Source organism: Rathayibacter sp. AY1B4 (genome assembly GCF_002932815.1).
GTDB lineage: Bacteria > Actinomycetota > Actinomycetes > Actinomycetales > Microbacteriaceae > Rathayibacter.
Genome location: NZ_PSWN01000024.1, coordinates 1 through 55,897, shown reverse-complemented (window position 1 = coordinate 55,897; position 55,897 = coordinate 1). Strand labels below are relative to the sequence as shown.

Below are 55,897 nucleotides of genomic sequence, written 5' to 3'. Positions count from 1 at the left end.
GGCTGAGCCCGAGCCCCTCCGCGGGCCGGCTCGCGAGGGGGCCGGCCCGCGGAGGGGCTCGGGCTCAGCCGCGGACGGGCTCGGGCTCCGCGGCGACCGGCGCGGCCGACTCCCGGCGCTCGACCCAGGCGGGAGCGTCCCGGCCGAGCAGGAGGTAGGCGATGCCGGCCGAGACTCCGCCCGCGAGCCACGAGACGTCGACGCCGCCGAGGGCGGTCGCGGCCGGACCCTGCAGGGCGGGCACCGAGCCGTTCATGAACAGCCAGGTCAGGGTCGCGCCGATCGCGAAGGAGAGCAGCGCCCGCCAGCGGACGTCCGGCAGCAGCGGCGAGCCGACCGGGGCGAACAGGTGCCCGAAGGAGCGGACGCGCGGCTCGAACACGGTGTAGTGCACCAGCACGATCGCACCCCACGGGGCGACCCAGCCGACGAGGCCGACCAGCCACGCGTCGAGCGTGGTGGCGAGGTCGTACTGGAAGACGAAGAACACCGCGGCCGCGAAGGCCAGCACGCCGACGATGAGGCTGAGCGCGCGGCGCCCGAGCCTGATGTCGAGGGCCTGGGTCGCCATGCCGAACGAGTAGATGTTCAGGACGTTGGTCGCGATCGGACCGTGCACCACCAGGAGCAGCACGGGGATCGCGAGGGCACCGAAGTTCTCGACGATCAGCTCCCCGGGATCCACGGAGCCGTTCTTCGTCGCGAGGGTCGCGCCGAGGACGCCGAGCCAGACCACCGGGATGAACTGGCCGAGGACGCTGGCGAGGTAGAGCCCCCGCTTCGAGGAGCGGGGTCCGACGAAGCGGGAGTAGTCGCCGGCGTAGGCGAGCCAGGTGAGGCCCCAGCCGATGCCGATGGCGGTCATCACGATGGACATGGCCGCGATGCGGTCGCCTCCGGTGAGCGCGCCCTCCGCGGGGCCGGCGTAGGACCAGTCGATGTCGAGGAAGAACCAGGCGACGACCGACATGATCGCCAGCACCAGGAGGGTCGGCGGCACGGTCCAGCGCTCGAAGGCGGCGATCGCGCGGTAGCCGAGGAAGGAGATCGCGACCTGCACCGCCATGATCACCGCCGCCACCGCGATCTTCCAGCCGACGTTCGCCTGCTCCGGGTCGACGACGCCGACGGAGCCGAGGAGCGCGATGACGAGGTCGAGGACGATCCAGGTGTTGATGGCGCACCAGCCGATCACGACCACGGCCTGGATCGCGGCCGGGACGTAGTTGCCGCGCCGGCCGAAGATCGCCCGTCCCACGAGCATCCCGGTCGCCCCCGTCCGCTGGCCGAGGAGGACGAAGAAGCCGAACACCGCCATCCCGACCACGTTGCCGAGCACGAGGACGGTGACGGTGTCCGCCAGGCCGAGGCCCATGTTCACGCCGAGGGCGCCGAGCACCCAGTTGATGGGGGCGATGTTGGCGCCGGCCCAGATCCAGAACTGCCCGTCGAGCCGGGCGGTGCGTCGGGAGTCGGGCAGGGGACTCAGCGCGTCCTCGGCGTCGGCGGTGCCGTGCAGGGTGTCGGTGCTCATGGCGGATCCTCTCGGGGAGGGGGATGAAGGGGAGGGCGGGGCGCCCGGTGAGGCTCCACTCTCGTGCGGACCCGTTTCGGGCGGCGCGTCCGCGTGTAAATTCGCCGTGACGCGAGAGGACGTTCTGTATGGCCTACCTGCTGTCGGACGCGATGCGGGATCCGCGCCTCGCCGCCATGCTCCCGGTGGTGGCCGCCGGGCACGCGGCCGCCGAGCGCGCCGTGATCCGCTGGGCCCACACGAGCGAGCAGCTCGACATCGCCCCCCTCCTCCTCGGGGGCGAGCTGCTCCTGATGGAGGGCGCGCTCCTCTCGACCGACCAGGACCCGGCGGAGTGCCGCGAGTACGTGCGGTCTCTGGTCGACGCGGGAGTCGGCGCCCTCGCTCTCGAGCTCTCGCCGCGCCTGCCCGCGGTGCCGCCGCCGATCGTCGCGGCGGCCGACGAGCTCGGCCTCCCCGTGCTCGCCCTGCCCCGGCGCGTCCCCTTCGTGCAGGTCTGCGAGAGCATCAACACCCACCTCACCGAGCAGAAGTTCCGGAGCATCCGACTGGCGGACAGAGTGTCCGGTCTTCTGGCCGACGCGGCCTCCGGGGACGCCGGCGTCGACGAGCTCCTGCAGGTCGTCGCCTCCGCGACGGGCGCCTCCGCCTCGCTCGTCTCGCTCACGGGCGACGAGATCGCCCGCGCCTCGCCCGGGCCGGGCGTCGACACGGAGCCGACGGCCGGGACGTTCTCGAACGTGCTGCACGCGGGCGACTCCCTCCTGGGCACCCTGCATCTGCGAGCCCACGCCGACGCCGACCTCCACGCCGTCGCCGTCGCGCTCGACCGGGCGCCGGACGTCCTCGCGATCGCCGTGCTCCGGCACCGCCCGCCGTCGGTCACCGAGCGGCTGACCGCCCAGCTCTTCGCGATCGCGTCTGTCGAGCGCGCGGACCCGGCGGCCGACCTCCAGATCGACGCCTTCCTCGGCCGCCTCGGCGCCGGATCCCGGGAGCGCTACCTCGGCGTCCGGGCCGACACCGGTCACGACGACCGGCGGCTCCGCGCTCTGCTCCGCCTCCTGACGGGCGCGGGAGCGGATCCCGGTCCGGTGCTCTGCGTGGTCGGCTCCGAGCTGCTGGCGCTGCTGCCGTTCGCCACCGCCGCCGCGATGGAGGAGGGCCGGACGGAGCTCCTGCGCCTCGGCGCCGCCCTCGACTCGGACGCTCTGCTCTGCGTCGGAAGCGGGCTCGGCGGGCAGGAGCGGGTGCCCCGGGAGCTGGCGGAGGTGCGCGGCGCGCGCGAGTGGGCGCCCGCAGGCGGAGTCGTCGACTCGCGCCAGTACCGCCTGGAGCGGTTCGCGAGCTCCCTGCAGGACGATCCGGAGGCGGACGACCTCGTCGAGGAGGTGCTCGGGCCCCTGCGCGCCCAGCGCGGCGAGCTGCTCGCCACCCTCGAGGCCTTCGCGTCGCTGTGGGGGAGCAAGACGGCGACGGCGGCCGCGCTCGGCATCGGCCGGCAGACCCTCTACGACCGGCTCGCGCGGATCGAGGAGCTGATCGGCCCGCTCGACTCGTCGCCGGCCCGCGCCCGGGCCGTCATGACCGCCGTCTTCCTGCACCGGGCGCGCGCGGCGCTCCCGGCGGGCTCGCCTCCGGTCGGGCGGACGTTCCCGCCTCCCGCCGAACGCTGACGCGGCCGGACGGGATCGAACGGCTCAGGCGGGCAGCAGCTCCGCGACGAGCGCCTGCACGCGGGCCCTGATGTCGTCGCGGATCGAGCGGACCTCCTCGAGCGGTCGGCCCTTCGGGTCGGCGAGGTCCCAGTCCTCGTAGCGCTTGCCGGGGAAGACGGGGCAGACGTCGCCGCAGCCCATCGTGATCACGACGTCGGAGGCCTGGACCTGCTCGGTGGTCATCAGCTGCGGGACGGCCTGCGAGATGTCGATGCCCTCCTCCGCCATCGCCTCGATCGCGATCGGGTTGATGCTGTCGCCGGGCTCGGAGCCGCCGGAGCGGACCTCGACGGCGCCGCCGGAGAGGGCGCGGAGGTAGCCGGCGGCCATCTGCGAGCGGCCGGCGTTGTGGATGCAGACGAAGAGGACGGTGGGGGCGGCCATCGGGGCTCCTGGTGTCGAGGGGCGGTGCTCGGAGGAGCACGGGGCGAGGATAGCGCGCCCGGGCGAACGGCTCGCGCGCCTGCGGAGCCGGAGGAGACTCCGACGGCCGGGTCGGGAATATACCCCCCGGGGGTATGTTGCACTCCCCTGGACCGAACCGGAGGAGACACCATGACCGACCACGCCCACCACCACCCGACCACCTGGCGCGCCGCCGCCCTCGCGACCCTGCACTGCCTGACCGGCTGCGCGATCGGCGAGGTCCTCGGCATGGTGATCGGCTCCGCCCTGGGGCTGCCCGCCCTGGCGACGGTCGCCCTCTCGATCGTCCTCGCGTTCGTGTTCGGCTACGCGCTCACGCTGCGGGGAGTGCTCCGCTCCGGAGTGACGTGGCGCGCCGCCGTCGGCATCGCGCTGGCGGCCGACACCGTCTCGATCGCCGTGATGGAGGTCGTCGACAACACGGTGGTGCTCGCGATCCCCGGAGCGATGGACGCGGGCCTCTCGTCCGGCCTCTTCTGGGGCTCGCTCGCCGGCGCCCTGGCCCTGGCCTTCGTCGTCACGACCCCGGTGAACCGCCTGCTCATCTCCCGCGGCCGCGGCCACGCGGTCGTCCACGGCCTGCACGGCTGAGCCGCGCGGGTCTCGACAGGGCGCCTGCGGCGGCTGCTCGACCAGCAGGAGGCGCCTGCTGATCGGGCAGCGGGCGCCGCGAGATCCCGCCGGGCGTCAGCCCTGCAGGCGGCGGTAGTGGCGGTTGCGGACCGAGAGGATCGCGCCTCCGATCACCGCCGCGAGGAACGAGCCGGCCAGGACGCCGACCTTCACGTGGTCGTCGGACTCGCTGCCCGCGCCGAACGAGAGCTCGCCGACCAGCAGCGACACCGTGAATCCGATGCCGGCCACGAACGCCATGCCGATCACGTCCACCCAGCGCAGCGACGGATCCAGGCCGATGCCGCGGAACCGGGTCAGGAGGAAAGTGCTCCCGGCGATGCCGAGCGGCTTGCCGAGCACGAGGCCTGCGATGATGCCCACGGCGATCGAGTCCTGGAACGAGTCGACCAGACCCGCGACTCCGCCGACCGTCACTCCGGCCGAGAAGAACGCGAAGACCGGCACCGCGACCGCGGTCGAGAGGACGCTCCAGCGATCGGCGAAGTGCGCGGCGAGGCCGTCGTAGACCGGGCGCCCCTCCGCGTCCGACCCCACCCGCACCCGGGCGCGCTTCGTCGCGACGACCGGCACGGTGAAGCCGAGCAGCACGCCCGCGACCGTCGCGTGGATGCCCGAGGCGTGCACGAGCGCCCACGTCGCCACTCCGAGCGGGATCAGCACCCACCAGGCGCGCACGCCGCGCTGCACGCAGACCGCGAAGACCGCCAGCGGCACCAGCGCGAGCAGGAGCATCAGCACGTCGATGCCGGCGGTGTAGAAGACGGCGATGATCGTGATCGCGATGAGGTCGTCCACCACGGCGAGCGTGAGGAGGAACGTCCGCAGCGCCGGCGGGAGGAAGCGGCCGACCACGGCGATCACCGCGACGGCGAAGGCGATGTCGGTGGCGGCGGGGATCGCCCAGCCGTCCAGCGCGGCTCCTCCGCGGGGCAGGTTCACCGCGGTGAAGATCAGGGCGGGGACGGCCACGCCGCCGACGGCCGCGACGATCGGCACGAGCGCCGTCTTGGGGTCGCGGAGCTTGCCGGCGACGAACTCCTCCTTGAGCTCGAGCCCGACGACGAAGAAGAAGATCGCGAGCAGGCCGTCGGCCGCCCACGACCCGACGCTCAGCTCGAGGTGCAGGGCCTCGGGGCCGAAGCGGAAGTCGCGGACCGCGGTGTAGAGCGCGGACGCGGGGCTGTTGGCGACGATCAGGGCGAGGAGGGTCGCGGTGAGCAGGAACGCTCCGCCGACCGTGTCCTTCTGGAGGGTCTGGCGGAGTCCCCGCCAGATCGAGTGGGGGGCCTGATCGGCGGGCAGGGGCTGGTGCGGCATGAGGGGTTCCGTCCGGAGGGGTGGGTGAGCGCGGGAACGCGGCCGCGGGCTCCGGAGGAGGGGCGGTCGCGGGTCAGCCGCGCGGCGGCGGGCAGCCGGCGATCTCGCCGTGCGCGTTCGTCCCCCACGAGCTGAGCCATCCGTTCGTGCCCGAGGCGCGCTTGGTCAGCAGCAGCCGGGTCGGGTACGCCGCGGCAGCGCGCGCGCGGGCGCGGCTCAGCGGAGGGAGGGTCAGGGGCACCGGACCAGGGTACCGGTGGCACCCGCGAGGGGGCCGGGTGTGCACGAGCGCTCGGAGGAGGAGCCGTCTCTCCCGCTGCCGAGCCTCACCGCCCCGTCCGCTCAGGGGACCTCGTGCCCCGGGCCCGGCTGCCCGCCGAGCAGCGGGCGCAGCGCGGTCGCGACGGCGTCGGCGCGCTCCTCGCCGCCGAACCACGCGTTGCCGGCCCGCACGAGCGGGTAGGCGGCCGCGAGGAGGTCGCGCCCCGCCGGGGTCAGGGCGATCCGGGAGTGACGGCCGCGGCCGCGCTCGGCGCCCCGGTCGAGCAGGCCCCGCTCCGCCAGCCCGGCGACCAGGGCGGTCATGCTCTGCGGGCGGACGCCGACGGCGCGGGCGAGGTCGGCCTGCGTCAGCCCGTCGGCCGCCGAGAGCTGCGCCAGCACGCCGAACTCGACCGGGCTGAGCCCGACCGGCGCGAGCGCGTCGCCGACCCGCCTCGCCAGGTCGCGGGCGGCGCGGATGACCGTCCAGGCGGCGATCGCGTCGACGTCGTCGCGGGTCAGGGAGAACTCCGAGGACATGGACCGAGCGTAGCGGCGTAGTCTTCGAGTATCAGTTAGTTGATACCTAGGAGGAATCATGAGCGACGTGATCGCGATCACCGGAGTCACCGGTGACGTCGGCGGCAAGACCTTCGAGCGGCTCGTGGCGGCCGGCGCGCCCGTCCGCGCGATCGTCCGCCGGCCCGAGCAGGCGGCGGCCCTCGCGGCCCGCGGCCTCGACGCGCGGATCGCCGACCTCGGCGACGGGGCCGCACTGACCGCCGCCCTCCGGGGCGCCGACCAGCTCTTCCTGGTCACCGCCGCCACCCCGCGCCAGGCCGAGCACGGCGCCACCGCCGTCCGCGCCGCCCAGGAGGCGGGCGTCCGCGCGCTCGTGCAGCTCTCCGGCGGCGATGCGGCCGAGCACTCGCCGCTCCCCTGGGGCCGCGCGATCTGGCGGACCGACGAGCGGGTGCGCGCCTCCGGGCTGCCCGCGACGATCCTCCACGCCTCGGGCTTCCTGACGAACCTCGAGCCCTCGGCGCCCGCGATCTCGCGCGGTCTGCTCCCGCAGACGATGGGGCGCGGCGTCATCCCGTGGATCGACACCGCCGACATCGCCCGGGTCGCCGCGCACGTCCTCGAGGCGGGAGGGCACACCGGCGCCGAGCCCGTCCTCACCGGACCGGCCCTGCTCGACGGGCCCGGCGCCGCCCGCGAGCTGACCGCGGGCCTGGGGCGGCGCGTCCGCTACCTGCACCTGCCCAGCCGCGTGTTCGCCGGAGTCCTGCGCCTCACCGGCATGTCCGCGTGGCAGGCGGAGGGGCTCCGCCGGCAGTTCGGAGTCGTCGCCCGCCGCGGCCTGGACGGCGTCGACGTGCTCACCGACGAGGTCGAGCGGATCACGGGGACGCCGGCCCGCTCGACGGCCGACTGGGCGCGGTCCCGCCGCTCCGTGCTCCTCGGACGGGAGCAGCCGCGACCCCTGCACGCTCCACCCGGCACCGGTACCCCTACCCGTGGATCCGCCGCAGGCGCATCGTAGGGCTGTGAAGCAGATCCAGTACGCCGGCGCGACCTTCCAGGTGGGGGACGCGGTCGCCGACGCACTCGTCTCCTACGCCTCCGGGCTCGCCGCCCACGGCCGCACCGACAGTGTCGAGCTCCCCGTGCTCGGCGGCGACGGCCACGCGACGGTCGTGACGCTGCTGCTCAACTCCGCGACGAGCCTCTTCGTCTCCGGCGCCGCAGGCCTCCTGCCCGGGCTCGACGAGAAGGCCGTCGCCGCCGACCTCCGCCAGCGGACGCAGTGGCTGGACGCGGTCCCGGCGGTCACCGCCGTGGAGCCGAGCGCTCCGGAGGACCTGATCTGGCTCGAGTTCCCGGAGGTCGCGGCCCTGATGGACCCCGAGACCGGCGCCCGCTCCCCCGCGACGCTCCACCTCGTCGAGCACTCGCCGCGGCGCGACTCCCTCGTCTTCACCGTCGTCTACGTCAGCACCCTCGACCGCGACCTGGGCTCGGGGGAGATCCGCCGGCTGCTCGAGACGAGCCGCCGCAACAACGTCGAGCACGGCGTCTCGGGGATGCTCGTCTTCCGCGGCCGCCGCGTGATGCAGCTGCTCGAGGGCGAGGAGTCCGACGTGCGCTCGCTCTACGCGCGGATCCTCGCCGACCCGCGGCACGAGGGCGTGGTCACCGTCTGGACCAGCGTGCACGAGCAGCGCCGCTTCCCGGACTGGTCGATGGGCTTCGACGAGCTCGACCTGCCCGTCGAGCGGCCCGCCTCCTGGCCCGAGCCGGACCTCCCCGAGCAGTCGATCGACGCCGTGGCGGACGACTACCTCCGCCGCCGGTCGGAGGCGCTGCGGAGCGCGCTGGTGAGCAGCGACCCCCTCGTCGCGAGCCTCGCCGTCATCCTGCACGGGCACCGCCCCGAGCGCGTCCTCGAGGGCGGCGCCGGAGTGCGGCTGCGCTGCGCCGAGTGCCGCGCCTTCGACGCCCACGACGGGTACGACTCCTACCCCTGCGCGACCGCGAGGACCGCGATCCAGGCGCTCGAGGCGGCCTGACGCGAGCCGGGCGGCCGTGCGGGATCACCGTCCCGGGGCACTCCGAGCGCACCCCCCTTCCGCGGGTCTGCGCAAGCCCGTCCGCTCGCCCCGGCGCGCCCCTAGGGTGAGGCCATGACCGATCCCGGCGCGGCCCGCCACGACGTCCTCATCATCGGCGGCGGCAACGCCGGACTCTCGACCGCGGGGCGGCTGCGGCGCTCCGGAGTGGACGACGTCGCGGTGATCGAGCCCCGGTCGACCCACGTCTACCAGCCGATGCTCTCCCACGTCGCGGGCGGCACAGCACCCGCCTCCGCGGCGACCCGGCCCCAGGGCTCGGTGACGCCGAAGGGGGTCGTCTGGATCCAGGACCGCGTCGAGACGATCGACCCGGTCGCGCACACGGTCACCCTCCTCTCCGGCCGCACCGTCGGCTACGGGCAGCTCGTCGTCTGCCCCGGGATCCAGAAGGACTGGGCCGCGGTCCCCGGGCTCCAGGAGGCGATGGACTCGCCGTTCGGAGTGTCCAACTACGAGTACGAGTACGCCCGCAAGGCGTCGCAGGTGCTCCGCGATGTCCGCTCCGGCACCGTCGTCTTCACGCAGCCCGGCGGCCCCGGCACCTGCTCCGGCGCCTCGCAGAAGCCGATGTACCTCGCCTGCGACTACTGGCGCGCGACCGGCGTCCTCGACCGCATCCGCGTCGTGCTCGTCGTGCCGACCCCCACCCTGTTCGGGATGCCGCTGATCGACTCCGAGCTCGAGCGGAAGGTGGCGGAGTACGGGATCGAGGTCCGCTACGGCCGCGAGCTGGTCGAGGTCGACGCGGCCGAGCGGCGGGTCGTCCTCGCCGTCGACGAGCGCGCGACCGCCCTCCCCGGCCCCGACCGCGTGCGGCGCTCGACCGACGGCCCGCGCGAGACGCTGTCGTACGACGTGCTGCACGCCGTGCCCCCGCAGTCGGCCCCCGACTGGCTGGCCGGCACCGGACTGGCCGCCGAGGGCGACGAGGGCGGCTTCGTCGAGGTCGACCCACTGACCCTGCGGCACCCGCGGTTCCCCGACGTGTGGGCGCTCGGCGACGCGGCGGCCACGGTCAACTCGAAGTCCGGAGGAGCACTGCGCCAGCAGACCACCACGCTCGCGAAGAACCTCGTCGCCGCGCAGAAGGGGCGCCCGCTCCCCCGCGTCTACAACGGCTACTCCGTCTGCCCCTTCGTGGTCTCGCGGTCGAGCGTCGTGTTCGCCGAGTTCGACGACCGCTACCGCCCGAAGCCGACCGTCCCCTTCTGGACGGGCCTGGCGAAGGAGCGGCGCCTCACCTACCTCGCCGACCGCCGCGTCCTGCCGTGGGTGTACTGGAACCTGATCCTGCAGGGACGGGCCTGAGCGTCCTCTTCCGGACATGTCCGGAAGAGGCGCTTGCCGCTGCCGGAGGCGCTCCCGAGACTGAGGGGTCGGCACCACCGTCCGACGTGCCCCCTCGTCTCCTGGAGGACCCGATGCGGCCCAGCCCGACTCCCGACCGCTCCGGCACCGCGCGATGACGACCGCGCAGGACTGGGGGCCCTCGACCGACGCGGACTCCGCCGGCGGTCCGCCCGCCTCACGGAGGCAGCGCGTGCGCGCCTGGATGCGCGGCGGCTCCTTCGGGCCGACCGGCCTCACCCGGCGCGGCTGCCTCCTGGTGCTGGCGTCGGTGCTCGTGGTGGCGGTGCCGGTCGTCGCGCTGACGCTCGCGCACGTCGACCCGCACGCGTCGCTCAAGGTCTGGATCCTGGCGATCACGCTGATCGCGCTGGTCGGAGCGCTGCTCCGGGTCGTCGCCGACGCCGGTCCGGACCCGCAGGCCGACCTCGACCGCGCGGGCAAGGCGGTCGGAGCGGTGGCCGCGGCCTACACGGCGCTGGCCGTGATCATCGACTGGGGGATGCTGCACCTCTGAGGCGCGATCAGCGGGCCTCGTCGCGCGGGTCGTCCGTGCCGTCGGGAGCGCTGCCGATCACGTCCGGTGTGCCGCCGGTGCCGCCCTGCGCGCTCCCGGTCCCGCCCTGCGCCGCCTGCTCGTCCTCGCGCCGGCTGAGCCAGCCCGGGCCCTCGCGCCGCAGCCGCTCCGCCTCCGGACTCGGGACGGGCGGCGCCGCCGGCCGCCGCAGGAGCCGCACCTGCCGGACCGCGCCGAGCACCACTCCGGCGCCGAACAGCGGCAGGCCGAGCAGGAGCACCAGCCACAGCGGCGCGTGCCGGCGTCCGCCGCCGACGACCGCGCCGAGATCCCAGCCCGCGTCCGCCGCCAGCCAGAGCATCCCCGCCACGAAGACGGCGCTCACCAGCGAGAGCGCCCAGGGCTGTGCGAGGAGGAGCGCCTGCGCGCGCTCCGTGCGGAAACCCTTCGCCATGCGCCGATCCTAGGCGGGCGTCAGCCGGCGAGGATCCGGTCGACCAGCCCCTGCGCGTCGCCCTCCGCGGGAACGATCTGCACGGTGTCGCCCTCGATCGGCTGCATGACGGAGAGCGCCGACTCGACCCGGTCGCCCACGCGGAGGAGGAGCCGGGCGTCGGCCCCCTCGTCGATGGCCGCCTGCGAGCCGCGGCGCAGGAGGGCGGCGCCCGCCTCGTCGAACCGGACGTCGACGACCCCCGTGCTCGGATCGGCCTCGACCGCGGCGACGCCCGCGCGGGTGAAGTCCTCGGGATCGACGAGGACGTCCTGCCCGCCGACCGGGACGCACTGCGGATCGGAGCCGGCCTCGCAGAGCGCCGAGACGGCGACCCCCAGGCCGCCGACCGGCTCCGGAGTGGCGGACGGGGACGCCGCGGGCGACGACCCTGCGGAGCAGCCGGTCAGGGCGAGCAGGAGGAGCGCGGCGGCTCCGGGGGCGGTGCGGCGGATCACGGGGTCTCCTCGGGTCGCGTCGGAGCGCGCCACGATACCGAGGCTCCGGCGCTGCGGCCACTCGGCGGCACGGCTCGGGCGGAGCGGCTGCGGCGGTCGCCGGAGGGCCGGAGGAACCGGCCTGATTCTCGGGCTGGTCGCTCGGCGCCGGACCCCGCCCGATCCCTCCGCACGGGGCCGGTCCGGAGCCCGGCCTGCCGGAGCCCGCCCCTCAGAGCCGGACGACCAGCTTCACCGCCGACACACCCTCGTGCAGCCGGTCGAGGGCGGGCTGCAGCGCGGCGAGCCCCTCCCCCACCACCTCGGGCGCCGGGGCGCAGACGTGACGGCCCTCGGCGAGCGCCGCCGGCAGGTGGTCGCGCCACAGCATCGGCCCCACCTCGTTCGTCATCAGCGAGCCGCCCCAGACGAAGCGGGCGCGGATGCCGCGTCGACGGGCCGCGATCTGCAGCGCCGCGGTGCCGCCGACCAGGCGCAGCATCGTCCGCACGAAGGCGGCGCTGACACCGCGCCGACGCGGGAGCGAGCCGAACGAGACGGAGGGGCTGGCCAGGGCGACGCGTCGCGCTCCGGTGGCCGCGGCCACCGCCACCGACGGAGCACCGGAGCCCGTCCCGATCGCGAGCACCCCCGCGACCTCGTGGCCCGCGAGCGCCGCCACCAGGTCGGCGACGACGGTGGGGCTGCGGTAGTCGAGCACGATCTCGGCGCCCAGCTCGCGCATCCGCTCGTGGTTGCGGGGGGACGCGGTCGTCGCCACGCGGTGCCCGGAGGCGACGGCGAGCTGGATCGCGTTGCTCCCCACGCTCGTCGTCCCGCCCCAGACCACGACCGTCCTGCCCGTCGGCCGGACCGGGACGCTCGGGTGCGGCAGGGCGAGGTGGTCCCGCTGGAACAGCGCCGTCGCCGCCGTCGAGACCGCGAGCGGCAGCACCGCCGCCTCCTCGAAGCCCAGCCGGTCGGGGATCGGCGCCGCCAGGTCCTCGCGCACGACCGTGTACTCCTGGAAGGCGCCCTCGTCGCGGTTCCGCCGCCCGCGCTCCATCCCGACCGCGTACGCGACGACCCGGTCGCCGACGGCGAAGCGCGTGACTCCAGGGCCGACCGCCTCGACCACTCCGGCCACGTCCTCCCCGAGCACCGCCGGGTACGGCACCCACCGGAACATCAGATCGCCCGTCCACTGCTTCATCTCGTCGACCGGATTCACGGCCAGGGCGCGGTTGCGCAGCAGGACCTCCCCCGGACCGGGGACGGGCATCGGAGCGGGGCGGACGACGAGGCCGGCCCGCGGGGCGGTCAGCAGGGCGGCGGCGTTCTCGGGCACGGGCGGCTCCAGTCGGAAGTGATGGCAGGACGTGTCGTCACACTACTCCTGATGACACGTCGTGTCGTCAGCTATCCTGGGCGGATGTCACGCTGGGCCCCCGACGCCGCCCTCCGCCTCGAGCAGGCGGCGATGGAGCTCTTCGCCGAGCACGGCTACGCGGGCACCACCGTCCCCGCGATCGCGGAGCGCGCCGGGCTCACCACCCGCACCTTCTTCCGCCACTTCGCCGACAAGCGCGACGTCCTCTTCCTCCGCGAGCGCGAGTTCCCCGAGATCGTCGGCCGCCTGCTCGCCGGCGCCCCCGCCGGCCTCGCGCCGATGGACCTCGTGATGCACGGCCTCGAGGCGGCCGCCTCGGGCGACCTCCAGACCTGGCGCGCTCCGATCGCCGCCCGCCATGCCGTCGTGCGCTCCGAGCCGCAGCTGCGCGAGCGCGAGCTCCTGAAGTCGGCCGCCCTCGCCGAGAGCATGCGCGCCGCCCTCGTCGACGCCGGAGTCGCGCCGGAGGACGCGGCCCTCGCCGCCCTCGCGGCCTCCGCCCTCTTCGACCTCGCCCTGGAGCGCTGGCTCGCCGCACCCGACGGGTCCCTCCTGGTCGACGTCCTCCGCGCCGAGCGCGCACGCCTCGGCGCGCTGCTCGCGCGCTGACCCCGCACGCCGCTGTCGAGGCGTCGCGAACGGTCGTCCTCCGCGGCGGGAGGCGGCCGTTCGCGACGCCTCGGACCGGCGAGCGGGGGACGATCCGCTCAGAGCGCCCAGGGGAAGGCGGGGGCGTTCGAGCGGGCGCCCTGCGCGGCCTTCGAGCTGCCGGGCTCGCCGAGCTCGGCGAGCAGCGCCTCCGACTCGCCGACGAGGACCGCGAGCGCGCCGGGCGTGAACCAGTCGGGGCGCAGGGCGAACAGGAGGTCCTCGGTCGCCGTGTTGCCGCTGGCGCCCGGTGCGAAGGGGCAGCCGCCGAGGCCGCCGAGCGCGCCGTCGACCACCGCGGCCCCGGCCTGCACGGCGGCGATCGCGTTCGCGACGCCCGAGCCCCAGGTGTCGTGCCCGTGGAACACGATCTCGCGAGGCGGGGTCTCCGCCGCCACGCGCGAGACGAGCGACGCCACCTGGCCGGCGTGCGCCTGCCCGAGCGTGTCGCAGACGACCACGTCGGCCGCTCCCTCCGCTCGCGGGTCGCGCGCGATCGCGAGCACGCGCTCCGGGTCGACCGGGCCCTCGAACGGGCAGGTGAAGGAGGTGGCGATGCACAGCTGGATCCGCCCGCCGACGCTCTCGGCGAGCGCGACCGCCTCCGGCATCGCGGCCATGCTCGCCTCGGTCGGCCTGCCGACGTTGGCGAGGTTGTGCGAGTCGGACGCCGAGAAGCAGTACTGGAAGCGGCGCGCCCCCGCGGCGGCCGCACGCTCGACGTGGCGCGGAGTCGCGACCCACACCCAGCACCGCTCCAGCTCCTCGGGAGTGAGCGCGGCGATCACGTCGAGGGTGTCGGCCATCGGAGGGACGAGGTCGCTGCGCGCGAGCGAGCCGATCTCGAGCTCGGGCACTCCCGCGGCGAGCAGCGTGCGCGCGAGGTCGACCTTGCGCTCGGTCGTCAGGAGCTTGCCGGTGAGCTGCAGGCCGTCGCGGAGGGTGACGTCGCGCAGGCGCGCGGAGGCGAGCGCGGTCACCGGCCGGCCTCCTCGGCAGCGGCGGCGGAGGGAGCAGCAGCAGCGGCCGGAGCTGCAGCAGCAGCCCCGCCGGCGGAGGGAGCAGCGGGACCGGTGCGCCGGAGCATCCCCAGCACCTCCTCGGTGTCCTGGCCCAGGTCGGGCGCGAGCGAGCGGATGGGGAGGGAGCGGCCGCCGAGCACCGGCACGATCCCCGGGAAGCCCACGCCGCGCAGGGTGCCGCCGGCGTCCTCGACGTCGAAGGCCTGGATCATGTCGCGCGCCGCGTACTGCTCGCTCGCGCTGATGTCGGCGGCCGTGTAGATCGGGCCGGAGGGGACGCCCTCGTCGTCGAGGACCGCGAGCGCCTCGGCGGCGGTGCGGCGCGCCGTCCACACGCCGATCGCCGCGTCCAGCTCGTCGCGCCGGGCCCAGCGCTGCTCGTTCGAGGCGAGCGCCGGGTCCTCGCCCAGGTCGGCGCGGCCGATCACCGCCATCAGCCGCTGGAAGATCGCGTCCGCGTTCCCCGCGATCACGATGCTCGCCCCGTCGGCGCAGGTGTAGGCGTTGGTCGGGGCGATGCCCTCCATCCGCCCGCCGACGCGCTCCCGGACGATGCCGTGCGCCTGGAAATCGGGGATCAGCGACTCCGTCATCGAGAACATCGCCTCGTGCAGCGCCACGTCGACGACCCGCTCCGCCAGCGGTGCCGGATCCAGCCCCGCGGAGCGGCGGGTCTCGCGCTGGAACAGCGCCATCATCACTCCGTAGCCCGCGTACAGCCCGGCGATCGAGTCGCCGATCGAGACGCCCACGCGCACGGGCGGCCGGTCCGGGTCGCCGACCAGCTCGCGGAACCCGCCCATCGCCTCCGCGACCGCCGCGAACCCGGGCCGGGCCGACAGCGGGCCGGTCTGCCCGAAGGCGGAGATGCGGCCGATCACGATGCCGGGCCGGGCCTCGTCGAGCACGGCCGGCCCGATCCCCCAGCGCTCGAGCGTGCCCGGCCGGAAGTTCTCGAGCACCACGTCGCACTCGGCGACCAGGCGGCGGACGGCGTCCCGCCCCTCGTCCGTGCGCAGGTCGAGCGCGATCGAGCGCTTGTTGCGGTTGATCGTGTGGAAGAGGAGCGAGGTCTCGGACCCCTCGTGCAGCCGCCAGCGGCGCAGCTCGTCCCCCGTGCCGGGCCGCTCCACCTTGATCACCTCGGCGCCGAAGTCGGCGAGCAGCCGGCCCGCGGTGGGCGCCGCGATGAAGTTGCCGAGCTCGAGGACGCGGACGCCCGCGAGCGGGAGGGGTGCGGTCATGGCACGGCCTTTCGCTCCCGTCGAGGCTAGCGCGGAGGACGGCGCCACCCCCTGCCCTCACGCGGACGCCCGACCTACACTTGCCGGACATCATGCGCAGACACACCCTCACTCCGCGACCGGACTGGCGAGCCCGCTGCGACGAGATCGGCTTCAGCTTCTACGACCTCCCCTCCGAGGGCGGCCGCCCCTACTGGAACGAGTCCGCGGCCTACTCCTTCGAGCCCGCCGAGATCGACCTGCTCGAGCGCACGACCTCGGAGCTCTTCGACCTCTGCATGGAGGCGTGCGAGCTCGTGGTGCGGAAGGGCCGCTTCGCCGAGTTCGGCATCCCGCCCCGCTTCCACGACCTGGTGCGCACCTCGTGGGATGAGGACGACCCCACGGTCTACGGCCGCTTCGATCTCGCCTACGACGGCGCGGGCGCGGTGAGGCTACTCGAGTTCAACGCCGACACCCCGACCTCGCTGGTCGAGACGGCCGCGGCCCAGTGGCAGTGGCTCGTCGAGACGAAGGGTCCCGACGCCGACCAGTTCAACAGCCTGCACGAGCAGCTCGTCGAGCAGTGGCGCCACCTCCGCCTCGAGCGCTGGAGCCTCGACGAGGGCGCCCGGCTGCACCTCGCGTCGCTGCACGACTCCGGAGACGGCGAGCTGATCGTCGAGGACGCCGACACCGTCGCCTACATGGCCGAGACCGCGGCGCAGGCCGGCTTCGACCCCAAGCTGATCTTCGTCGAGGACATCCGCTACGAGCTCGACGGCGCCGGCTTCCTCGACGGCGACGGCGAGCCGATCCGCCACGTCTTCAAGCTGTACCCGTGGGAGTGGATGCTCGGCGAGCAGTTCGGCGGCCTCCTCCTCGACCGGCGCGAGCGCACCCGCTGGGTCGAGCCGGCGTGGAAGCTCCTGCTCAGCAACAAGCAGCTGCTGGTGGTGCTGTGGGAGATGTTCCGCGGCCACCCGAACCTGCTGCCCGCCTCCGTGCATCCGCTGCCCGGCACCGCGCAGGTGCGCAAGCCGCGCCTGGGCCGGGAGGGCGCTAACGTGACGGTCCTCGACGCCGACGGCTCGGTCGTCGCCGAGAACGGCGGGAGCTACGGCGCCGAGGGCTTCATCCACCAGGAGCGCGCCGAGCTGGCCCGGGTCGACGGGAAGACCGTCGTCATCGGCAGCTGGATCGTCGGCGAGACCCCGGCCGGCATCGACGTGCGCGAGACGAGCGGCCTGATCACCGGCGACCTGGCGGAGTTCGTCCCCCACTACATCGAGGGCGGACGGAGCGACGGGGTCGCGACGGCCGCGGACGGCGCGTCGGCCGCCTCCCGCCCCGGGCACGGCGCCACCCCCGCCTACGGCGCTCCCGCGCCCGGCACCCCCGCGCCCGAGTACGGCGCCCCCGAGCACGACCGGCCGCAGGACACCCGCGCGGCCCGCCCGCAGGACGAGGAGACCCGATGACGGACGACGACCGCACCCCCGGCGATTCGGGGACGCCGAGCTCCGGGAACGACTGGGGCAGCCGCGAGCCCGGGGCGGGCTCCGGCACGCCGAGCGGCGGAACGAGCAGCGGGTCCGGCGACGGCTCCACCCGCACCGCTCCCCACCGCTCCCGGAGCGTCGGCATCAGCGGCATCGCGAAGAACCGCCGCGGCCTGCTCATCGGCGGCGCGGTCGCGGTCGGCGCGGTCGGACTCGCCGTCGCCCTCGCGAACGGCGGCCCCTCGACCGACGGCGTCGTCGCCACGGGAGCCGACGGCCAGGACTACGTCATCCCCGAGAACGCCGAGCGCCCCGTCTACGCGAGCCGCGAGGACTGCCTCGCCGACGTGCGGGAGCAGATCGCCCAGCTCCAGGCGCAGGGCGAGGAGGTCGGCGACGACCCCGAGCAGCTGTGCGAGGCGACCGACGAGTACCGCGGGCACTACGCCGGCGGCTTCTGGCTCGGCCCGCTGATCTTCGCGTCCTCGCGCTGGAACTCGACGCGGGCGACCAGCTGGGCGCCCGTCGCGTCCGGCGGCTTCGCGGCCCGCGGAGCGACCCAGCCCGACGTCGTGCAGCGTGCACCGGCCGGCTCGACCGTCGGCTCGAAGGCGACCCTCTCCGGCGGCTTCGGCTCCTCCGGCAAGTCCGGCTTCGGCTCCACCGTCGGCGGCTGACCGCAGCGCACCTCCGCCCTCGCGCCCGGGACGCGCGGCGAGGCGTCCGCCTGCCGCCGGGACACCGCTCGCCGGCCGTCTCGACGATCGCGGGGACGGCTCGCCGCCGCTCCCTCTCTCAGGAGGAGGGCGTCGCGCTCGGGAAGAAGTGCCGCTCGACAGGATCGCCGTCGGCGTGGGTCAGCGCCGCCGCGCGGATCTCGCGGTCGCGGCCGGTGAGCCGCTGGGTCTCCTGCCGCCGGAACTCGCCCCACGAGGGCACCATGAACGTCTCCAGCTGCACGTCGGCCTCCTCCCCGCTCCGGTAGAGCGCCCACCGCGAGGCGCCGGTCCGGCGGCGGGAGCTCTCCAGCAGCCGCATGGCCGATCGGAAGTCCGCGAGGGAGCCGGGGCGGACCGTCCACGAGATCTGCACCATCACCGGCCCGTCCGTCGGCTCCGGCTCGAACACCAGCGTGGGCGTGGGCCACGACATCGAGATGCTGCGGTCGACGGTGCCCGTCCCCGGCAGCAGGGGCAGCACCCGCACGCTGGCCGCCACGAGGAGGAGCAGAGCGGCCGCCGCGGCGTACGCGGGCGCGGTGCCGAGCACCTGCGCGGCCAGACCCCAGCCGATCGAGCCGACCGCCATGGTCCCCATGAAGACCAGGATGTAGATCGAGGCTCCGCGGGACCGCACCCACTGCGGCAGCGTGAGCTGCAGCGCCGCGTTCAGCACGGTGAGGGTGCCGATCCAGGCCAGCCCCGCGAGGACCAGCAGCAGCAGCGCCGGGACGAGGGGCAGGAAGGCCGCCGCGAGCGTCCCCGCCGCGAACAGCACGGCGCTCGCCCCGATCACGACGTCGTCCGAGAGCTTCCGGCGGGCGAGCGGCAGGGCGAAGACGCCGAGCACGGCGCCGGCACCGAGGGCCCCGAGGAGGAAGCCGTAGCCGCTGGAGTCGAGCTGGAGGCGCTTCGCGGTGAGCGGCAGCAGCGCCCAGAGCGCACTGGCGGGCAGGGCGAAGAGCGCGGAGCGGAGGAGGATCCGGCGGACGAGGTGCGCGGAGGCGACGTACCGGATCCCTCCCTTCAGCGCGGCGCCGAACTGCTCGCGGTCGTCGAGGCCGGTCTGCGCCGGCCGCTTCCACCAGAGCAGGGCGAGCACGGCGCCGATGAAGCTCAGGGCGTTGATGCCGAAGACCACCGGAGCGCCGAACGCCGAGAGGACGACTCCCGCCAGGGCCGGGCCGACCGCGCGGGCGCCGTTCACGGTCACGCCGCCGAGGGCCGACGACGCCGCGATCAGGTTCCGGGGCACGAGCTCCGGCTGGATCGCCTGCCAGGCCGGCGAGGTCAGGGTGGAGGTGATGCCGAGCAGGAAGGTGAAGGCCAGGATCGTCCACGGCGTCAGCGCGCCGACCGCCGCCACGACCGTCAGAGCGGCCGCCAGCAGCGCGCTGGCCGACGACCCCCAGATGAGCAGCCGCCGCCGGTCGAGCGAGTCGGCCAGCACGCCCGCGGGGAGGGCGACGAGGATCGAGGGCGCCAGGCTCGCTGTCTGCACGAGCGCGACGACCGCCGCGCCCGCGGCCGCCTCGACCAGGTACCACTGGGCTCCGACGGTCTGCATCCAGGTGCCGATGTTGCTGCCCAGCTGGGCGAACCACAGCACGCGGAAGGCGGTGATCGCCATGGGCGCCCAGGCCGACGGCTGCGTCGGCGCGGACGTCTGCGCCGGGGCGGCGGGAGCCGGAGCGACGTCCTCAGTCACGGGGCACGGCCTGCCGCACCGAGAAGAGGTTGCCGAACGGGTCCAGCAGCTGGCACAGCCGCTCCCCCGTGAACACCGTCTTCGGACCGCGGTGGGCGACGGCGCCGTTCGCCGTCCAGTCGGCGACGACGGCGTCGACGTCGGGGACCGTCCAGTACGGGCTCGTGCCGTCGGGTCCGGGCCGGTTCAGCTCGTCCCGCTCGTGCAGCGTCAGGCGGGTGCCGTCCAGGTCGTAGGCCACGAGCGCCCCGCCGCGGACGACGGGCTCGCGCCCGAGCCGCGCCGAGTACCAGGCGATCGCGGCGTCGAGGTCGTCGACGAAGTAGAAGACGTTTCCGACTCCGGCGAACTCCGTCGTCGTCATGCTCGGGCCGACGGGAGGGCGTCGCGGAGGAAGGCGAGCGAGGGGCCGATGGCCGCCTCCGTGTACCCCTCGGCGTGACGGGTGCCCGGGATCAGCTGCAGCGTGCTGGCGACTCCGACCGCGGAGAGCGCCGCCTGCATGGCCTGCGCGTCGCTCACGGGGACGAACTCGCCGAGCGAGTTGGCCAGGAACACCGGCCCGCCGTCCGGGGAGGCGTGGCGCGTCGTGGAGGCGGCGGTGAGCAGCCCGCGGTCGCCCCCGACCTCGTTGAGGATCGTCCAGCGCAGGAAGGCGTCGTTCCGGCCGGTCTGGTTGATGTCGGCGCTCTTCATGGCGTCGAGGTCCTGCGTCGTCGGCGTGGCCGGGAGGTCGTCGGTCGCCTCGACGATGCCGAGGAGGTCGAACATCCCCGACCAGCTGACGGCGGGCCGACCGGTGGCGATCGCGGCCTCCACGACCAGGTTCCCGCCCGCCGATCCGCCGAAGAACGCCAGCCTGCTCCGGTCGAACGCCCACTCGGACGCGACCGCCCACCGCTCCGCGGCGAGCACGTCGTCCCTGCTGGCCGGGAAGACCGAGTCCGGAGCCTCGCGGTAGTCCGCCGCGAACACGAGGTAGCCGGCGTCGACCAGCATCGTCGCGAGCGCCCGCTCCTTGCTCTTGTCCCCCCGGAACCACCCGCCGCCGTGGATCAGCACGACGGCCGGCCGAGCAGCGTCCTCGGCCGGGGACACCGACCTGCTGTACACGTCCAGCACCTGCGGCGACGACCCCCCTTCGACGTACGGAACCCCGATGCTCACTGACGGCTCGTCCGACACGGTGACCCCCTCCGGTCCAGATTCTCGACTGCAGTCAGACCGTAGGAGCCGGGGGCGGCGCGAGCCAGGCCCTGCCGGGGTCACCCAGGAGGGCGCCCGCAGGCCCGCCCGCCGCGGCTGGGCGGATCGCGACTAGCCTCGGAGGGTGTTCCTGACCGAGCCGTACGGCTTCCGCGACCGCTCCGCCCTCGACGAGCGCCGGGCCCTGCTCGAGGACGAGCCCTCGGTGCAGCCCCTCCGGGCGTTCCGCGAGGAGCTCCTCGCCCGGCGCACCCGCAGGCATCCGGGTGCCGTGGTGCCCGACTTCGACCCGGCCGAGGCCGGCGTCGAGGCGCGTGCGCTCATCGTGCTGGAGGCCCCGGGACCGATGTCGACCGGCCCCGACGGCTCCGGCTTCGTCTCGGTCGACAACGACGACGCGACCGCCGCCTCGACCTGGACCCTCCGCGACGAGGTCGGACTGCACGCCCGCACCCTGGTCTGGAACATCGTGCCGTGGCAGCTCGACGGCGCCCCCGACGCGGACGAGGTGCGGCAGGGCGCGATGGAGCTGCGTCGGCTCCTGCCGCTGCTCCCCGACCTGCGGGTCGTCGTCAACGCCGGGACCGCGCCGACCAGCGGCTGGAAGAAGAACATCGAGCCGTACCTGGTCGACGGCCCGACGGTCATCGACTCGTGGAGCCCCGGCCAGCGGGCGATGAGCCAGCCCCGCAAGCGCGACGAGCTGAAGCGCGCCTTCGAGCGCGCGACGCACCTGGTCGGCTGAGCCCCCGGGGCTCCGAGGCGTCACGAACGGTCGTCATCCGAGCCGGGAGGCGGCCCTTCGCGACGCCTCGACCGCCGGCGGACGGTCCGCTCAGGCTGAGCGGGCGTCCCGCAGCGCGTCGGCCGACTGCTGCGCGGCGCGGCGGACGTCGCGGTCCGGGTCGCGGAGCATGCCCGTCAGGACGGCCTCGACGCTCGCCGCGAACTCGCCCTTCGCGTCGCGACCGGAGGAGATCCCCGCCAGAGCGGCCGCCACGAGAGCGCGCGCTCCGGCCGCGCGGACCCGGGGGTGCTCGTCGGTGGTCAGGCGGGACAGCTTCTTCTGCCCGCCCAGCACGCGCTCGGCGCAGACGCGGGCGCACATCTCGCGGACGCGCCAGGAGGGGTTCGCGAGTCCGGCGGTCACCGCGTCGGCGGCGTCGTCGTCCCAGACGTAGAGGAGCGCGCGGGCGCCCCAGAGCTCGGGCCAGTAGAGGGAGGGCGCTCCCTTGAGGATCCCGTCGGCGTGCTCGCCGCCCACGGTGAGGAGGAAGGACTCGCCCTCGTAGCCGCCGGTGAGCAGGGCCGCTGATCGCAGGGCGACGCTGCGCTCCCCCTCGCGGGCGACCTGCGCGCGCAGGCGCTCCTCGAGCGGATCGGTGAGGGTGACGGTCGGTTCGTTGTCGCGTGCCATGAGGCTCCCGAGAGTACTCGCCCGCCCCGCGCCTTCGAAGACCCGCAGCGTTCGGCGCCGCGGCGGTCGGCCCTCTCCGTCCTGCGGCGATGGTCCGATCAGCACTCGTGCCACCTGCTGGTCGAGTGGCGCCGCAGGGACCACGGCTGAGGGACGCCTGGTAGATTCGATCCGATCGACCCCCTCCCAAGCCTCTCCGCGATGCTCACATGGGAGGGGCCTTTTTCTTCGGCACCGAGGTACTGCGATGGCACGGAGACCGAGCCTGTCGTGGAAGCAGCAGGTCCAGCTCCTCCGTGACCGCGGGCTCGGCATCGCCGACGGGGAGGCCTGCACGAGCTACCTGGCCGCGCAGAACTACTACCGCTTCTCCGGGTACGCCCGCTACTTCCAGCGGGCTCCGCACGACGGGGACGACTCGTTCGCGGACGGAGTCTCGTTCGAGGACGTCCGAGCGGTCTGCGACGCAGATGAAGCGCTGCGGCAGAGCCTGTGTGCTCGACTGGCCCGTGCCGAGATCCTTCTCCGCAGCCGTACGGCTCATGTCATCGCTCGTGAGCACGGCCCGTACGAGTGCTCTCTCGAGAAGAGCTTCTACTCCGAGTCTCCGAACGCGGAGTCGACAGTCGATTCGTGCCTCCGCGACATCGAGCGCAGCAGGGAACGGCATGTCCTCCGCTTCACGGGGCTCCCCGGCGGCAGGGGCGCCGGAGCCCCCTCGATCATCGAGGACCGCAGTGAGAGCGACGCGACCGGGACGGTCCCGCCCGTCCTGCGCCACCGCGGATGCCGCAGCGGATCGGACGATGCCCGCCCGCTCAGGAGGCGCCCACCGGGAGGTCGGCCCCGCCTGACTATGCTGGTGCCACCCCCGGCAGCCGAGCCCTCTGAGCCTCGTCCGCGCCGGGGTGGCGCGGCTCACCCGCCCGGGGAGCGGAGGAGGTCCTCTCATGGCCGATCGGCCGAACCTCCGCCATGTCGCGGCGGTCGCGGGCGTCTCGCACATGACCGTGTCGCGCGTGCTCAGCGGGCACCCCAACATCAAGGAGTCGACCCGCCAGAAGGTCCTCGAGGCGGTCGACGAGCTCAACTACAGGCCGAACATCGCCGCCCGCTCCCTCGTCACGCAGCGCACCGACCGCATCGGCGTGATGATCGAGAGCGGCGCCGAGTACGGGCCGTCGAGCACCCTCCGCGCGATCGAGCGCGCCGCCCGCGAGAAGGGGTACTCGATCACCTCCGTCGCGCTGCGGCCGGACCTCGAGATGACCCCCACCGACGCGATCGACCACCTGATGGGCCTCGGGATCGACGCGCTCTGCGTGATCGCGCCGCGCTCCTCCTCCGTGGCGACCCTCCGCACCGTCGAGATCGGCGTGCCGACGCTCGTGGTGAAGAGCGACAAGGATCCGAGCTTCCTCACCGTCTCGGTCGACCAGCAGGCCGGCATGTTCCAGGCCGTCGACCACCTGGGCAACCTCGGCCACCGCGACGTGCTGCACCTCTCCGGCCCCCTCGACTGGCTCGACGCGCGCGCCCGCGAGCGCGCCTTCCACAGCCGCGCGAAGTCGTGGGGGATGCACGAGCGCCCCATCGTCATCGGCGACTGGACCCCGGACTCCGGGTACGACTTCGCCGCGAGCCTGCAGTCGGTGCCCGACTTCACCGCGATGGTCGTCGCGAACGACGAGATGGCGCTCGGAGTGATCCACGGCCTCGTCGAGCGCGGGATCCGCGTGCCCGAGGACATGAGCATCGTCGGCTTCGACGACCTGCCCACCGCCCGCCACTTCCTCCCGCCGCTGACGACGGTCCGCCAGGACTTCGACAAGCTGGGGACGACGGTCGCCGAGGTGATCCACGGGAGGATCCGCGGCCAGGAGATCCCGCAGCGCACCCGGATCCCCACGGAGCTGGTGATCCGCTCCTCCACGGCCGCTCCCCGATCGTGACCCTCCTGTTCCCGTCCCGCCGCATGCGCTCGCGTATCATCGGCGGCAGCCCCTGGCACGCCGGACCCTGACGGCGCGCCGCACACGAACCGAGGACGGCACGTGGCGATCTCATCGAGGACGACCCGGAGCTCCGCGGCACCCGTCGTCGAGATGACCGGCATCCGCGTCTCCTTCGCCTCCGGACCCGCTCTGAAGGACGGGAACCTGCGGCTGGTGCCGGGCGAGATCCACGGACTGATGGGCGAGAACGGCGCGGGCAAGTCCACGCTGATCAAGACGCTCACCGGCATCCACCAGCCCGACGCGGGCGAGATCCTCGTCGACGGCGTCGCCCGGCGCTTCAGCGGCCCGGCGGAGGCGAAGGCAGCGGGCATCACGGCCGTGTTCCAGGACGAGCGCCTCACCGACAACCTCAGCATCGGCGAGAACGTGATGCTCGGCCACGAGGTCCGCGGCCGCTTCGGCATCTCCTGGTCGCGCACCCACCACCGCGCGGCCGAGATGCTCGCCGAGCTGGGCCTGGAGGACCTCGATCCGCACCTGCCGCTGCGCTCGCTCTCGCCGGCGATCCGCCAGCTGGTCGCGATCAGCCGCGCGATGGTCGACCGTCCACGCGTGCTCGTGCTCGACGAGCCCACCTCCAGCCTCGACCTCAGCGACGTGGCCCGCCTCTTCACGGTGCTGCGGAGGCTGCGCGACCAGGGCGTCGCGATCCTGTTCGTCTCGCACTTCCTCGAGCAGGTCCTCACCCTCAGCGACCGGCTGACGGTGCTCCGCGACGGCGGCACCGTCGGCGAGTACCCGGCGCACACCATGGACCGCGCCGAGCTGATCGCGAAGATGATCGGCAAGGACATCGACGCGCTGCGGCAGATCGGCTCCGACCGCCGCGAGCACCGCCGCCAGCCGGTCGGCCCGGCGATCTACCGCGCGCACGGGATCGGTCGCCGCGGCGCCGTGGGCCCGACCGATCTGGAGCTGCACCGCGGCGAGATCGTGGGCTTCGCGGGCCTGCGCGGCTCGGGGCGCACCGAGCTGGCGTCGCTGGTGAGCGGGGTCGAGAAGCCGGACACCGGCGAGGTGCTGATCGACGGCGAGCCCGCCCGCATCTCCGACCCGGTGTCGGGCCTGCGCCACCGCATCGCCCACTCGAGCGAGAACCGCCGCGAGGACGGGATCATCGGCGACCTCTCCCTCCGCGAGAACCTCGTGCTGGGCCTGCAGGCTCTGCGCGGCTGGGCGCACCCGCTGTCGGCCGCCGAGACCGACACCCTGGTGCGCACCTACGTCGAGGCGCTGAACATCTCGCCGGCCGACCCGGACATCCCGGTGAAGTACCTCTCCGGAGGCAACCAGCAGAAGGTGGTCCTCGCGCGGTGGCTCGCGACCCGTCCGCGGCTGCTCGTGCTCGACGAGCCGGCGCGCGGGATCGACGTGGCGTCGAAGGTCGAGATCCAGGCGCACATCGCGCAGCTCGCGAAGGAGGGGGTGACCGTCGTCTACATCTCGTCCGAGCTGGAGGAGGTGGTGCGCCTCAGCGACCGCATCGTCGTGTTCAAGGACCGCGAGAAGATCGGCGAGGTCAGCAACGGCCCCTGGCTCACCGTCGACACGATCGTCGAGATGATCGCCGCCGACCGCGACGACGACCTCGACGACGACGACGACTGACCTCCCCCGCCAGCCGAGCGGCCGCACCGTCCACCGGGTCTCGATGAGCCGTCCGGGCTGCTCGACCGCCAGGACCTCGACGCGCCGGCGGGTCCCGCTCGGGCGCCGGGCCTGCGAGGATCCGGGGGTGGACGATCAGCGACCGGACGAGCTCGCGGAGCTGCAGCGGCGCGCCTACGGCCGAGGCTCCGACATCGAGCGGGACCCCGGCGCGCTCGCCCGGCTCTCCGCGCTCGAGGCCCGCGTCCGTCCCGCCCTCGGCACCGCACTGCCGGACGCGGTGGTTCCCGCGGTCTCCCGGGACGCGGCGCCGGAGGACGCGGCACCTCCCGCGGACGCCTCCGCCGACGAGGCGTCCGACCCCCGCGGCCACGTCCCGCCCCGCCGCTCCCGTCGGCGCGGCCTCCTCCTCCCCGCCGCGCTGGCCGCGACGGCCGCCGTCGCCGCGGGGGCCACCCTCCTCGCCACCGCCGAGGACGCACCGCCCGGCCGCGAGGTCGCCGTGCTGCCGCTGTCGAACGGCACCGACCTCCCCGGCTGGGAGGGACTGGGGTTCGACGGATCGGTCACCACCGAGGACTTCGGCGGGCTCACCGTCGTGCGGCAGAGCCTGCCCGCCGACACGGGGCTCACCGTCGTCCGGCAGCGCCGCTCCTCGAGCGCCGGCTCGTGCCTCTCCATCGTGCGGACCGCCGAGCCGCAGGACGGCCTGTTCTTCCAGGGCTGCACGGCCGGAGCGTTCCCCGCGGTCGCGCAGTTCACCGTGACGTCGGCGGCGCCGGAGGCCCTGCGCGAGCGGTTCCCGATCGGCACGTCCCTGCGGTTCGCCCTCGAGGGCGACGAGATCCGCGTCCGATCCGACGCACCCTGACCACTCAGATCCCCGTCCGTCCGTGCGGATCGCCCACCTTCTTCGACTCGCTCGACCCGCGCTCGCGCAGGAACACGGCGAGCGCCGCCATGCTGCCCACCGCGAGGAACTCCGACTGCCAGTTCTGGAGCGTCCGGTTCCAGAAGTCGGCGGAGGAGACGTAGCCGAGCCAGTCGACGGGCGCCTCCAGGCTCGTCAGCTGCTCCTCGTTGTAGGCCACGACGCCCGTCACCGACTGCGCCGCCCAGGACAGCAGGAACACCGCCCCCATCACCAGCAGCAGCGAGTGCGAGAACAGCGCCTGCCGCAGGCCGCCGGCGGACGCCGAGGGCGGCGAGTCGTCCTCCGCGGACGCCCCCGCCTTCTGCTGCTCGTCGGTCTCGAGGCCCTCCTCGCCCACCCGCTTCGACTCGGGCGAGCCGCGCTGCACGAGCCAGACGGTCGCGCCGATGTAGAGGAAGAACTGGAGGTACTCCGACTGCCAGTTCTCGGCGACGTCGATCGCGAAGTCGGAGGAGGTGACGAAGCGCCAGTAGCCGACCTCCCGCAGCCCCTCCGCGACCTGGGTGTCGTTGTACGCGGCGAGCCCGGCGAACGACTGCCCGAGGAGAGCGAGCAGGAAGATCGCGAGGAAGAACAGCGAGAGTCCGTTCTCGCGCAGGAAGCGGCGCATCCGGCTCACCTCCCGAGGATCCCGACGGCGAAGAACCCGATCAGGCCGAGCACGATCACGGCGTAGTACAGGGCGGAAGCGGTGCGCACGTCAGCTCCCGTCCAGGACGCAGTCGAAGGGCGCGTCCGCCACCGGCGTGCACCCCGCCGCGCGCACCAGCCAGCCGTCGTCGCCCGGGGTGAGGAACACCGCGGTGCCGCCGGAGCGCACGATCGCCGCCCGGCCGTCGACCTCGGCGTCCCCTGCTCCGTCTTCCGCGATCCCGAGCTCCAGCACGCCGCCGGGGCAGTCGCCCTCCCGGTCCTCCACGGCCTCGCGGGCGGAGCCGGTGAGCAGCGCGCACGCCGCGGCGCCGTCGCCGTCGGCGAGCGCGGAGAGGAAGGCGTCGGCCGCGCGGCGGGCCGCCGTGCCGTCCGCGGAGCATCCGCAGAGCGCGAGCACGAGGGCCGCCGTCGCGGCCGTCGCGGGGACGGAGCGCGATCGAGGGAGCATCATGGCCAGGGAAGCTACTCCCGGGCCCGACCACCGGGCAGAGGGTTGCCATCGGGCCCTGCGGGCCCCGCGACCGGATCGTTACCGAAGCGCACCGCCGTGCTGTTGCGTCACAAGAATTGTTCACGGTAACATTTCGACGTGGCGCTGCTTCGGCCGGCGCCCACTGCACATCCTGCACTCACCGCACCTCGGGCCGCTAGGCCCGCATTCGAGGCCCTTCGGGGTCCACCATCTCGGGCGCGCTCTTCGTGCCCGCGATCTCAAGGAGGAGATCTATGTCCAAGACGAGGCGTATCGGCCAGTTCCTGGGTTTCGCAGCAGTCGGCGCACTCGCGTTCGGACTCGCGGGCTGCTCGGGCGGTTCCGGCACCGATTCGGGCTCCGGCTCGAGCGGTGACCTCACCACCGTCGGCTTCGTGGCCGTCGGCCCCGAGGGCGCGTGGCGCCAGGCGAACGAGACCAACATCGAGGACACGTTCACCAAGGACGCCGGCTTCGACCTGAAGTACGCACCCGCCACCAACGGAGACCAGAAGTCGCAGATCGACTCCTTCACCTCCTTCGTGGACGAGGGCGTCGACATCATCCTGCTCTCCGCCACGGAGGGCTCCGGCTGGGAGGACTCGCTCGAGCGCGCCCAGGAGGCCGAGATCCCGGTCATCCTGATCGACCGCGGCATCGAGCCGGACAACACCGACCTCTACGTGACCCGCATCGCGCCCGACAACATCGCGGTCAGCACCTCGGTCGCCGACTGGGCCAAGACCACCTTCCCGAGCGGCGCGAAGTACTTCACGCTCGAGGGCCCCGCGGGCGTCTCGGTCGTCAACGAGCGCAACGAGGGCTGGGACGAGGTCATCGGCGCCGACTCGAAGTTCACCAAGATCGGCGCGCAGACCGCGAACTGGTCCACCGAAGAGGCCAAGAGCGTCTTCGAGACCGTCCTGAAGTCGAACAACAACGACGTCCAGCTGGTCTTCGCACAGAACGACGAGATGGGTCTCGGCGCCGTCCAGGCCGTCCAGGAGGCCGGCCTCACCCCCGGCACCGACGTCAAGATCGCCACGATCGACGGCACCAAGAACGCCCTGCAGGCGCTGGCCGACGGCGAGCTGAGCTTCGTCGCCGAGTACAACCCGCTGTTCGGCGAGACCGCCCTCGACGCGGTCGAGAAGACCCTGGCCGGCGAGACGGTCGAGTCCTCGATCGTCGTCCCGAGCGAGACCTTCGACTCGCCCGAGGCCGCCACCACCGCGCTGCCCGACCGCAAGTTCTAGTCGCTCAGCACCACCGGTCGCCCGGCGTCGTCCTCGACGCGGCACCACTCCCCCGGAGCGACCGGGGCCGGCTCTCCGCCGGCCCCGGTCGCTCCGACCCTTCGGCGCACCTGTTCGGCTGCGCCCCGCTCGAGAACGGAACGACGCGACATGACAGGTTCGCCTCCGATCGTCGAGATGAAGAACATCTCGATCAGCTTCCCCGGCGTGAAAGCCCTCGACGGCGTCGACTTCCGCCTGTTCCCGGGCGAGGTCCACACCCTCATGGGTGAGAACGGCGCCGGCAAGTCCACGCTCATCAAGGCCCTCACCGGCGTCTACCGCATCGACAGCGGAGACATCGTGATCGACGGGGAGACCCGTCGCCTGACCGGCACCGCCGACTCGCAGGCCGCGGGCATCTCCACCGTGTACCAGGAGGTCAACCTGGTCACGAACCTCTCCATCGGAGAGAACGTGATGCTCGGCTACGAGGTCCGCGGACCCTTCGGCATCAACTGGAAGGCCACGCACCAGGCCGCGAAGGTCGCGCTCGAGAAGCTCGGCCTCGGCCACCTCAACACGCGCCAGTCGCTCGCCTCGCTCTCGATCGCGATGCAGCAGCTGGTCGCGATCAGCCGCTCGACGGTGAGCGACTCCAAGGTGCTCATCCTCGACGAGCCGACCTCGAGCCTGGACGCGAACGAGGTCGAGAACCTCTTCGTGGTCATCCGCCGCCTCCGCGCGGAGGGCGTCGCGATCCTCTTCGTCTCGCACTTCCTCGACCAGGTCTACGCGATCAGCGACCGCCTGACGGTGCTGCGCAACGGCACCTTCGTCGGCGAGTACCTGACCCACGAGCTCGACCGCACCTCGCTGATCTCGAAGATGATCGGCAAGGACATCGCGGCGCTGCGCTCCCTCGACTCCGAGCGCGAGAGCCAGGACCACCTCTACCGCGACGCCCCGCTCTACACCGCGAAGGGCATCGGCAAGAAGGGCTCCATCGAGAGCACCGACCTGACGCTGCACCGCGGCGAGGTCGTCGGCTTCGCCGGGCTCCTCGGCTCCGGCCGCACCGAGCTCGCGCGCCTGATCTACGGCGTCGACAAGCCCGACACCGGCGAGATCACGATGCACGGCAAGAAGATCGACGTCCCGACGCCGACCGCCGGCCTCGCCCACAAGATCGCGTTCTCGAGCGAGAACCGCCGCGACGAGGGCATCATCCGCGACCTCTCGGTCCGCGAGAACCTCATCCTCGGCGTGCAGGCCAAGCGCGGCTGGGCCCGCCCCCTCTCCAAGAAGGAGAAGGACGAGATCGTCGGCAAGTACCTCGTCGAGCTCAACGTGCGCCCGGCCGACCCCGACCGCCCGATCAGCAAGCTCTCCGGCGGCAACCAGCAGAAGGTCCTCCTCGGCCGCTGGCTCGCCACCGCCCCCGAGATCCTCATCCTCGACGAGCCGACCCGCGGCATCGACGTCGGAGCGAAGGCCGAGATCCAGGAGAAGGTCGTCGCCCTCGCCGGCGAGGGCGTCGCCGTGGTCTTCATCTCGTCCGAGCTCGACGAGGTCGTCCGCCTCAGCGACCGCATCATCGTCCTGAAGGACCACCGCGTGATCGCGGAGATCCTCAACGGTCCCGCTGTCACTGCGGAGTCGATCGTCACTACCATCGCCGCAGAGGGAGTCGTCGACGAGGACGTCGTCGTCCTCGAGAGCGCCACGCAGGAGGCCGCATCATGAGCAGCGACACCCGACCCGCCCGGGGATCCGTCCTCGGCGGGATCATCCGCCGCCAGTACTTCTGGGGAGTCGTGGCGATCGCCCTGCTCCTCCTCGTCAACGTCGTCAAGGACCCGGGCTACCTGGCCGTCTCGGTCAGCCCCACCACCGGCTACCTCGTCGGCAACGTCATCGACATCGCCCGCGCCGCCGCTCCGATCCTGATGATCGCCGTCGGCATGTGCCTGGTCGTCGCGACCGGGGGCATCGACCTCTCGGTCGGCTCGATCATGGTCGTCGCCGGCGCCGTCTCGATGGAGTTCCTCAACTCCGCGGGAGCGCCCGACTCGCTCGGCGCGGCAGCGGGAGCCTTCGCGGTCGCCCTCCTGGTGGCCGCCGTGCTCGGAGCCGTGAACGGCGTCCTCGTCTCGGTGGTGGGCCTCCAGCCCTTCATCAGCACGCTCGTCGTGATGCTCGCGGGCCGCGGCCTGGCGAAGGTCATTACCGGCGGCCAGAACACCGCCGCCACCAACGAGCCCTTCCGCTGGCTCGCGAACGGGTACGTCTTCGGGCTCCCGGTCGTGTTCCTCCTCGCCATCGCGATCGTCGTGGTCGTCGGAGTCCTGGTGCGCCGCAGCGCGCTCGGCCTGATGATCGAGGCCATCGGCATGGACCCGAAGGCGGCCCGCCTCGCGGGCATCAACCGCCGGGGCCTGCTGATGACCGCCTACATCGGCAGCGGGATCCTCGCCGGAGTCGCGGGCGTGTTCGCCACGGCGAGCGTGATGACGGTCGACGTCTCGCGCACCGGCTACCAGCTCGAGCTCGACGCGATCCTCGCGGTCGTCATCGGCGGCACCTCGCTCGCCGGCGGCAAGTTCAACATCACCGGTGCCGCCGTGGGCGCGATCCTGATCGCCACCCTCGACAAGACCGTCGTGTTCCTCGGAGTCTCGTCCTCCGCGACGCCCGCCTTCAAGGCGATCGTCATCGTCGCGCTCTGCCTCCTGCAGTCCGAGCGCGTCCGCTCCGCCTTCAAGTCCCGTCGCGAGGCGCGCCGCAGCGTCCCGCAGAAAGAGGCGATCCCCGCATGAGTGCCGTGATGACCCGCTCCGCCCCTCCGGCGAGCACCAAGCGCACCTCCGGGGCGCGCGGCTGGCTGAGCCAGCACCTGGACAAGCTGCCCACCCTGGCCGCGCTGATCATCTTCTTCGGGATGATCGTCTACGGCGAGGCCGCCTACGGCCGGATCCTGCAGGCGAGCACGATCTCGAACCTGCTGGTCAACAACGCGCACCTGATCATCCTCGCCGTGGGCCTCACCTTCGTGATCCTCACCGGCGGCATCGACCTCTCGGTCGGCGCGGTGATCGCGTTCAGCAGCGTGAGCGGCGTGCTCCTGATCAACGCCGGCTGGAACCCCTGGCTCGTGATGGTCCTGATGGTCGTGATCGGCGCACTGTTCGGCGTGATCTCCGGCGTCCTGATCCAGTACTTCAACGTGCAGCCGTTCATCGCGACGCTCGCGATGATGTTCCTGGCCCGCGGTCTCGCCTCCATGCTGAGCACCGTCCCGGAGCGCCTCCCCGAGGACTCGGCCGTGCTGAGCCTGGCCACGCCGATCAAGCTGATCGACGGCCCCAAGGTCAACGACTTCGTCATCAGCCCCGGCGTGATCATCGCGATCCTCGTCGTGGCCGGCGCGTTCTTCGTGCTCCACCGCACCCGCCTGGGCCGCACGGTCTACGCGATGGGCGGCTCCGAGCAGTCGGCGGCCCTGATGGGCCTCCCGGTGGTGCGGACCAAGCTGTTCATCTACATCATCAGCGGCACCCTCGCCGGTCTCGCCGGTGTGGTCTACACCGCCCGCCTCGGCAGCGCGCAGAACATCACCGGCACCGGCTGGGAGCTCGACGCCATCGCGGCGACCGTCATCGGCGGCACGCTGCTCACCGGCGGCGTCGGCTTCGTGCTCGGCTCGGTGGTCGGCGCCCTGGTGCTCGGACTGATGAACGTCCTGATCACCCGCGACGGCGGCATCCCGCCGGAGGCGACCACGATCATCACCGGAGGCATCCTCCTGGTCTTCGTCCTCCTCCAGCGCGCCGTCATGGCCCGCAGCAAGACCTGACCGGGCTCCCGCCCGATCTCCCCCGGCGCCCCCTCGTCCCTCCGCGGACGAGGGGGCGCCGTCGTGTCCGGGGCGCTCCGTCGGCCTCAGGAGGCGGAGCGGCTGAGCGTCAGCGCGGCCTGCTCGCGGGTGGCGTAGCCGCACTCCTCGGCGAGGCGGGCGAAGTCGGCAGGGCCCCGCCGCCGCAGGCCGATCCGGCGCCGGAGGGTGCCCGCCCGGCGCGTCTCGATCTCCTCCGCCGGCGTGCGGCCGAGGAACGCGAAAGCCTGCGCGAGCATGCGGGGGCAGACGAGCAGCTCCCGGGCGAGCACCGCGGCGGAGAACGCCGGGTCGCGGTGGCGCGCCTCGATCACCGGGATCGCCTCCGCGTAGACCTGGTCGGCGCTCCGGGTCCGGACCCGCGGAGCGCTGTGCTCGACGATCCCCTCCAGGAGCAGTTCGCTCGCCCGCCTCACGCCGGCGGCCCCGAGCACGGCCGGATCGCCCTCGATCAGACTGTTGGCGAGGGCACGGGCAGGCGTCCAGACCGACTCGCGCACCGGCACGACCTCGTTGATCCGCTCGCGGACCCACCGGTGCTCGAGCACGGCGGCGTCGAAGCTCCAGGTGTACGAGAGGGTGGGCCGCCGGTAGTCGATGCGTGCCGCGGTCCTCGCCTCGAGGACGAGGACGCTGTTCGGCACCGCCTCGAGCGAGCCCTCCTCGAGGATCATGTCTCCCCCGCCCTCCACGATCAGGGACACGTGCACCTCCTCGGACTCGGCAGCCCGGTCGAACGCCGGCGGACGGTCGACCCTGATCCCCTCCGGCGCCCAGACCCGCGTCACCCGGAGGCCCGGCCCGTACGCAGCATCCCAGCGGAGTCCCCGGGCGCCCGCCTGCGGCTCGTCCCACGCGCCGATGAACTCCTGCATCCGCTCCTCTGCGGCCCCCATCTCCCGCCTCCTCCGCGTCGAAGGAACAGAATCCCTCATCTGTCGATCACCGCCGGACGTTCGCACGGATCTCCCAGGCCTCCGCGCCTCGCGCTCGGAATCCGGCCGCACGCCGCCGCCGGACCGGGAGGACGGCCACGGGGACCGTCCCGGTCAGCGGCGCTGGGAGAGCCGCCACAGCGCGCGGCGAGCGCTCCCCTCGGAGGCGAAGCCCGCCTCCTCGGCCGCGCGCGCGAAGTCGGCCGTCGCCAGGGACCGCCCGCCGATCAGGAGCAGGAGGGTGCCCGCCCGGCGCCGCTCGAGCTCGTCGTCGGCCGTCCGCCCGAGGAAGGAGAACGCGCGAGCCAGCGTCAGCTCCGACACCAGGAGCTCGCGGGCGAGCCGGGCGGCGGTGAAGGCGGGATCGCGGTGGCGCTCCTCGATCAGGGCCATGGCCTCCCCGTAGACGTCCTCGGCGCGGGGACGCCTGCGCGGTGCGGAGCCCTCGACCAGCTCCTTCAGGAAGGCCTCGCCCGCCCGGGCGACGGCGGGCTGCTCCGCCAGAGCGGGGTCGCCGTCGAGGAGACCGTTCATCAGCGCCCGCGCCGGGGCCAGGAAGCAGCCGGCGACGGGCAGGACCTCGCCGAAGCGCTCCGTGATCCAGCGCTGCTCCAGCGCCCGCTCGCCGAGCACCCAGGCGTAGATCACGGTCGAGCGGGGGAAGCGCGCCCCGGTCCGCGGCTCCGCGTCGATGACCACCAGATCACCACTGCCGCACTCGAGCATCCGTCCGTCCTGTCGGATGCGTCCTCCGCCCTCGACGACCAGCAGCAGATGCGCGCCCGGCGGGCAGCGCGACTGCGGCTTCTGCTCGAGAACGCAGCCACCGGGGATCCACAGTCTGGCGATCTCGAAGCCGAGCGAGCCCGTCGCCTCGACCCGCAGTCCAGAACGGGCCTCCACGCCGTTCCAGTGCTCGGCCATCCGCCGGTACATCTCGGCCGATCTCGACCTCATCGGGCGCCCCCTCCTCGCGGGCACGCTGACGCCTCACCACGGGAGTGATTCGCAGCCCGCGCGTGCTCCGTTTGTCACCGGACCGGTCACAGCGGACGGCTGCGCTCCCGCTCATCGCACCGGCGGCGCCCCGGCGGCGACGGGCGACCGACGGGAGCACCCGGTCGGGAGGGCTGTCGCGACTCGGAGCGGCGCCGGAGCTCACCACTCCCTCCTCACGGCAGCGCCACTTCCTCCTCACCTGCCCCCGAGCGCTTGGGCCGACCGCCCGCCCGCGGGAAGACTCCCCAGCGGTACGGCGCCCGTCGTACCCGCCGAAGCGGCCGAGCGGACGACGACCGTCCTCCGAGCAGGCCGCCGGCGAGAAGACAGACCGAGGAGCTTCACTGTGACTTCCGACAACTCTCCCGCTGAGCAGGGTCCGCTGAGGCGACGCACCGTCGTCGCCGGCGCCACCTGGTCCCTGCCCGTGATCGCCGCAGCGACGGCCACCCCGGCCGCCGCCGCCTCTGCCACGCAGACCCTCGTGTTCAGCTCCATCCCGACCATGATCGCGTGCACGCCCAACACGGCGCCGATCACGCTGACCCTCACCGGCGGCAACGTCGCGAACGTCCCTGTGCGGGTGAACACCCCGCCCGGCTTCCGCTTCGGAGGGAGCGGGACCGACACCTTCGTGACCGACGCGAACGGAGTCGCCACCATCCCGGTCGGCGGCGTCATCGCGGGCCCCTCGACCGGCTCGGCCCTCGCCTTCGGCGGCTCGGCGAAGACGAACGCCCCGTTCCCGGTCCGCCAGACCGGCGACCTGCAGTACAGCACGGGCCTCGCCACTGTTCCCGAGAACTCCGGATTCATCCACACCTCCTCGCAGGGTGTGAACGGCAATGTCTCCGTCAAGGCGAACGGCGACATCTGGCAGTACCGGCGGTCGGACGGCTGGCAGAAGCTCGGCACGGGCGCCTCCATGGAGCCCAGCACGTCCGGGCTCACGCAGCAGCCGGACGGAACCTACAACGCGCACTGGATCAAGGACGGAGTCCTCCAGTACGGCAAGGCGCTCGCGACCGTTCCGAACAACTCCGGATTCGTCCGCACCTACGGTCAGGGCGCGGACGGGAACGTCTCCATCAAGGCGAACGGCGACGTCTGGCGGTACAACCGCCAGGCCAACGAGTGGACCCTTCTGGGCACCGGCGCCAGCACCGAGCCGAGCGCGGCCGGCATCTCCGCGAACGTGGCCGGGACCCTGAACGTCCACTGGATCAAGAACGGAGTCCTGCAGTACGGCACCGCGACGGCCACGGTGCCGACCAACTCCGGATTCGTCCGCGTCTACGGCCTCGGCACCCGCGGCACGATCGCCGTGAAGTCGAACGGCGACATCTGGCGGTACAACCCGCAGGGGAACGTCTGGGACCTGATCGGCACCGGAGCCAGCACCGAGCCGAGCGCCGCCGGGCTGACCCAGCGGCCGGGCGGGACGTTCGAGATCCACTGGATCAAGGACGGGGTCCTGCAGTACGGCACCCGGCTCGCGACCGTCCCGGAGAACTCCGGGTTCGTCCGCACCTACGGTCAGGGAGCGGATGGGAACGTCTCCGTGAAGGCGAACGGCGACATCTGGTACTACAGCCCGGCGCAGAACACGTGGACCAAGATCGGCTCCGGTGCCAGCACCGGGCCCGATGCGGCCGGGATCACCGCCCAGGGAGACAACACGCTGAACCCCCACTGGATCAAGGCGAGAACCGACTGCCGCTGATCCGCGCCCGGCGGCCCTCTCCGCCCGCGTCCTGCCGGACCGCGGGCGAGGAGGGCCGCCTCCGCCCTCCCGCCGAGGACGGGCGCCTCGTCCGAGGAGGAACGCGCCACGCCGTCTCGGCGCCCCTCCCCCGGCCTAGCGTGGTCACCGCCCGCGCACCCCGTCCCCGCTGCGAAGGAGCCCGGTGACCGCTTCCGAGCAGCCGGCCGCCCCGCGCGGTCTCGTCGAGACGCTGCAGCTGAGCGGTCCCCGCGTGGAGGCGTGGCTGAGGAGCCTCGGCTGGGCGAGCGACGGAGCTCCGCCCCTGCATCTCGCCGGGGACGTGCTCGCCGTCGACGGCTTCCGGCTGAGCCGCCTCTGGCACACACCCGGCACCGTCCGGACGGACCCGCCCCTCCCTGCCCTCGACCGGGCCGAGGTCGACCTGATCGTCCCGGTCGCCGGCGAGATCGTCGTCGACGGCCCTCTCGAGGCCGCTCGTCTGCGGCCCGGCGGGCTCGCCCTCCTCCGGGGCGACGACTCCGCTCGGTTCCGGGCGGAGGAGGACTCCGCCTGGCTGGCGCTGAGGACGTCCTGGGGCAGGCTCGGCCTCACGAGCGCACAGTCCGGCGGGCCGTCCTGCACGCTGCTCGCCGCCGACAGCTACAGCGGCGCCTTCGTCTCCCTCGTCAACGCGACCCTCAACGCGGACCTCTCGGCGGGCGATCCCGGCTTCAGCGAGCTGCGCCGTGCGCTCGAGGCGACCGCGTCGGCTCTCATCAAGCAGAGCCTCCCGCCCGCCCGTCCGGAGGACGGACTCGAGGGCGTCCTCCTCCGCGCGATCGCCGTCATCGACGCGGAGGCGGGCGATGCGGACTTCACCGCCGGCGCTCTCGCGATGCGTCTCGGCGTCTCACGGGCGACGCTGGACCGCGCCTTCCACCGCCGGGGCACGACCGTGGCGGCGACCCTCCGCGAGCGGCGCGTGCACCTCGCCGCGTCGCTCCTCGCCGCGAGCCCCTCGCTCTCGCCGTCGGCTCGCGCGGCTGTGGCCGACCGGGCCGGCTTCCGGACGCTGAGGGCGATGGACCGTGCGCTGAGCCGCTCGCGCGACGACGACCGCGGCTGATCCGGCCGGACATCGGCGGCTGCATCGCTCCTGGATGCTCTCGGAATTCGTCGAACCGGTTCGCCTCTTCTCCGGATGTCGAGGAATTGATCCGGATAGGCTCTTCACGTTGACGTCAACATAGTGTTACCGTGAACATTGCCGCGTACGAAGCCGGCACACTCCCTCCCCTCAGCAAAGATGCCGACCCTGGAGCAAAGCGCGATGAAGCCTTTCCTGCGACCACTCGTCCTCGTGACGGCCGTGGCCCTCACCGTCCCTCTTCTGACGGCCCAATCCGCGAGCGCCGCTCCCTCAGACAGCCTCGTCCTGCGCTACGCGCTCGACGAGACGAGCGGCACGACCGTCGCCGACAGCTCGGGCAAGGGCCGCACGGGCACGCTCGTCAACGGAGCCGCTCCCCGCGGGGCCGCGGGCGTCGCGCTCGACGGGACCGACGACTACGTCAAGCTGCCCGACAACCTGCTCGCGGGTCTGAACTCGATCACGGTCAGCACCGAGGTCCTGGTGAACGCGAACCAGGGCACGCCCTACTTCATCTGGGGCCTCGGCAACACGACGAACGGCGCTGGGAACGGCTACCTCTACACGACGGGCAACGGCTACAAGGCCTCGATCGCCACCGGCAACTGGACCACCGAGCAGACCGTCAACTCCAACGCGAACCTCGCGCGCAGCGTCTGGAAGACCCTCACCTACACGCTCGACGACGCGAGCGACACCGCACGCCTCTACCTCGACGGCACCCAGGTCGCACAGCAGACCGGAGTGACCATCACTCCCGCCGCGATCGGCAACGGCACCACCACCGCGAACGCGATCGGCCGCTCCGTCTACACGGCGGACAAGACCCTCGCCGGCTCGGTCCGCGACTTCCGCGTCTACAGCACGGCGCTCAGCGCGGCCGACGTCGCGACGCTCCAGGCCCCGGACAGCACGCGCGTCTCCCGCGACTCCGCCGCCCTGGACCTCGGGAGCCTCTCCTCGGTCTCCGCGAACCTCACCCTCCCGACGACCGGCCCCAACGGCTCCGCCATCGCCTGGGCCTCGAGCAACTCCGCGGTCGTCTCGACCAGCGGAGTGGTCACGCCGCCCGCGAACGGGGTCGCCTCGGTCGAGCTGACCGCCACGACGACCCGCGGCTCGGCCACGGCCATCCGCACCTTCACCGCCACCGTGCCCGCCAAGGACGTTAACGCCGACGCCCAGAAGGCGCTGGACGCCCTCTCGATCGTCAACTCCGGCGACGTCCGCGGCAACGTGACGCTGCCCGCGAAGGTCGGCTCCTACGATGTCGCCTGGGCCTCCTCGAACACGGCCGTGCTCAGCACGACCGGCGTCGTGAAGCGCCAGTCCGCCGCCACGCCCGTCACGCTCACCGCGACGATCGCCGGCACGACCGCGACCCGGCAGCTGCCCGTCACGGTGACCGCGGCTCCCGCGAACCTCGACACCGAGTACGACGCGGGCTACCTCTGGACCCACTTCGCCTCGACCGACTACGAGAAGATCTACTTCGGGTCCAGCACCGACGGCCTGCACTGGTCGAAGCTCAACAACGACAAGGCCGTGCTCGCCAACCTCGGCGGCACCCTCGGCGTCCGCGACCCGCACCTCGTGCGCTCCCCCACCGGCGACGAGTACTGGATCATCGGCACCGACCTGCACGCGGAGGGCACCGCTCCCGGCGGCACCTGGGATCAGGTCAACGCGAGCCAGAAGCTCGTCGTCTGGCGCTCGACCGACCTCGTGAACTGGAGCGACCAGAGCCTCGTCTTCGCCGGAGCGGCGAACGCGGGCAACGTCTGGGCACCCGAGGCGATCTGGGACGAGACCACCGGCCAGTACTACGTCTACTGGTCGGGCCGCGACAAGACGCAGGTGAACACCGACGACTGGGCGCTGCGCGTCTACGTCAGCACCACCCGCGACTTCGTGAACTTCTCGACCCCGACGGTCTGGCTCGACGAGAACTCCTCGACCAACAACGCCGACGGCCCGAACATCATCGACACGACCATCGCGAAGGAGGGGAGCACCTACTACCGCTTCTCCACCTCCGACTGGCGCACCGTCGTCGACAAGGCGACCAGCCTGGCCGGCCCCTGGACCCGCGTCATCGCTCGTGGCGAGGAGAAGTCCCGCGGCCTCTCCGACCACCTCGAGGGCCTCACCGTCTACCAGCTGCCCGACGGCCGCTGGGTCGTCATGGGCGACTCGTTCGGCTACTCCGCCTACGTCACCGACACCCTCGCGGACATGCGGTTCACGGCGCTTCCCGTCGGCACCACCGGCGCGAACACGTACTCGTTCTCGAAGCCCTTCCGCCACGGCTCGGTGCTCCGCCTCTCGAGCGCCGAGGAGGCGCGCCTGACGGCCGCCTACGGCACCAGCAGCACCGGCCCCGCCGCGAAGCCGGTCAACGCGGCCGGCGAGATCCTCCGCTACACCTTCGACGGCGGCTCGGGCACCACGGTGCGCGACAGCTCGGGCAACAACCAGAACGGCACGCTGCCCTCGGGCGGCACCTGGAAGGACGGCGCCCTGCAGCTCGACGGCACCGACGACTACGTCAAGCTGCCGAACGACCTGCTCGCCGGCGTGACGGACCTCACCATCCAGTCCGACGTCTGGATCGACCCCGCGCAGGGCGGCAACTACTTCCTCTACGGCCTGGGCAACACCACGAACGGGGCCGGCGACGGCTACCTCTTCACCTCGGGCAACAACTACCGCACCAGCATCGCGACCGGGAACTACACCACCGAGCAGACCGTCGCCGGCGGCTCGGCCCTCCCCCGCGGCACCTGGGCGCACCTGACGTACACGCTCTCCGGCACCACCGGCACGATCTACCTCGACGGAGTGAAGGTCGCCAGCGGCACCGTCACGACCGACCCGAAGGACATCGGCGGCGGCTCCACGGCGGCGAACTACATCGGTCGCTCGAACTACGACGCCGACAACCGCTTCCGCGGCCAGATCCGCGAGTTCTCGGTCTACAACCGGGCTCTCAGCGCCTCCGAGGTGCTCGCCGCCTCCGGCAACACGTCGGCCCTGGTCGACCTGTCGCTCAGCGGCGACGTCATGAAGACGGCCCCGATCGTCGACTCGGCGAGCAGGACGGTCACCTTCCCGGTGAAGCCGGGGACCGACCTGACGAAGCTCACCCCGACCTTCTCCACCGCGGCGGGAGTCACGGCGAGCCCCGCCTCCGGCTCCGTCCGCGACCTCTCCACCCCGCAGACGGTCGTGCTCACGCCCGCCGCCGGCGGCACCGCGACCACCTGGACCCTCAAGGCCGTCGTCATGAAGTCCCCGGTCCTCGCGGGCCTGAACGCCGACCCGAACATCGCGGTCTTCGGCGACACCTACTACCTGTACGCGACCTCGGACGGCTTCGCCGGCTGGGGCGGCAAGACCTTCTACGCCTGGTCCTCGAAGAACCTCATCGACTGGACCCGGTCGGAGCAGCCCTTCCTGACGCTGGACGGCGCGAACGGCAATGTGCCGTGGGCGACCGGCAACGCCTGGGCGCCGACGATCACCGAGAAGAACGGGAAGTACTACTTCTACTTCTCCGGCGAGAACTCCTCGCTCAACCGCAAGACGATCGGAGTCGCGGTCGCGGACAGCCCGATGGGCCCGTTCACGGCGCAGCCGACCGCGATGATCACCAACGGCGAGTCCGTGCGGTCCGGCCAGGCGATCGACCCCGCCGCGTTCACCGACCCGAAGACCGGCAAGAGCTACCTCTTCTGGGGCAACGGCGACCCGCTCTACGGCGAGCTGTCCGACGACATGCTCTCGATCAAGACCGGCACGATCAAGAAGATCAGCGGCCTGACCGACTTCCGCGAGGGTGCGTTCCTGAACTACCGCGACGGTCTGTACCACCTCACCTACTCGATCGACGACACCGGCTCCGAGAACTACAAGGTCGGCTACGCGACCTCGACCAGTGTCGACGGACCGTGGACCTACCGCGGCGTGGTCCTCGAGAAGGACCCGTCGCAGGGCATCCTCGCCACGGGCCACAACTCGATCGTCAACGTGCCCGGCACGGACGACTGGTACATCGCCTACCACCGCTTCGCCATCCCCGGCGGAGACGGCCAGCACCGCGAGACGACGATCGACCGGGTGACCTTCGACAAGACGACCGGTCTCATGCAGAAGGTCGTCCCGACCCTCACCAGCGTCGCGGCGCAGACGATCGTCGACACCGCGCCGCTCGCGGCCTCGATCACGGGGAAGGCGACGGTGGGCAGCACGCTGACCGCCTCCGCCTCCTCCCCGTGGACGGCGACCGGCTTCCAGTGGAAGCGCGGCGGGACCGCGATCAGCGGGGCGACGGCGTCGAGCTACACGCTCACCGCCGCCGACCGCGGAGCGACGATCTCGGTGGCCGTGACCGCCGCGAAGCCGCAGTGGACGCCGGCGACGGCCTCCGCCTCCGTCGGTCCCGTGACCGACTCGGCACCCGCGATCGCCGTGACCACGACCTCCACGACGCGCTGCGTCGCCGGGAGGATCGTCGTCACCGCGACCGCCACGAACCCGAACGCCTTCGCTGCGAAGATCGTGATCGGCACGACGTGGGGCTCCAAGAGCTTCGCCGACGTCGCTCCCGGCGCCACCGTCTCGGCCGCCTTCACCACCCGGGCGACGAGCGTGACCGACGGATCCGCGACCGCCACGGCGACCGCGTTCGTCAACGGGAAGCCGGCCACGGCCTCCTCGACCGCCCCCTACTCCGCGGCCGGCTGCAGCTGACCCGCGGGCACGACCCACACCCACTGAGATCGAGCCGGCGACGACGCCGGCCGGAGAACGGAGAACACCCGACATGAACACCCGATCCCTTCTGATCCGCGGAGCCGCCGGACTGGCCGGAGGCGTCCTCCTGCTCGGAGTCGCCGGAACGGCCTTCGCCGCCGACACCAACTACGGCAGCGACGACGTCGACGTCAACGTCGACATCGCCGACCTCCCCGGGACCGGCGCCCTCTCGATGACCGTCGCCGGCGACTCGACGACCCTGGCCGAGGACGGCTCGGACAACGTCCGCCGCCAGTTCACCGGCACCCTGCCGACCGTCACGGTCACCGACACCCGTGACGCCGAGGACGTCTCCCCCGACTCCGCCTGGTACGTCCTCGGCACCGCCGACGCCTTCACCTCGGCCGACGGCTCCATCATCGGCGCCGAGAACCTGGGCTGGGCCCCGGCTCTCGTCGACGGCGGCGACCTCGGCGAGGTCGCCGCGGGCCAGGTCGTCGACACCGCCATCGACGGCGGCGCCAACGGCCAGGGCCTGAAGAACGAGGAGCTGCTCGCGATCGTCGCCAGCAACTCCCAGCAGGTCAACCCCGAGGGCTCCTGGAGCGCCGACGCCGACCTCTTCCTCCGCACCCCCGTGAACGTGGACGCCGGCGCGTACTCGTCCACCATCACCCTGTCGCTCTTCGAGTGACCCGTCGCGGCCGGGGGACGCACTCCCCCGGCCGCGATCCCACCACGGCCGACGCGGCCGGGCCCGCCCGCCCGGCCGCGTCGTGCTTCCCCCGTGCGACCATGAGGTTCTGATGACTGCTCCGCGCCGCTCCGCCGCTCCCCGCCGCCCGCTCCTCCCCGCGCTGCTCGCGCTGATCGTCGCCCTCCTCGGCGCGGGCGTCGCTCCGGCGGCCGTCGCGGCCGACGGAGCGATCACCTGGGCGGTCAGCCCCTCCACCGACGGCGTCCCCGACAAGCGCGCGTGGGTCGAGCTCGAGCTCGCCCCCGGCGCGAGCGCCTCGGACGAGGCGGTCGTGCGGAACCTCAGCGACCAGCCCGTGACCTTCAGCATCACCAGCGCCGACGGCTACTTCACCGACACCGGCCGCTTCAACATGCTGAACTCCGACCAGGAGTCGGTCGACGCCGGGCTGTGGATCTCCGCCCCCGAGACCGTGACCGTCGATCCGGGCAGCAGCGGCGTGGTGCCGTTCACCGTGACGGTCCCCGACAACGCCACCCCCGGCGACCACGCCGCCGGCATCGCCGCCTCCGTGCTCTCGCAGGGCACCGAGGCAGGAGGCGCGAACGTCGGAGTGGAGAGCCGCATCGGCTTCCGCGTGATGACCCGCGTGACCGGCGAGGTGACCCCCTCCTTCTCCGTCGAGGACCTGGCCAGCGACTACCGCCTCTCCTGGAACCCGTTCCAGCCCGGCTCCCTCTCGCTCGTCGCCGACGTGGTGAACACCGGCAACGTGCGCCTGCTGCTCGACGGCACGGCGAGCGCCCAGGGCGCCACCGCCCCCGTCGTCGCGGCCGACGCGCCCCAGCAGGAGCTGCTGCCCGGCGACCGGCGCAGCGTCTCGGTGCAGCTCGACGGCATCTGGCCCCTCTTCGGAGTCGGCGCCGACCTGACCATCGCACCGACCGTCGCCGCCGCCGATCAGGAGCCGGTCGCCACCGCTCCCGTGACGGAGTCGATCACGGTCGCCGCCGTGCCGGTCCCGCAGCTGCTCGTGATCCTCGGCGTCGCCCTCATCCTCGCGGCGCTGCTCGCCGGGCGCTCGCGCTCGCGCCGCCGCATCGCCGCCCTGGTGCAGCAGGCCAAGGAGGAGGGCCTGCGCGAGGGCGCGCGCGTCTCCTCCTGAGCGCCCCCTCCGCTCGCTCCCTCCCCCTCCGTGCCGCCGAGGGGACGCCGGGCCGTCGAGAGGACCCGCTACACCGGGTTCCCTCGGCGGTCCAGGGTTCCCTCACCGCGCGGCCATGCGTCAGAGTGAGCGGATGACCACCACCTCCCTGGAGGCGCCGACTCGGCGTCTCGGCCTCATCGCGCTCATCGCGACCCTCGGCGGCCTCCTCTTCGGCTACGACACCGGCGTCATCAACGGCGCCCTCGAGCCGATGTCGGCCGAGCTGGGCCTCACCGCGCTGACCGAGGGGGTCGTCACCAGCTCGCTCCTCTTCGCCGCCGCGATCGGCGCGATCTCGGGCGGACGCCTCGCCGACGCCCTCGGGAGGCGGACCACGATCCGCCTGCTCGCCGTGCTCTTCCTCGTCGGCGCCCTGGTCTGCGTCGTGGCGCCGGGCTTCGGCGTGATGGTCCTCGGGCGGGCGGTCCTCGGACTGGCCGTCGGCGGCGCCTCGGTGGTCGTGCCGATCTACCTCTCCGAGATCTCCCCCTCCGAGATCCGCGGATCGCTCGCCGGCCGCAACGAGCTGATGATCGTGATCGGCCAGCTCGCCGCCTTCGTGGCCAACGCCGTCATCGGCACCGTCTGGGGCGAGCTGCCCGGCGTCTGGCGGATCATGCTCGCCGTCGCCGCGCTCCCCGCCGCAGCGCTCCTGCTGGGCATGACCCGGGTCCCGGAGTCGCCGCGCTGGCTGATCGCGCACGGCCGCCGCGACGAGGCGCTCGGCGTGCTCACCACCATCCGCACGCCCGACCGGGCCCACGCGGAGGCGGAGACCATCGCCCGCTCGATCGGCGCGAAGGACGGCCCGAGGATCCCCCTGCTGCAGGCGCTGCGCGAGCGCTGGGCGGTGCGCATCCTGCTGGTCGGCATCGGGATCGGAGTCGCCCAGCAGCTCACCGGCATCAACTCGATCATGTACTACGGCCAGTCGGTGCTGAAGGAGGCGGGCTTCGACCACGACGGCGCGCTCGTCGCCAACATCGCACCCGGGGCGATCGCCGTGATCGGCGGCCTGATCGGGCTGCGGCTCATGCAGACGATGAACCGCCGCACGACCCTCCTGCTCGGCTACTCCCTGACCACCGCGATGCACTTCCTGATCGGCATCGCCTCCGTCGCGCTCCCCGTGGGGAACCCGGCGCGACCGTACGTGATCCTGGTGCTGGTCGTCGCGTTCGTGGGGAGCATGCAGACGTTCCTCAACATCGTCACCTGGGTGATGCTGTCCGAGATCTTCCCGCTGCGGATCCGCGGCGTCGGCGTCGGCATCGCGATCTTCTGCCACTGGATCACGAACGCGGTGCTCGGCCTGTTCTTCCCCACCCTCGTCTCCGGCGTCGGCATCACCGGAACGTTCTTCCTGTTCGGCGCCGTCGGCCTGCTCGCGCTCGTCTTCATCTGGAAGCGCGTGCCCGAGACCCGCGGCCGTGCCCTCGAGGAGGTCGAGGCGGGCGTCGTCTCCGGCGAGCTCCTGCGCCGCTGACGCCCGTCCCCGGGATCCGCCTACTGGTAGGTGACGAGGTCGGGGAGGGGGCGGACCTCGGCCATGGTCTCGGCGGGGGTGAGCATGGGCGTGTCCTCGTCGTAGAAGTTCTTCCAGCCCCAGCCGATGCCCTCGGGGGCGCCCTCGTGCAGCGCGTCCCAGGTCGCCTGCTTGTCGGGCTGCGAGCCCTGGCCGTCGACGTGGATGAGGAACTCCAGCTCGGGCCGGTCGCGACGGATGCTGTCGCGGTCCTGCAGCATCGACAGCCGGAACTGGTGCAGCACGAACATCTTCGGCGGCAGCCCCTCGCTCTGCACCAGGTCGGCAAGCCACTCCGACACGCTGTCGACCTCGGCGGCCGAGACGCGCCCGATCTGCTCCAGCGGCTTCTGGCCGGGCAGCAGGCGCCACTCCGGGTCGAGCGCGAGGCCGACGTTGGGCAGCGTCAGCAGATCCGCGTACTGCTTCGCCTGGGTGAGGAAGTCGGTGAGCCCCGACTGCAGGTCGAGCACCACGTACATCCCGGCCGCCTGCGCCGCGTCGATGTAGGGGCGGATGTCGGCGGCGTCGAGCTCGTTGGAGTAGTCGCCGTCCTTGCCGGGATCGCCCGCCGCGACCGTGGTGATGATCTCGAGGCTCGGCACGACCTGCTTGTCGGTGAGTGCCCGGTACGGCTCGGCCACCGCCTCCGCCCGCGCGATCGTGGGCTCGAGGCCCTGCTCCCCCAGCACGCCGAGAACGGGAGCGCCCGGAGTGCCGTAGATCGCGACGAAGAGGTGCCCGCCGAACATCCGCTGGCCGCCGCCCGGCAGCTGCCAGCCGCTCGCGGCTGCGCGCACGGCCCACTCGGGCTCGGGCTGGGCGGCGAGCACGGGGCCGAGCAGCAGCGTGCAGGAGGCGTCGGCCTCGGCGATCGCGGTCACGGCTCCGCCCGAGGCGAGCAGGTCGTCGCCGTCGACCACGGTGACGGGCACGCCGGCCGCGCGGGCGGTCGCCAGCGCGGCGATGTCGGCGTCCTGCGCGCGGGCGAGGGCGTGCAGGCCGGTCAGGGCGTCGGCCCGGGCCGGGAGGGCGCCGAACGGAGCGTCGGAGGCGGTGGACGGCGCGGCGGCGGCGAGGTCGGCGAGCGCCAGGTCGGTCACGGTCAGGCCGGACGCGGTGCTGAGGGCGGCCGCGTCGGAGGCGGAGGCGACGACGTCGACGCCCTCGGGCGCGGTGACGTCGCCGATCGCGAGCACGCGGGTCACGCCGAGGCGGGCGAACTCGGCGGCGAGGGCGTCGGAGGTCGGAGCGGTGGAGGACGGAGCGGCGGACGGGGTCGCGGAGTCGGACGGGCCCCCCGGATCGGACGGCGTCTCGGAAGCCGTGGATCCCGCGGCCGCGGCGTCCGCGGACGGGGCAGCCGTCGCTCCGGATCCCGCCGAGCCGACCAGCAGCGGCACGCCCCAGGCGATGCTCACCTGGGCGGCGCGCAGGCGGGACTCGGCGACGTCCTCGACCAGGACGACCAGCGGAGCCGCGGCGAACAGGGCCGCGCTCGCGGCGAGCGCGTGCGGGGCGAGCGCCACCGGCCCGCTCGGAGCCGCGGTGCGGGTGCGGGGCGCCTCCTGCTGGGCGTCGTCCGGAGCGGAGGAGTCGGGCGTGCAGGCGCTGAGCAGCGGGAGCACCGCGAGACCGCCGATCACGACGCTGCGGCGCGAGAGCCCGGAGCGGGAGGGGACGGAACGGGGTGTCGAGGGCATGGCAGGCCTCTCCTCTCGGAGCCCGATCGGGGCTCTCTGGTGCGTGGCTGGTCCTCTCGACTATCGCAGGCTCGGCGGCGGTGAGCGCCGAGCGGGCCGTCCCGGGCGCGCCTCCGAGGCCGTCCGGACAGGCAGAAGGGGAGCGGCGCCGCAGCACCGCTCCCCTTGGAGAGGCTGGATCAGACCGTGCGGGGAGCCTTCGCGAGGTTGGCCTCGAGCTCCTCGCGGTTCTGCCGCACCACGTAGGCGGGGCGGTCGCGCTCGACGCGCCACGACTCGCTCAGCGGCGTGATCGCGACGGTGTCGAAGCCGATCCGGTCGTAGAGGTCGGTCACGAAGTGGATCGCCTCGGGGTAGTCGCTCGACGTCGCGAGAGCGCGGCGGTCGGGCGTTCCGGCCGGGGTGCCGTCGGTGGTGATGTCGGCGGCCATGATGTGGTTGAACGCCTTGACGACCTTCGACTCCGGGAGGTGCTGCTGGAGCATCTCGCTGGTCGTGGTCTCGCCCTTGTCGAGCGCCTCGATGCGGCCGTCGCGCTCGAAGTAGTAGTTGTTCGTGTCGAGGACGATCTTGCCGGCGAGCGGGGCGACCGGCACCTCCTCGAGGTTCTTCAGCGGCACCGTCACCACGGCGATCTCGGCGGCCTCGGCCGCCTCCTGAGCCGTGGCGGCGCGGGCCTTCGGGCCGAGCTCCGCGATGAGGTCGGCGAGGGTCTCGGGGCCGCGCGAGTTCGCGATGACCACCTCGTCCCCGAGGGCGATGACCGCCCGTGCGACCTGGCTGCCGATGTTGCCTGCTCCGATGATTCCGTACGTCGTCATGCTGAGGAGAACGCGGAGGGTGCCCCGGCATTCCGCTCCGCGGCGTTCTCCCACGCCGCACCCAGGTGAGCCCGTGCCTCCAGTAGCCTCGGTCCTCGGGCGCCGCTGCCCGAGAAGGAGTCCGTGATGCCGCAGTACGACCTCCCGCTCGACCTCCTCGAGCAGTACGCCCCCGAGATCGCCGAGCCCGCCGGGTTCGCCGAGTTCTGGCGCGACACGATCGCCGAGGCGAGGGCCGTCACGACCGAGCCGCGCCTCGAGCGGGTCGACGCCGGCTTCGGACTGCTCGACACCTTCGACGTCACCTACTCCGGCTTCGGCGGCCACCCGATCCGCGCGTGGCTGATCCTCCCCCGCGGCGTCGAGGGCCCCCTCCCCGGGCTCGTGACCTACATCGGCTACGGAGGCGGCCGCGGGCAGCTCGCGGAGTGGACCGCGATGTCGGCCGCCGGCTACGCGCACCTGGTCATGGACACCCGCGGCCAGGGGTCCGGGCACCGCTCCGGAGCGACGCCCGACCCGGTGGGCAGCGGGCCGCACGTCTCCGGCTTCATGACGCAGGGCATCGAGTCGCCCGCGGAGCACTTCTACCGCCGCGTCTTCACGGACGCCGTCCGAGCGCTCGACGTGCTGCGTGCGCACCCCGCGGTCGACGCCTCCCGCGTGGCCGTCTCGGGCGGCAGCCAGGGAGGCGGGATCGCCCTGGCCGTCACGGGGATCCTGGGCCTGCTCGGCGAGTCGGAGTCGGCGCGCGCCGCGATCGTCGACGTGCCGTTCCTCTCCCACATCCCGCACGCCGTGCGGCTCGTCGACACGATGCCGTACGGCGAGATCGTGCAGTACCTGCACACCCACCGCGGCGCCGAGGCGCGCGTGTTCGACACCCTCTCGTACTTCGACGGCACCTCCTTCGCCCCCTACGCGCAGTCCCCCGCGCTGTTCTCAGTCGCACTCCGCGACGACATCTGCCCGCCGTCCACCGTCTACGCCTCCTACAACCGCTACGCCGGACCCCGCGAGATCCGGGTCTACCCCTTCAACGGCCACGAGGGCGGCGAGGCGTTCCAGATCGGCGAGCACGTGCGCTTCCTGGGGCGCGAGCTGGCGTAGGAGGAGGCGCCGGCCGGTCGGCGGACGGGGGCGGTGCGCCCCGGCGCATCACCCGTTCCGGCTCTCGATCATCGCGCTGCCGATGCGGTCCTCGAGGTCGGCCAGCTCGTCGAGGACGTCGCCGACCACCCAGACCTGCCGGGCGCCTCGACGGGCGTCGCATTGTGACGCCGTGCGTCGCGCTCGGTACCCGTTCGCGGCTCCGCTGGGCACTATCGACTCCATGACCCGCCAGATCCGCTTCAACGCCTTCGACATGAACTGCGTCGCCCACCAGTCCTCGGGCATGTGGCGCCACCCCCAGGACCAGTCCTGGCGGTACAAGGACCTCTCGTACTGGACCGACCTGGCGAAGCTGCTCGAGCGCGGCACGTTCGACGGCATCTTCATCGCCGACGTGCTCGGCACCTACGACGTCTACGGCGGCTCGAACGAGGCGGCGATCCGCCACGGCGCGCAGGTCCCCGTCAACGACCCGATCCTCCTCGTCTCGGCGATGGCCGCCGCGACCGAGCACCTCGGCTTCGGCATCACCGCGGGCACCGCCTACGAGCACCCGTACCCGTTCGCGCGGCGCATGTCGACGCTCGACCACCTGACGAAGGGCCGCGTGGGCTGGAACGTCGTCACCGGCTACCTCCCCAGCGCCGCCCGCAACATGGGCCACGAGGACCAGCTCGAGCACGACGACCGCTACGACGTCGCCGACGAGTACCTCGAGGTGCTCTACAAGCTGTGGGAGGGGTCGTGGGAGGACGACGCCGTCGTCCGCGACCGCGAGTCCGGCGTGTTCACCGACCCGGCGAAGGTGCACGAGATCGGGCACCGCGGCAAGAACTTCACCGTCCCCGGCATCCACCTCTCTGAGCCGTCGGTGCAGCGGACCCCCGTCATCTACCAGGCGGGAGCGTCACCGCGCGGCATCCGCTTCGCGGCGGGCAATGCGGAGGCGATCTTCGTCGCGTCCTCGACGAAGGCCGGCCTGAAGGCGACCGTCTCGCGCATCCGCGACGCACTCGAGGCGGCCGGCCGCGACCGCTACTCCGCGAAGATCTACACGCTGCTCACGATCATCACCGCCGAGACCAGCGAGGCCGCGCACGAGAAGCACCGCGACTACCTCTCCTACGGGAGCGAGGAGGGGGCGCTGGTCTTCATGTCGGGCTGGATGGGCATCGACCTGTCGCAGTACGACCTCGACGAGCCGATCGGCAACGTGAAGAGCAACGCGATCCAGTCGGCCGTCGCCAACTTCCAGGAGGCGAACGAGGACGGCTCGGAGTGGAAGGTCCGTGACATCGCCAAGCTCAGCGTGATCGGCGGGCTCGGCCCGTTCGTCGTCGGCTCGCCCGCGGAGGTGGCCGACCACCTGCAGGAGTGGGTCGAGGAGACCGACGTGGACGGGTTCAACCTCGCCTACGCGATCACGCCCGGCACCTTCGAGGACGTGGTGGAGTTCATCGTGCCGGAGCTGCGCCGCCGCGGTGCGTACCCGGAGGAGTACGTCGAGGGCAGCCTCCGCCAGAAGCTGCACGGCCGCGGCGACCGGCTGCCGGAGGAGCACCTCGGCGCCGGCTTCCGCTACGCGCCGGCGGCGGTCTGACGACAGGGGGCGCCGGGCGGCCGGTGGGGGCGGGGGTCTCCACAGGCCGGTCCGCGGCCACGCCGGACGCACGAGCACCCCGCCGCGATGCGCGACGGGGTGCTCGGGAGTGCGGAGGGGCTCAGCCCTCGAAGGTGGCGTCGAGCGTGATGTCGACTCCGGTGAGCGCCTTGCTGACGGGGCAGGTCTCCTTGGCCTCGTCGGCGGCCTTGAGGAAGGCGGCCTCGTCGATGCCGGAGACCTCGCCGCTCACGATGAGCTTGATGCCGGTGAGCTTGAATCCGCCGGCCGAGTCCGGGCCGAGCGAGACGTCGGCGCGGACGTCGAGCGCCTCGACGGTGCCGCCGGCCTGGCCGAGGACGGCCGAGAACTGCATCGCGTAGCAGGCGGAGTGGGCGGCCGCGAGGAGCTCCTCGGGGCTGGTCGAGCCGTTGGCGTCGTCGGCGGCGCGCTTGGGGAACGAGACGTCGTAGGTGCCGATCTTCGAGCTCGAGAGCTCGACCTGGCCCTCGCCGGTCTCGAGCGAGCCGTTCCAGGCGGTGCGTGCGGTACGAGTGGGCATGAGTCCTCCTTGGGGGGCGGGGAGAACCGTAGAACGATCGTTCTCCCCTGATGCGCCGAGCCTAGGTGGAACGCGCGGCGTCCTGCAACCACCGGCCTCGGACCCTCGGCGAGATGCCAGTCCGGCGCGCCTCCGTCGGCGTGTCGCGTACGGGAGCGGCCTGTCGCGGAGGAGAGGACGGCCGCCAGGTCAGTGCACGAGCTTCAGGCCGACGACGCAGCCGACGATCCCGAGGACCAGCAGCGTGCGCACGAGCGAGAAGCCCTCGCCGCCGAAGAACATGCCGTAGAGGACGGTCAGCGAAGCGCCGATCCCGACCCAGACCGCGTACGCGGTGCCGGTGGGCAGCTCGCGCATCGCGTAGGCGAGGCCGGCCATGCTCGCGACGACGCCGACTCCGAAGACGACCGACGGGCCGAGCCGCGTGAACCCCTCCGACCTGCCGAGGGCGGTGGCCCACACGGCCTCGAGGACACCGGAGAGGATGAGGACGATCCAGGACATGACAGCTCCTACGAGTCAGTCTTGTCGCGTTCCGGGTACTGCTCCCTCGTCCGGTCGCCGTCATCGGCTCCGCACAGTCTGCCCGTGCGCGCTGGGCAGGCCCTGGGCAGCACGCGACGGGGGCGGAGCCGCCGCGACCGCGACTCCGCCCGCCGCCGTCAGCGCGGCTGAGCCGGGTTCGTCGGCACTCCGTGCGAGGGCGGGTTGATCGGCGGACCGGACGTCGCCGGTGAGACCGGCGATCCGGACGACGAGCGGGACACCTCGGGCAGCGACTCCGGCACGCTGCCTGCCGGCTCCGCTCCCCCGCGCAGCTGCTCGAGGCGCGAGTGCAGGATCGTCGTCACCGGCAGGCGGTGCCCGTGCGCCTCCTCGTAGGCGAGCAGCACGCCGAGGCCGGCCTCGTCGAGCGGGCGGATGCGCTCCGCGAGCGTGCCGAGCGGGATGTCGTTCCAGTCGGGGAGCGGCAGCTCCTCGCGGGAGGGTGTGTCGGTCATTCGTGCTCCTTCCGTTCCCTCCATCCCACGCCCCGGACGGCCGTCCGCCCAGGGGCTTGACCGGTCGCGGGGCGAGCGGGGCGGTCGGGAGGGACGGTCCGGCGGAGCGGCGGCCCCGCCGGGACCGTCAGCGGATCAGGCGGTGCGGCGGGACGAGCGGCGGGTCGCCAGGTGCACGAGGACTCCGACCACGAGGAGGATCCCGGCGTAGAGCCAGACGATCGGGTCCTGCTGACTGAGGAGCAGCACGCACGAGGCGATGCCGAGCACGGGGATCACCGTCCACACGCGGAAGTGGTCGTGCTCGACCTTGTCGCGCCGCAGCACGAGCACCGAGACGTTCGTGCTGATGAACACCAGCAGGAGGAGCAGCACCACGGTCTCGGCGAGGGTCGCCAGATCGCCGACCAGGGTCAGGAGGCACGCCGCCAGCGTGGTCACCGCGATGGCCACCCACGGCGTCCGGCGCTTCGGCAGCACGCGGCCGAGCACGTCCGGGAGGAGGCCGTCCTTCGCCATGCCGTAGGTGACGCGGCTCGCCATGATCATCGTCAGCAGTGCTCCGTTGGCGACCGCGACGAGCGCGATCAGGCTGAACAGCCACGCCGGCACCCCGGCTCCGCTCGCCGTCACGACGTCGAGCAGCGGGGCGGAGGATCCGGACAGCTCGTCGGCGGGCAGCGCGATCGAGCTCGCGAGGCCGACCAGGACGTACACCGCGCCGGCCGTCAGCAGCGAGCCGAACAGCGCGCGCGGGTAGACGCGGCTGGGGTCGCGGATCTCCTCGGCGATGTTGGCCGAGGTCTCGAAGCCGACGAAGGAGTAGTAGGCGATGATCGCCGCGCCGAGCACCGCCAGCGCCGGTGCCTGCTCGGAGCTGAGCTCGACCGTGCGGGCGAGGTCGCCGCCTCCGCCCGCCACGAGCAGCGCGACGCATCCGATCACGATCAGCAGGCCGCCGACCTCGATCACGGTCATCACCGTGTTGCTGAGCAGCGACTCCGCGACGCCCCGCGCGTTGAGGCACGCGACGAGGATCAGGAAGACGATGGCCGTCGGCACGGTCGGCACGTCGAGGAAGGTGCCGAGGTAGTCGCCGGCGAACGCGAGCGACAGGCCGGCCGCGCTGGTCACTCCGGCCGCGAGCATGGCGAAGCCGACCAGGAACGAGACGATCGGGCGCTTGAACGCCCGCTGCGCGAACACCGCCGCGCCTCCCGCCTTCGGGTACTTCGTCACCAGCTCGGCGTAGGAGCCGGCGGTCAGCAGCGCGAGGCCGAGCGCGAGCAGGAGGGGCATCCAGACGGCGCCGCCGACCTCCGCCGAGAGCGTGCCCATGAGGGCGTAGATGCCTGCGCCGAGGACGTCGCCGAGGATGAAGAAGTAGAGCAGCGGGCCGGTGATGCGGCGGCGCAGGGAGGTGCCGCCGGCCTCTCCGGTCGCGGGGGCGTCGCTCGTGGTGGCCATGTCGTCCTCTCGTCGCGCGCTCGGGAGCGAGCACGACGGGCCACGCTAGGGAGGAGGGGGCCGGGAGGTCGAGAAGGTTGACCGGGCGGGGTCGAGGGCGCTACACGCGCGGGACGGGGCGTCTGCGGAGCGGGCGCCTGCGGGCCGGGCGCGTCCCCGGCCGGGCACCGCATGCCGCGCCCCGCGCCGGCCGCTAGCCGAGGACGACGTGCTCCCCGCCGCGCTGCTCGGCGATCTCCTCGCCGACCTCCTCCGCCTCCTGGCGCGACTCGTGGTGGCTCAGCGGGACCCGGGCGTGGGCGATGCGATTGTGCCAGCCCTGCTCGTCGGAGTAGGTCTCGATGGGGAGGACGGTCGTGGTGCTCATGGTGCTCCTTCGTGGTGGTCCCTCCATGGCACCTCGCGCCCCCCGCCGCTCGGGAGAGGGTTGACGCGAGCCCGTGTCTCGAGCAGGACGGAGGCGTCTCGGCGGTCCAGCAGCGAGCGCCGGCGGCGCGGCGGGTCAGGGCGAGGCCATGCCGCCGTTCACGTTGAGGGTCTCGCCGGCGACGAAGCTCGACTCGGCGGACGCGAGGAACACGTAGGCCGGGGCCTGCTCGGCAGGCTGCGCGGCACGGCCCATCGGCGACTCGCTGGAGCCGAAGTCGGGCAGGCTCTCGGGGTCGACGCCGCCGCTCACCTGCAGGGCGGTCCACGTCGGGCCGGGCGCCACGATGTTCACGCGGATGCCCTTCGCGGCGAGCTGCTGCGCGAGGCCCTTCGAGAGGTTGTTGATCGCGCCCTTCGTCATCGCGTAGTCGAGGCGGTCGGGGGCGGGCTTGTGCGCCTCCGCCGACGCCGTGTTGATGATGGTGGCGCCCGCGGGCAGGTGCGGGAGGGCCGCGCGGATGATCCGGAACGGAGCGAAGACGTTGACCGCGAAGGTCGCCTCGAACTGCTCGTCGGTGATGTCGAGCAGGTCCTCCTTCCATATCTGCTTCCCGGCCACGTTGACCACCGCGTCGAGCCCGCCGAGGCCCTCGACCGCCTCCGCCACGAGCCGCGTGCAGTACTCGGCACTCGTGAGATCGCCGGGGATCGGCACGGCGGTGCGCCCCTCCGCGCGGATCAGCCCGATCACGTGCTGCGCGTCCTCCTCCTCGCTCGGGAGGTAGGCGAGGGCGACGTCGGCCCCCTCGCGGGCGAAGGCGATGGCCACGGCTGCGCCGATCCCGGAGTCGGCTCCCGTGATGAGCGCGCGGCGGCCCGCGAGCCTGCCGGTGCCGCGGTAGCTCTCCTCGCCGAGGTCCGGCACCGGGGTCATCCGCGACTGCAGCCCGGGCTCGGGCTGCTGCTGGACCGGCGGAGTCACGTCCGGGTACTGGGTGGCGGGGTTCGTGAACGTGTACTGGTCGGGCATTGCTCCTCCGTCCGCGGCACCCGGATCGGGCCGCTCCCCTCCATCCCAGGCGAGCCGCGCCTCCGGGGCCACCCCGTGCACGGGCGGGCGGCGCTGTGGTAGCCGGCGCCGCGCCTGCTCGGAGGACCGGCACGGCGACCCGGACGTGCCGGTGCTCTGCTCCGCGGATGAACACCGGACGACAGTGGGCTCCCCCGCGCGCCGACGCCGCGCGGGCGTGCGAGGCTTGATGGTCGTCCCCCTCCCGCCCGCGCGGCGTCGGCGCGCGGGGGAGCCCACTGT

The 55,897-nt window shown here is 73.0% G+C and carries 52 protein-coding genes, 1 pseudogene and 1 riboswitch; of the genes and pseudogenes, 26 read left to right on the top strand and 27 right to left on the bottom strand.

Features of this window, described 5'->3' with window-relative positions:
- Positions 1-64 precede the first annotated feature (64 nt).
- The gene (locus C5D66_RS14090) at positions 65-1,534 is read right to left on the bottom strand and encodes a cytosine permease (RefSeq protein WP_104274153.1); all 1,470 of its coding nucleotides are present in this window, start codon (positions 1,532-1,534) and stop codon (positions 65-67) included.
- A gap of 128 nt (positions 1,535-1,662) precedes the next feature.
- On the opposite strand from C5D66_RS14090, the gene C5D66_RS14085 reads away from it, so the two are divergent.
- Positions 1,663-3,210, top strand: coding sequence for a PucR family transcriptional regulator (locus C5D66_RS14085; protein WP_104255613.1), 1,548 nt, complete (start codon positions 1,663-1,665; stop codon positions 3,208-3,210).
- A 24-nt stretch (positions 3,211-3,234) separates the two neighbouring features.
- On the opposite strand, the gene C5D66_RS14080 is transcribed toward C5D66_RS14085, so the two are convergent.
- A complete protein-coding gene (locus C5D66_RS14080) occupies positions 3,235-3,636 on the bottom strand; it encodes an arsenate reductase ArsC (RefSeq protein WP_104222419.1) in 402 nt (133 codons plus the stop codon).
- Between the two features lie 171 nt (positions 3,637-3,807).
- On the opposite strand from C5D66_RS14080, the gene C5D66_RS14075 reads away from it, so the two are divergent.
- Complete coding sequence (locus C5D66_RS14075; protein WP_104234357.1) at positions 3,808-4,269, top strand: DUF4396 domain-containing protein; 462 nt, start codon at positions 3,808-3,810, stop codon at positions 4,267-4,269.
- A gap of 96 nt (positions 4,270-4,365) precedes the next feature.
- Here C5D66_RS14075 and nhaA read toward each other — a convergent pair whose 3' ends face one another.
- From nhaA to C5D66_RS14065, 3 genes are all read right to left on the bottom strand, one after another.
- A complete protein-coding gene (gene nhaA / locus C5D66_RS14070) occupies positions 4,366-5,631 on the bottom strand; it encodes a Na+/H+ antiporter NhaA (RefSeq protein ID WP_104255612.1) in 1,266 nt (421 codons plus the stop codon).
- Positions 5,632-5,704: 73 nt separating this feature from the next.
- Entirely contained in the window at positions 5,705-5,872 is a 168-nt protein-coding gene (locus C5D66_RS17265) for a hypothetical protein (RefSeq protein WP_159940701.1), read from the bottom strand.
- A gap of 101 nt (positions 5,873-5,973) precedes the next feature.
- Positions 5,974-6,432, bottom strand: a complete 459-nt coding sequence (locus C5D66_RS14065) for a MarR family winged helix-turn-helix transcriptional regulator (protein WP_160035578.1) — start codon at positions 6,430-6,432, stop codon at positions 5,974-5,976.
- 58 nt (positions 6,433-6,490) lie between these two features.
- On the opposite strand from C5D66_RS14065, the gene C5D66_RS14060 reads away from it, so the two are divergent.
- From C5D66_RS14060 to C5D66_RS14040, 4 genes are all read left to right on the top strand, one after another.
- Positions 6,491-7,438, top strand: a complete 948-nt coding sequence (locus C5D66_RS14060) for an NAD(P)H-binding protein (RefSeq protein ID WP_104255610.1) — start codon at positions 6,491-6,493, stop codon at positions 7,436-7,438.
- A 4-nt stretch (positions 7,439-7,442) separates the two neighbouring features.
- Positions 7,443-8,465: a BLUF domain-containing protein gene (locus tag C5D66_RS14055; RefSeq protein WP_104234353.1), complete on the top strand. Its 1,023-nt coding sequence runs from the start codon at positions 7,443-7,445 to the stop codon at positions 8,463-8,465.
- A 114-nt stretch (positions 8,466-8,579) separates the two neighbouring features.
- A complete protein-coding gene (locus C5D66_RS14050) occupies positions 8,580-9,836 on the top strand; it encodes an NAD(P)/FAD-dependent oxidoreductase (RefSeq protein ID WP_104255609.1) in 1,257 nt (418 codons plus the stop codon).
- A gap of 154 nt (positions 9,837-9,990) precedes the next feature.
- A complete protein-coding gene (locus tag C5D66_RS14040; protein WP_104226999.1) occupies positions 9,991-10,392 on the top strand; it encodes a hypothetical protein in 402 nt (133 codons plus the stop codon).
- Between the two features lie 7 nt (positions 10,393-10,399).
- On the opposite strand, the gene C5D66_RS14035 is transcribed toward C5D66_RS14040, so the two are convergent.
- The 3 genes from C5D66_RS14035 to C5D66_RS14025 all read right to left on the bottom strand — a co-directional run bounded on the left by C5D66_RS14035 (position 10,400) and on the right by C5D66_RS14025 (position 12,670).
- Positions 10,400-10,846 (bottom strand): hypothetical protein, encoded by a 447-nt coding sequence (locus C5D66_RS14035; RefSeq protein WP_104326945.1) that lies wholly within the window; start codon positions 10,844-10,846, stop codon positions 10,400-10,402.
- 20 nt (positions 10,847-10,866) lie between these two features.
- The gene (locus tag C5D66_RS14030) at positions 10,867-11,343 is read right to left on the bottom strand and encodes a hypothetical protein (protein WP_104326944.1); all 477 of its coding nucleotides are present in this window, start codon (positions 11,341-11,343) and stop codon (positions 10,867-10,869) included.
- Positions 11,344-11,554: 211 nt separating this feature from the next.
- Positions 11,555-12,670, bottom strand: a complete 1,116-nt coding sequence (locus C5D66_RS14025; protein WP_104255606.1) for a zinc-binding alcohol dehydrogenase family protein — start codon at positions 12,668-12,670, stop codon at positions 11,555-11,557.
- 84 nt (positions 12,671-12,754) lie between these two features.
- Here C5D66_RS14025 and C5D66_RS14020 point away from each other — a divergent pair, with 84 nt between their 5' ends.
- Positions 12,755-13,321, top strand: a complete 567-nt coding sequence (locus C5D66_RS14020; RefSeq protein WP_181067937.1) for a TetR/AcrR family transcriptional regulator — start codon at positions 12,755-12,757, stop codon at positions 13,319-13,321.
- Positions 13,322-13,419: 98 nt separating this feature from the next.
- Here C5D66_RS14020 and C5D66_RS14015 read toward each other — a convergent pair whose 3' ends face one another.
- Complete coding sequence (locus tag C5D66_RS14015) at positions 13,420-14,340, bottom strand: hydroxymethylglutaryl-CoA lyase (protein WP_181125767.1); 921 nt, start codon at positions 14,338-14,340, stop codon at positions 13,420-13,422.
- Positions 14,337-15,626: a CaiB/BaiF CoA-transferase family protein gene (locus tag C5D66_RS14010; RefSeq protein ID WP_104255604.1), complete on the bottom strand. Its 1,290-nt coding sequence runs from the start codon at positions 15,624-15,626 to the stop codon at positions 14,337-14,339. The genes C5D66_RS14015 and C5D66_RS14010 overlap by 4 nt, the downstream gene beginning before the upstream one ends.
- Before the next feature lie 92 nt (positions 15,627-15,718).
- Between C5D66_RS14010 and C5D66_RS14005 the strand changes: the two genes are divergently transcribed.
- Positions 15,719-17,086 carry a glutathionylspermidine synthase family protein gene (locus tag C5D66_RS14005; protein ID WP_146079255.1) on the top strand — a complete coding sequence of 456 codons (1,368 nt, stop codon included), beginning with the start codon at positions 15,719-15,721 and terminating at the stop codon, positions 17,084-17,086.
- On the top strand, positions 17,083-17,784 hold the full coding sequence (locus C5D66_RS14000; RefSeq protein ID WP_104255603.1) for a hypothetical protein: 702 nt from the start codon (positions 17,083-17,085) through the stop codon (positions 17,782-17,784). The genes C5D66_RS14005 and C5D66_RS14000 overlap by 4 nt, the downstream gene beginning before the upstream one ends.
- A 118-nt stretch (positions 17,785-17,902) precedes the next feature.
- Here C5D66_RS14000 and C5D66_RS13995 read toward each other — a convergent pair whose 3' ends face one another.
- Genes C5D66_RS13995 through C5D66_RS13985 form a run of 3 tightly spaced genes read right to left on the bottom strand, consistent with a single transcriptional unit; the run spans position 17,903 to position 20,632 of the window.
- The gene (locus C5D66_RS13995; protein ID WP_258061260.1) at positions 17,903-19,534 is read right to left on the bottom strand and encodes an MFS transporter; all 1,632 of its coding nucleotides are present in this window, start codon (positions 19,532-19,534) and stop codon (positions 17,903-17,905) included.
- Complete coding sequence (locus tag C5D66_RS13990; RefSeq protein ID WP_104250023.1) at positions 19,527-19,898, bottom strand: VOC family protein; 372 nt, start codon at positions 19,896-19,898, stop codon at positions 19,527-19,529. Before C5D66_RS13990 ends, C5D66_RS13995 begins: the two co-directional genes overlap by 8 nt.
- Positions 19,895-20,632, bottom strand: a complete 738-nt coding sequence (locus C5D66_RS13985) for an alpha/beta hydrolase (protein WP_181125766.1) — start codon at positions 20,630-20,632, stop codon at positions 19,895-19,897. The genes C5D66_RS13990 and C5D66_RS13985 overlap by 4 nt, the downstream gene beginning before the upstream one ends.
- A gap of 232 nt (positions 20,633-20,864) precedes the next feature.
- Here C5D66_RS13985 and C5D66_RS13980 point away from each other — a divergent pair, with 232 nt between their 5' ends.
- A complete protein-coding gene (locus tag C5D66_RS13980; protein WP_104255600.1) occupies positions 20,865-21,485 on the top strand; it encodes a hypothetical protein in 621 nt (206 codons plus the stop codon).
- 90 nt (positions 21,486-21,575) lie between these two features.
- On the opposite strand, the gene C5D66_RS13975 is transcribed toward C5D66_RS13980, so the two are convergent.
- Positions 21,576-22,157, bottom strand: a complete 582-nt coding sequence (locus tag C5D66_RS13975) for a HEAT repeat domain-containing protein (RefSeq protein ID WP_258061259.1) — start codon at positions 22,155-22,157, stop codon at positions 21,576-21,578.
- On the opposite strand from C5D66_RS13975, the pseudogene C5D66_RS17655 reads away from it, so the two are divergent.
- The 4 genes and pseudogenes from C5D66_RS17655 to C5D66_RS13955 all read left to right on the top strand — a co-directional run.
- Positions 22,156-22,806 (top strand): annotated as a pseudogene (locus tag C5D66_RS17655) (Abi family protein); the annotation flags it as partial. The gene C5D66_RS13975 and the pseudogene C5D66_RS17655 overlap by 2 nt on opposite strands.
- 301 nt (positions 22,807-23,107) lie before the next feature.
- Positions 23,108-24,109 carry a LacI family DNA-binding transcriptional regulator gene (locus tag C5D66_RS13965; RefSeq protein ID WP_104255599.1) on the top strand — a complete coding sequence of 334 codons (1,002 nt, stop codon included), beginning with the start codon at positions 23,108-23,110 and terminating at the stop codon, positions 24,107-24,109.
- A gap of 153 nt (positions 24,110-24,262) precedes the next feature.
- Positions 24,263-25,783: a sugar ABC transporter ATP-binding protein gene (locus C5D66_RS13960; protein WP_104255631.1), complete on the top strand. Its 1,521-nt coding sequence runs from the start codon at positions 24,263-24,265 to the stop codon at positions 25,781-25,783.
- Positions 25,784-25,910: 127 nt separating this feature from the next.
- Entirely contained in the window at positions 25,911-26,654 is a 744-nt protein-coding gene (locus C5D66_RS13955) for a hypothetical protein (protein ID WP_104255598.1), read from the top strand.
- Between the two features lie 4 nt (positions 26,655-26,658).
- Here C5D66_RS13955 and C5D66_RS13950 read toward each other — a convergent pair whose 3' ends face one another.
- Both C5D66_RS13950 and C5D66_RS13945 read right to left on the bottom strand, forming a co-directional pair.
- On the bottom strand, positions 26,659-27,327 hold the full coding sequence (locus tag C5D66_RS13950; protein ID WP_104227010.1) for a DUF6766 family protein: 669 nt from the start codon (positions 27,325-27,327) through the stop codon (positions 26,659-26,661).
- A gap of 90 nt (positions 27,328-27,417) precedes the next feature.
- On the bottom strand, positions 27,418-27,822 hold the full coding sequence (locus C5D66_RS13945) for a hypothetical protein (RefSeq protein WP_104255597.1): 405 nt from the start codon (positions 27,820-27,822) through the stop codon (positions 27,418-27,420).
- 275 nt (positions 27,823-28,097) lie between these two features.
- Between C5D66_RS13945 and C5D66_RS13940 the strand changes: the two genes are divergently transcribed.
- From C5D66_RS13940 to C5D66_RS13925, 4 genes are all read left to right on the top strand, one after another.
- On the top strand, positions 28,098-29,099 hold the full coding sequence (locus C5D66_RS13940) for an ABC transporter substrate-binding protein (RefSeq protein WP_104222394.1): 1,002 nt from the start codon (positions 28,098-28,100) through the stop codon (positions 29,097-29,099).
- Between the two features lie 150 nt (positions 29,100-29,249).
- The gene (locus tag C5D66_RS13935) at positions 29,250-30,824 is read left to right on the top strand and encodes a sugar ABC transporter ATP-binding protein (protein ID WP_104222393.1); all 1,575 of its coding nucleotides are present in this window, start codon (positions 29,250-29,252) and stop codon (positions 30,822-30,824) included.
- The gene (locus tag C5D66_RS13930) at positions 30,821-31,897 is read left to right on the top strand and encodes an ABC transporter permease (protein WP_104238658.1); all 1,077 of its coding nucleotides are present in this window, start codon (positions 30,821-30,823) and stop codon (positions 31,895-31,897) included. Before C5D66_RS13935 ends, C5D66_RS13930 begins: the two co-directional genes overlap by 4 nt.
- Positions 31,894-32,934 carry a sugar ABC transporter permease gene (locus C5D66_RS13925; RefSeq protein WP_104222391.1) on the top strand — a complete coding sequence of 347 codons (1,041 nt, stop codon included), beginning with the start codon at positions 31,894-31,896 and terminating at the stop codon, positions 32,932-32,934. The genes C5D66_RS13930 and C5D66_RS13925 overlap by 4 nt, the downstream gene beginning before the upstream one ends.
- 86 nt (positions 32,935-33,020) lie before the next feature.
- Here the strand turns inward: C5D66_RS13925 and C5D66_RS13920 are convergent, their stop codons facing one another.
- Positions 33,021-33,869: a hypothetical protein gene (locus C5D66_RS13920; RefSeq protein ID WP_104255596.1), complete on the bottom strand. Its 849-nt coding sequence runs from the start codon at positions 33,867-33,869 to the stop codon at positions 33,021-33,023.
- 153 nt (positions 33,870-34,022) lie between these two features.
- The gene (locus C5D66_RS13915; RefSeq protein ID WP_104274335.1) at positions 34,023-34,865 is read right to left on the bottom strand and encodes a hypothetical protein; all 843 of its coding nucleotides are present in this window, start codon (positions 34,863-34,865) and stop codon (positions 34,023-34,025) included.
- Positions 34,866-35,253: 388 nt separating this feature from the next.
- On the opposite strand from C5D66_RS13915, the gene C5D66_RS13910 reads away from it, so the two are divergent.
- The 6 genes from C5D66_RS13910 (at position 35,254) to C5D66_RS13885 (ending at position 45,910) form a co-directional block, all read left to right on the top strand.
- A complete protein-coding gene (locus C5D66_RS13910) occupies positions 35,254-36,630 on the top strand; it encodes a hypothetical protein (RefSeq protein ID WP_104255594.1) in 1,377 nt (458 codons plus the stop codon).
- 184 nt (positions 36,631-36,814) lie between these two features.
- Positions 36,815-37,738, top strand: coding sequence for a helix-turn-helix domain-containing protein (locus C5D66_RS13905; RefSeq protein ID WP_104255593.1), 924 nt, complete (start codon positions 36,815-36,817; stop codon positions 37,736-37,738).
- A 204-nt stretch (positions 37,739-37,942) separates the two neighbouring features.
- Positions 37,943-42,514 carry a family 43 glycosylhydrolase gene (locus tag C5D66_RS13900; protein ID WP_181028733.1) on the top strand — a complete coding sequence of 1,524 codons (4,572 nt, stop codon included), beginning with the start codon at positions 37,943-37,945 and terminating at the stop codon, positions 42,512-42,514.
- A gap of 73 nt (positions 42,515-42,587) precedes the next feature.
- Positions 42,588-43,214 (top strand): hypothetical protein, encoded by a 627-nt coding sequence (locus C5D66_RS13895; RefSeq protein WP_104255591.1) that lies wholly within the window; start codon positions 42,588-42,590, stop codon positions 43,212-43,214.
- Between the two features lie 112 nt (positions 43,215-43,326).
- On the top strand, positions 43,327-44,382 hold the full coding sequence (locus tag C5D66_RS13890; RefSeq protein WP_104222384.1) for a WxL protein peptidoglycan domain-containing protein: 1,056 nt from the start codon (positions 43,327-43,329) through the stop codon (positions 44,380-44,382).
- 133 nt (positions 44,383-44,515) lie between these two features.
- On the top strand, positions 44,516-45,910 hold the full coding sequence (locus C5D66_RS13885; RefSeq protein WP_244229508.1) for a sugar porter family MFS transporter: 1,395 nt from the start codon (positions 44,516-44,518) through the stop codon (positions 45,908-45,910).
- 20 nt (positions 45,911-45,930) lie between these two features.
- Here C5D66_RS13885 and C5D66_RS13880 read toward each other — a convergent pair whose 3' ends face one another.
- A complete protein-coding gene (locus tag C5D66_RS13880) occupies positions 45,931-47,652 on the bottom strand; it encodes a hypothetical protein (protein ID WP_104255590.1) in 1,722 nt (573 codons plus the stop codon).
- A gap of 179 nt (positions 47,653-47,831) precedes the next feature.
- Positions 47,832-48,473: an NADPH-dependent F420 reductase gene (locus C5D66_RS13875; RefSeq protein WP_104227021.1), complete on the bottom strand. Its 642-nt coding sequence runs from the start codon at positions 48,471-48,473 to the stop codon at positions 47,832-47,834.
- Between the two features lie 126 nt (positions 48,474-48,599).
- On the opposite strand from C5D66_RS13875, the gene C5D66_RS13870 reads away from it, so the two are divergent.
- Complete coding sequence (locus tag C5D66_RS13870) at positions 48,600-49,583, top strand: acetylxylan esterase (RefSeq protein WP_104255589.1); 984 nt, start codon at positions 48,600-48,602, stop codon at positions 49,581-49,583.
- A gap of 48 nt (positions 49,584-49,631) precedes the next feature.
- Here C5D66_RS13870 and C5D66_RS17260 read toward each other — a convergent pair whose 3' ends face one another.
- A complete protein-coding gene (locus C5D66_RS17260; protein WP_159940663.1) occupies positions 49,632-49,796 on the bottom strand; it encodes a hypothetical protein in 165 nt (54 codons plus the stop codon).
- A gap of 10 nt (positions 49,797-49,806) precedes the next feature.
- On the opposite strand from C5D66_RS17260, the gene C5D66_RS13865 reads away from it, so the two are divergent.
- A complete protein-coding gene (locus C5D66_RS13865; protein WP_104247810.1) occupies positions 49,807-51,186 on the top strand; it encodes an LLM class flavin-dependent oxidoreductase in 1,380 nt (459 codons plus the stop codon).
- A gap of 121 nt (positions 51,187-51,307) precedes the next feature.
- On the opposite strand, the gene C5D66_RS13860 is transcribed toward C5D66_RS13865, so the two are convergent.
- From C5D66_RS13860 to C5D66_RS13835, 6 genes are all read right to left on the bottom strand, one after another.
- Complete coding sequence (locus C5D66_RS13860; RefSeq protein WP_104222378.1) at positions 51,308-51,748, bottom strand: OsmC family peroxiredoxin; 441 nt, start codon at positions 51,746-51,748, stop codon at positions 51,308-51,310.
- A 189-nt stretch (positions 51,749-51,937) separates the two neighbouring features.
- Positions 51,938-52,252: a multidrug efflux SMR transporter gene (locus C5D66_RS13855; protein WP_104255588.1), complete on the bottom strand. Its 315-nt coding sequence runs from the start codon at positions 52,250-52,252 to the stop codon at positions 51,938-51,940.
- Between the two features lie 9 nt (positions 52,253-52,261).
- A riboswitch (guanidine-III (ykkC-III) riboswitch) is annotated at positions 52,262-52,325 on the bottom strand.
- An 85-nt stretch (positions 52,326-52,410) separates the two neighbouring features.
- On the bottom strand, positions 52,411-52,749 hold the full coding sequence (locus C5D66_RS13850; RefSeq protein WP_104255587.1) for a hypothetical protein: 339 nt from the start codon (positions 52,747-52,749) through the stop codon (positions 52,411-52,413).
- 135 nt (positions 52,750-52,884) lie between these two features.
- Positions 52,885-54,216 (bottom strand): APC family permease, encoded by a 1,332-nt coding sequence (locus tag C5D66_RS13845; RefSeq protein ID WP_104255586.1) that lies wholly within the window; start codon positions 54,214-54,216, stop codon positions 52,885-52,887.
- 193 nt (positions 54,217-54,409) lie between these two features.
- Positions 54,410-54,583, bottom strand: a complete 174-nt coding sequence (locus tag C5D66_RS13840; protein ID WP_159940661.1) for a DUF2188 domain-containing protein — start codon at positions 54,581-54,583, stop codon at positions 54,410-54,412.
- Between the two features lie 135 nt (positions 54,584-54,718).
- A complete protein-coding gene (locus tag C5D66_RS13835; protein ID WP_104255585.1) occupies positions 54,719-55,615 on the bottom strand; it encodes an SDR family oxidoreductase in 897 nt (298 codons plus the stop codon).
- Positions 55,616-55,897 lie beyond the last annotated feature (282 nt).

Coding starts and splice junctions, on each gene's coding strand:
- C5D66_RS13900 (WP_181028733.1), top strand. CDS start 37,943: ATGAAGCCTTTCCTGCGACCACTCGTCCTCGTGACGGCCGTGGCCCTC.
- C5D66_RS13850 (WP_104255587.1), bottom strand. CDS start 52,749: ATGACCGACACACCCTCCCGCGAGGAGCTGCCGCTCCCCGACTGGAAC.
- C5D66_RS13855 (WP_104255588.1), bottom strand. CDS start 52,252: ATGTCCTGGATCGTCCTCATCCTCTCCGGTGTCCTCGAGGCCGTGTGG.
- C5D66_RS13840 (WP_159940661.1), bottom strand. CDS start 54,583: ATGAGCACCACGACCGTCCTCCCCATCGAGACCTACTCCGACGAGCAG.
- C5D66_RS13935 (WP_104222393.1), top strand. CDS start 29,250: ATGACAGGTTCGCCTCCGATCGTCGAGATGAAGAACATCTCGATCAGC.
- C5D66_RS14090 (WP_104274153.1), bottom strand. CDS start 1,534: ATGAGCACCGACACCCTGCACGGCACCGCCGACGCCGAGGACGCGCTG.
- C5D66_RS13895 (WP_104255591.1), top strand. CDS start 42,588: ATGAACACCCGATCCCTTCTGATCCGCGGAGCCGCCGGACTGGCCGGA.
- C5D66_RS14085 (WP_104255613.1), top strand. CDS start 1,663: ATGGCCTACCTGCTGTCGGACGCGATGCGGGATCCGCGCCTCGCCGCC.
- C5D66_RS13885 (WP_244229508.1), top strand. CDS start 44,516: ATGACCACCACCTCCCTGGAGGCGCCGACTCGGCGTCTCGGCCTCATC.
- C5D66_RS13860 (WP_104222378.1), bottom strand. CDS start 51,748: ATGCCCACTCGTACCGCACGCACCGCCTGGAACGGCTCGCTCGAGACC.
- C5D66_RS13880 (WP_104255590.1), bottom strand. CDS start 47,652: ATGCCCTCGACACCCCGTTCCGTCCCCTCCCGCTCCGGGCTCTCGCGC.
- C5D66_RS13950 (WP_104227010.1), bottom strand. CDS start 27,327: ATGCGCCGCTTCCTGCGCGAGAACGGACTCTCGCTGTTCTTCCTCGCG.
- C5D66_RS13915 (WP_104274335.1), bottom strand. CDS start 34,865: ATGAGGTCGAGATCGGCCGAGATGTACCGGCGGATGGCCGAGCACTGG.
- C5D66_RS13925 (WP_104222391.1), top strand. CDS start 31,894: ATGAGTGCCGTGATGACCCGCTCCGCCCCTCCGGCGAGCACCAAGCGC.
- C5D66_RS13890 (WP_104222384.1), top strand. CDS start 43,327: ATGACTGCTCCGCGCCGCTCCGCCGCTCCCCGCCGCCCGCTCCTCCCC.
- C5D66_RS14005 (WP_146079255.1), top strand. CDS start 15,719: ATGCGCAGACACACCCTCACTCCGCGACCGGACTGGCGAGCCCGCTGC.
- C5D66_RS13870 (WP_104255589.1), top strand. CDS start 48,600: ATGCCGCAGTACGACCTCCCGCTCGACCTCCTCGAGCAGTACGCCCCC.
- C5D66_RS13940 (WP_104222394.1), top strand. CDS start 28,098: ATGTCCAAGACGAGGCGTATCGGCCAGTTCCTGGGTTTCGCAGCAGTC.
- C5D66_RS13990 (WP_104250023.1), bottom strand. CDS start 19,898: ATGACGACGACGGAGTTCGCCGGAGTCGGAAACGTCTTCTACTTCGTC.
- C5D66_RS14080 (WP_104222419.1), bottom strand. CDS start 3,636: ATGGCCGCCCCCACCGTCCTCTTCGTCTGCATCCACAACGCCGGCCGC.
- C5D66_RS13960 (WP_104255631.1), top strand. CDS start 24,263: ATGACCGGCATCCGCGTCTCCTTCGCCTCCGGACCCGCTCTGAAGGAC.
- C5D66_RS13945 (WP_104255597.1), bottom strand. CDS start 27,822: ATGATGCTCCCTCGATCGCGCTCCGTCCCCGCGACGGCCGCGACGGCG.
- C5D66_RS13865 (WP_104247810.1), top strand. CDS start 49,807: ATGACCCGCCAGATCCGCTTCAACGCCTTCGACATGAACTGCGTCGCC.
- C5D66_RS14075 (WP_104234357.1), top strand. CDS start 3,808: ATGACCGACCACGCCCACCACCACCCGACCACCTGGCGCGCCGCCGCC.
- C5D66_RS13835 (WP_104255585.1), bottom strand. CDS start 55,615: ATGCCCGACCAGTACACGTTCACGAACCCCGCCACCCAGTACCCGGAC.
- C5D66_RS13875 (WP_104227021.1), bottom strand. CDS start 48,473: ATGACGACGTACGGAATCATCGGAGCAGGCAACATCGGCAGCCAGGTC.
- C5D66_RS14040 (WP_104226999.1), top strand. CDS start 9,991: ATGACGACCGCGCAGGACTGGGGGCCCTCGACCGACGCGGACTCCGCC.
- C5D66_RS14035 (WP_104326945.1), bottom strand. CDS start 10,846: ATGGCGAAGGGTTTCCGCACGGAGCGCGCGCAGGCGCTCCTCCTCGCA.
- C5D66_RS13845 (WP_104255586.1), bottom strand. CDS start 54,216: ATGGCCACCACGAGCGACGCCCCCGCGACCGGAGAGGCCGGCGGCACC.
- nhaA (WP_104255612.1), bottom strand. CDS start 5,631: ATGCCGCACCAGCCCCTGCCCGCCGATCAGGCCCCCCACTCGATCTGG.
- C5D66_RS13920 (WP_104255596.1), bottom strand. CDS start 33,869: ATGGGGGCCGCAGAGGAGCGGATGCAGGAGTTCATCGGCGCGTGGGAC.
- C5D66_RS14000 (WP_104255603.1), top strand. CDS start 17,083: ATGACGGACGACGACCGCACCCCCGGCGATTCGGGGACGCCGAGCTCC.
- C5D66_RS14065 (WP_160035578.1), bottom strand. CDS start 6,432: ATGTCCTCGGAGTTCTCCCTGACCCGCGACGACGTCGACGCGATCGCC.
- C5D66_RS14010 (WP_104255604.1), bottom strand. CDS start 15,626: ATGACCGCACCCCTCCCGCTCGCGGGCGTCCGCGTCCTCGAGCTCGGC.
- C5D66_RS13930 (WP_104238658.1), top strand. CDS start 30,821: ATGAGCAGCGACACCCGACCCGCCCGGGGATCCGTCCTCGGCGGGATC.
- C5D66_RS13965 (WP_104255599.1), top strand. CDS start 23,108: ATGGCCGATCGGCCGAACCTCCGCCATGTCGCGGCGGTCGCGGGCGTC.
- C5D66_RS14060 (WP_104255610.1), top strand. CDS start 6,491: ATGAGCGACGTGATCGCGATCACCGGAGTCACCGGTGACGTCGGCGGC.
- C5D66_RS14050 (WP_104255609.1), top strand. CDS start 8,580: ATGACCGATCCCGGCGCGGCCCGCCACGACGTCCTCATCATCGGCGGC.
- C5D66_RS13975 (WP_258061259.1), bottom strand. CDS start 22,157: ATGGCACGCGACAACGAACCGACCGTCACCCTCACCGATCCGCTCGAG.
- C5D66_RS14020 (WP_181067937.1), top strand. CDS start 12,755: ATGTCACGCTGGGCCCCCGACGCCGCCCTCCGCCTCGAGCAGGCGGCG.